This window comes from uncultured Dokdonia sp. (assembly GCF_947492535.1).
In the GTDB taxonomy this organism is placed as follows: domain Bacteria; phylum Bacteroidota; class Bacteroidia; order Flavobacteriales; family Flavobacteriaceae; genus Dokdonia.
Genome location: NZ_CANLNH010000005.1, coordinates 288,357 through 338,008, shown reverse-complemented (window position 1 = coordinate 338,008; position 49,652 = coordinate 288,357). Strand labels below are relative to the sequence as shown.

Genomic DNA, 49,652 nt, shown 5'->3' with positions numbered 1-49,652 from the left:
CTGATAAATCTTAAAGCCTTGCATACAACAAGTTACTAATTATACGTATTTTTAACAAAACTTGTGCAACAGACACAATGTATAAAAACAATTGCGGTTTAGTGCTTAATCAAAGGTCGTTGCGTGTTTGCTACGTCTGAATTTCCTTCGGAAATTCCTCGCACGTAAACCCGCAACTATTCTTATACTAGACCGTTATACACAATAAGAATGAGAACATTAAATAAAATAGTACTATCAATTTCACTGTGTTGTTTCTGGACGATATCGATCGCACAGACTCAAAAAGATTATGGCATTTGCTATAGCCTTGAAGATGCATTCTCGCATAAAGAGGAGGTTCATACTTTAAGATTGAGAAACAATAAGAAGTTAACCGAAATTCCATCTGAAATCGGACAATTAAAAAACTTGAAAATTTTGGATGTTTCAGGAACTAACTTATCACATTTACCTGAAGAAATATCAGAATGCAAGAATTTAGAAGAGATTACAGCAAATGCTTCAAAATTCAAGTCTATCCCAAATTCAATAGGAGATTTAAATAAATTAAAAATCTTAAATTTTAGTTATAACCAAATTGAGATAATCCCAAATTCAATATCTAATTGCATTAACCTTGAAAGATTATCATTAGGTGGTAATAGAATCAAAACTATTCCAGAAGGATTCGGGGAACTAGAAAATGTTGGTTTTTGTGATCTCTCAAGAAATGAATTGACAGAGTTTTCTCTTGAGCTAACAAAACTGAAAAGCGTTTACAATTTATGGCTACACGAGAATCAAATTGAATTAATACCTGTAGAAATTGAAAACCTTAAGAAACTAACTCATCTATTAATAGATGAAAAGGAAATTAAGAATTTGGAAAAGATAAAGAAGATTCTACCAGAACTGAGAATAATAGATGAAGATTAAAAAGTGTATTACACAATGTAAAAATGCATTAAAATGCATTTTACAATAACCGTTAGGCTTTATTTGAGAAAAAATATGAATATACCGAAATTCTTATTTCATTATTATGAACTCGACAACGGACCATTCCGAAATATTACCGAATATGGTTATGAAAAAGCTAAAAAAATCCAAAATCAAATCTCGAAAGGTTGGAATAGCAAAAGACCTGAAAATTATATTGAATTAAGGTTAGCGTTAGAAAAGAGAATTAAGGAACAATTAATCTCAAAAGGTGGAAAACCTAACAGAAATGACCCATTTTATTTTACATTGGGGAAATGTGATTGGGCAAAATCTTGGTATGTGAATCCTGGTGTTATAAAAATTCCTTTAACCGACTTTAAACCTGAACATATAAGTTTTACTTATCCAGATAGTATGGTCTCATTTCAATTTTACGATGAGCCAAAACTCGCAACTTATAGAAAAGATTGTAACGGACAAGTTTTCTTATTGGACGAAATGAATGACCTAATAAATAATTACGGAGTCCCATCGGATGAAAAATGTAAAACAGAAGAAAGGTTTAAATATGACAAATACATTGAAGTCCAAGTATGGGATGATGAAATAATAAATAAATACAAAAACAAAGCCTAACACAATATATAGAAAATAGGGCGATTGGTGTTTAATCAAAAGGTTATTGTCTATTTGCAAAATCGCCAAATCTTTTGATTTGGTATTAAGAAAAAAAATAAAAACAAAAAATAAAAATTCGGCTCTGTGTTAACCCGAAAAGTTAGTGTCTTTTTGCACGCTACGTTTCATAAACAAGTCCATTATGTGTAATGAAACAATCAAAAAAACCGAAAATGTAAAAAAACCAATTAATGAAATACTTATTTCTTATTGCTATTTCTTTGCTGAGCATTGCCTGCAATACCAAAAATAAAGGTCAGAAAAAGTTAAATTTTGTGGAGCTTGACTTTCATTTTGATACAGAGTCAAATGAGATGCCGTACAATTTTTCTTCATATTGGGATACCATTCCTACAATGGTAGATAGAACAGCATGGGAATTTGCCAAAATCGGAAACATAGAAAGGATGCATGAGATTTGGGATACGAAAGAATCAATTGAAATTGGACTTACGCAGGAACAACGAGATAGTTTTGGCCTCTACAAAGCAATGGATGCAATAGATTACATATTGAATGAAGCTGAAGAGCACCAAGTAGTCATCATAAATGAAGCTCATCAAATGCCCCAACATCGAATTTTTACCACTCGACTACTTGAAGGACTCAAAAGAAGAGGCTTTAAGCACTTAGGAATGGAAGGATATTTTAATACGCCTCAAGCAGATTCAATTATGCAAGCCAATGGTTATCCTATTCTTGATTCTGGATATTTTACACAAGAACCTCAATTTGGCAATTTAATAAGAACTGCCTTTGATATGGGGTTCAATATATTTGGGTACGAAAGCAGTGGACATAATAATGGGAAGGAAAGAGAAATTAATCAAGCCCGGAATATTGAATCCTATCTAAATCGATACCCCAACGAAAAGATATTAATTCATTGTGGATTTGATCATGTGTACGAAGGAGATATGCCTAACAATTCCATGGGCTGGGGAAAGGCGATGGCAGGGAGATTGACGGAATTTACAGGAGTTGACCCATTAACCATAAGTCAGACAATTTATTCTGAAAAGGGTAATAGGGATTACGAAAACTCGTACTATCAGATTACAGATCTAGAAAGACCTAGTGTTTTTGTCAATGAATCTGGTGAGCTATTTGGTCAGCAACGAAAGGAAGCTTCTCTTGATTTACCTCCTATGGGCACATTCAGGTATGACATAGCAGTTTTCCATCCAAGAAGTAAAAAGTATGATCGTCCGCAATGGATGGTGTATGGTGATCGTAAAGAAGTGGAACTATCATTTGTTGAAGAAAATATCCAATGCCCATGTTTGGTACTTGCCTACAAAAAAGGTGAGAAAGTCGGCAAAGCCGTTCCTTATGATATACAAGAGACGGATGACAAGAAGGTTACATTAGTTTTGGATAAATCCGACTTTGAAATTGTCATATTAAATCAGAAGAATATAGCCCTAAAAACTGAATTTAACTAGGCATCATAGCAAAACTTTATTTCCAAATAGATAACCAAAAGATCTTTATAGGATGGGAGATATGGTAGAATAGATGAATTAATCCAAATGAAGAATAGAGTCACCACACATAACACGGCATGATCAGAGAATGGCTCGTACCTCACCACTCTCGATATACCCGAACCGCTATACCAAATTATTAAATACCTGAAAATCGAATGGGGAATGAAAATTTCGAATTGTTTAATAACTTAACGAAATGTATTGAGGATAAAACTTACTCTTCTCTAGAAGCGAAGAAAATAAATAATGAATACTATCTTATTATTAATCTTCCTGAAAAATCAGTAGTATATGTAAATAGATTCGGAAAAAGAAAAAAGTATCAGTACTTATGGCAAATAACTAATTGGTTAAAAGAAAAGTTTGATATCCAAAAAGATGAATTAATTATATCTTGACAAAATACTTTCTATTGACAGTATATAAAAACGAAACGCTCTACAACACGATATATGTGATCATAGCAGCTAAGTGACCGATCGATTAGCTATTGTATATTTGGTAAGGTGCAATACTTCCAAAATGGAAAAGTTAGCAATTAATGCACAAAAAAATCGAAGGTTTGGTAACAATTTGCTCTACTACGACACATATATTAAAAGTACCATACATTTGAGAAAACTGTTTAGCATATTGATTTTGACTTTTATTTTGACCTCTTGTCACAATGAAAAAAAATTGAACGGAACTTGGATATCATCCTATAAGTTTTCTAACAATGATTCTATTAAAGAGTATGTTGTTGGAGATTTTTCTTTTAACCAATTGATTACTTTCGATAACGGGACTTTTAATATTAAAAAATTTAAATACGATTCTTATGAAAACGAACAGATTGAAAAATTCGAATTAAAGGGAAACAGTTTTATAATTGCTGGAAACAAAGACTTTAATTCTGAAATAATTGACCCATTGACAAAAGACAGTTTTGTATTGAAAAATTTTAATCAAAACAGAGTTTATAAGCGATTAGTTGATTCATTGAAAAATAAATCTACTGGTTTAAAGTTGACTGGAAAAAAGTACGTTAGGAAATTTAGAAAATGGACTGATACTATTCAATTTATAAATGACTCTGTCTATGTGAGTAATTCTTGGAAATTTGGAGATTCTGACCATTTTATGTGGGAACGAATAAACCATAATGGATTTGATATATTATTTACCGAAAATTATGCCCCTTTTGTATTAAAGAAGCAAATCAAAAATAAAATTTATGTGTCGGTTTTTGGAAATAAAAAGGAAGATTATATTTTAAAAGAAATTGAATAAAAACATGTGGTAACCTCTTGTATAATTCATTACTAAGTCCTTTAAGAGTCATTCGAAGTTGCTGCCGAAATCTCAAACATTTATTCCCTTTTTGCTAACTTAGTACTCAAACGCAACGAAATCTAATACAAAGATGTTGTACTACATATGAAAAACCCAATTCTGACAGAATATGACAAGTGGATCTCAATAGATGACATTGAAGTTTTAAATCACGGACTGAATTGGAGCAATTGGATTGACACATATCCTTGCAAAGGGAAATGGGAAATAAAATTATCAGACCATAACAATCTTAACAGAGAGATAAAAATTTTTATGCCCGCTTCTGAATGGGATCAAAAAGATAATTACGGATTTTGGAGAGTCTACAGCGGACGAATAGAATTCACAAAAACTGAATTATTGATTTGGCAAAATGAAAAAACCCCAGTTAGAATAAATTATATTGAAACTGAATCTGAAATTGAATTGACAATTTTCAATAGACCAATAAAATTCAAAAAAAATATGCAGTACAACAATTTATAACCGCAATTACGGCGGATTCGACTATATCCGAATCTACTCGGAATTGCTAAGGTCTGAGCTAAACCGAAAATTAACGCATGTTAACCCGTAACTGACTGTTATACGAGACCGTTAGCATTAATTAAAAAAGACAAATGTCATATCAATTAGAAAAAGGCTGTTATACAGGAATAATAAAAAAAAGCCTACAAACTGAAAACGTATTTATTAGTTCAACACGGTTTACTACTAACCAAAATGAAGGTGGTCTTCATAGTCATAAAAACCCAATTATTACTTTTATTTATCAAGGAGGAGATATTGAATTCAGAGAGAAAAAATCTTATGAGAGAAAAGCAGGAGAATTCTTTTTTTATCCTTCTAACCAACCTCACAAAACCGAATTTCGTAAAGAATTTTCACAAAACCTCAATATAGAATTTGAAGAGTTTAGTTTTTTGAAAGACTATCTTACTAGCTCACAGATTTTATCTTCAATAAATAATATTGATGCTAAATTTCTAGCTCTAAAATTACTCCAAGAGCTTCATATAAATGATTCTTTAAGTTCAAATTCAATTGACTTACTTGTGTTTGATTTAATATCTAGCTCTCTAAAGAATCAAAACATACATAAACCAAAATGGATTGAGACTCTTTTCGAATTACTTAATGACAGATGGCAAGAACAAATTTCACTTTATGAACTATCTATTATTATTGGTGTGCATCCAGTAACTATTTCAAAGCAGTTTAGAAAATACTTTAATTGTACTTATGGAGAATACATGAGGAAATTAAAAGTAAAAAACAGTATTGACTTAATTAAAAATTCAAACTTACCTCTTATAGACATAGCATATCATTGCGGTTTTGCAGACCAAAGTCACTTTTCGCGAAATTTTAAGCAGTTTACAGGCTTCCTTCCTAGCGAGTTTCGTAATCTTTAGATAATGCTAATCTCATTCTATTATAAGATTATTCTTTCATTTATATTTACCAAAATAATAACTTCAATATGAAAATTATAATCTTGCTTTGTAGTTTAATGTTTTGGAATATTTCTATTTCTCAAAATATAATTGAACTTCCGAAATTTCAATCAATTGAAAGCAATATAGAGGCCTCTATCGAAATCGTAAAATCCAAAGAATCTAGAATAGAAATTTTAAATCAAAAAAAACATAACGAATTTTTAGATTGGCAAGTCCTAGATGACAAACTCACGCTTAAAGTCAAAGAACAATATGAAAATTTAGATTTGAAAAATATTCTCATAACTATTTATACATCAAATATTCAAGAACTCGTAATAACCAACAGAGCAGATATTTCTATGAGCTCTACATTTTCGACAATGAACACACTTTCCGTTATTTCAGAAAACGGAGCAAATGTAGATTTAACTAATATTGTTTTTAACACTCTTATCATCTATAAAGATTCTGAGAGTGACATTAAATATAAATCAGTTAATACATTGATTAATAATAAAAAGCCTCACAAATATTAATTATTTCATGAAATACTTATACAGCTTCTTTTCTGTTTTTTGCATATTATTTTCTTGTAATGACAATAAAAGTAATATATCAATAAAACCAATAAATAATTCCACTATTGATTCTTTAATACTAACTACTTTCAATAGAGGTCTTTTCAATGGAAGTATTCTTGTGGTAAAAAATGATAGTATTATCTATAAAAATAGCTTTGGATTTACCGATGGTTCTAAAACAAAAGAATTAAAACCAAATATGGTTTTTAATATTGGTTCAATTTCAAAAGAGTTGAGTGCTGCTAGTATTATGAAATTAGTAGAAGAAAATAAAATAAATCTAGACGATAAAATCTCAAAATTCAATTTAGGGTTACCTAGTAGTTGGGCTGAAAAGGTGAAAGTAAGTCATCTTCTAAATTACTCAAGTGGTTTACCTAAATACAATTGGGACAGAGTTAGAACTAACGATGATGTTTACACTGATTTAAAAAATATTAAAGAATTGGAATTTGAACCTGGAACCAATTTCTTCTATAGCAATAATAACGTTTTTATTAGAAAATTAATAATTGAACATATTTCAAGATTGTCTTTTAATGAATATGTTAAAAAACATATTTTAATCCCATTGAAAATGGAAAACACGTTTCTTTCACCTGTTAAAGAAACTTCTCAATTTGCTACAGGGTTTAACAATGAAGGCATCAACTATAAAGAAATCTATCAAATGGATGGTGGAACTTATACAACACCTGAAGATTTATACAAATGGATTCAAGGATTATATGCTGAAAAAATTATATCAACTGAATCAATACAAATCTTGGCTACACCTCTAAAACATAAAAATGCTAATCAATCATCTCTTGGCTTCACTAATGTTAAAAATGGTATTATTAATAGACATCAAGCTTCAGGTTCAAACGTTGATTATGAATCAATAGTAGATTATAATTTGGAAAATGGTCTTACCACTATTCTTTTGACGAATAATAAAAATTATAAACTATGGGAGTTAAATCGCGCAATTAATGCAATATTAAACAACCAGAGTTTCAATATTCCAAATAAACAAAATTGATCTCTAAGAAGTATAAGATTAATTGCTAGTTCTAGCCTACTTACGAAAGTCCTTGCGAACTTTATATCTGTGATTTATTTGCTAAATTTAGTGCTTAAACCAAGTAACTAATCTTATACAATCACGCTGTAGTCAACTAAATAAAACCATATAAAAAAAATCATATTATTACTTTTAATCTTTTGTTCATTACATACAATTGGACAAGAAAAACTGCAAATCGAAATTGATAATCCTGAACCCAGAGTTGGACAAAGCGTTACTTTTTCAATAAATATTGATTTTCTAACAGACTATTTCAAAAAAGAATTAGGTGAAAATATTGATTTCACTCGCTCCACTTCGATTTTTGGAATGCAATCAGATGACTTTCAAAGAGTAATTATTTTTAAAAAAGCAAAAAAATATAAAATTGGACCATTTGATTTTGAATTTAATGGCAAAAAATACACAACGGAAACGATTGAAGTACAGGTTCTCCCAAAACTACCGATGGAAAATGGGCTTTGGTTAAGAAAAACAGAATTTGATGGTCAACAGTATCTTATTCTAGAGCAGTTGATAAGCAATCAATCCAATAAAACGAATAACGAAAGCGGAGGATACTCTCACACTATTGGAGGAGTAAAACCCGAGGGCAAAGAATTTGCTAATTTAAAGGAAGAATTAACAGAAGGAATTGAATTAAGTAATTATAGTTCATCCTCAAATACGCTAAGACCAGAAGGAGCAGGTCTTTTTGATGTAGGTTTTTCATATTCAATCAAAAAGTATAAAATCATATTTGACAATAGCTTTAGTGGTGAATATTTAATCTCAGAAAAAGATATTGAAAACTTACCTGAGATATTTGAAATAGAAAAAATTGAAATAAAAAAATAACTGATTACAACAATGCTATACACCTACTTCTGAAAACCCTCACAGATTTTCTATTCGGTATGTATTTGCTGAATTAATTACTAAAACACACAACGAAATCACAAACAAATCGTTGTTCCACATTAGAAAAAACGAACATTGAGAAAAATTCACCTTCTGACTTTAATACCATTAATCTTGCTTTCTTGCCAAGAAAAAACGGAATTGAGGACTGATTTAAAACCAATCTATTCAGATTACAAAAACACACTACAAAGAAATAACCTTTATGGAAAAGTTAAAAAAATAGAATACTTCAAAACAACTTTTCAAAACACAGACAAGGAAGATAAATCTGTACTAAATAAAATAGAAGAATACACAGATTTTGGGGAATTGAAAAAAGCAGAATACTTTGATAATCATGGCGAACTTTTACAAACGAATGTTATAGATTATAATGAAAATAAAAAGTTTATAAAAAGTATTTCATTTAGCAAATCAAACAATACTAATATCCTTCAAACTGTTGAATATGATTCCATAAAAAACACGAGTGAACTAAATGTATTTTTAAATGATACAATTGACCACAAAATGATTTCTTATTTTGGGAGAAATGATTATCCAATAAAACAAGTTACTATTAAAGGAAATGATACAACCGAAGTTAATTTTGAATATGATTTTGACAATAACAATAAAATAAAGTCTGCAACACAAAAAGAAAAAGGGAATAAAAAGTCAATGACATCTAATCTATATAAATATGACAATAACAATAATCTTGTTGAATCATCATATAAAACAGAATGGCTGGAAATGATAAGTGAAACAGAATGGAAAGATGGAAGAATTTTAAAACAAACCTCTTATACCATAGCAGCGGATTTAAAAAAGTATACTGATAACATCACTGAATTTGACATTTTATATAATCCTATCAATGAAAAAATCTATGAAAATTCAGAATTAAATCGAGAATTAGAATATGACTATGAATTTGACCAATTTGGGAATTGGATAAAAAGAACTGTTTCAATGAAAGAGTATTTTGCAAAATCTAACAAATTCATACCGATTTATATTGAGACAAGAAAAATAAAATATTGGAAATAAAAAGTATATACGCCCTGTTCTCGCTAGTTTAAACATGGTGTCTTATAAACAAAATATACTGTTTCTCGCTTCAAATACTCGTAAATACCTTTTGCTACGCTCAGTACAAACTTCTTCATCACTACGTTTCTTGAAAGCGTATAAACCATAATTATCAATCAAATATATCAGAAGAAAATAGTTCCATTTTTTAGAGTATCTTAACAACTTTCTTGGCGCAACCTTAATAATTCCGAATATTTACTATTTTAGTTGATTTAGGTTCCTATTAATAAACCATCGAATAGTTAAATACATGGACAACATACCCAAAAAAGGCTTTAAGGGATTAATTGAAAATTGGCAAAATGACTTAATAGCAGCGGTAAGTGTTGCACTCATTGCATTACCCCTTTCATTAGGTATTGCTTTGGCTGCAGGAGCACCAGCAATGTCAGGTATCTTTTCAGCAATTATTGGTGGTGTGGTGACAACTCTTTATCGAGGTGGACACATATCTGTCAACGGACCTGCAAAAGGAGTTATCGGGGTCATTCTTTTAGGTATTGTACTAATGGATGATGGTTCAGGTCAAGCCTTTAATTATGTATTGGCTGCGGTGGTAGTTTCAGGTGCTCTTCAAATGGTATTGGGGGTATTGAAATTAGGCCGATTAGCAGATATCTTCCACTCTTCTGTGATTCACGGTATTTTGGCAGCTATTGGAATTATCATATTTGCAAAACAGATCCATGTTGCCATGGGTACGCATTCTGATAGCCCTAACATTATACAAAACTTGATCGATGCAGTTGTATATCTACCTCAAGCCAATCCATTTGTCGTGATTATTGCCTTGTCGGGATTACTTTTATTACTATTTCATTCTAAAATTAGTAATCGATTTTTCCATTTATTACCTGCACCTATGTGGGTCATAGCCCTTTCCATTCCTTTTGTATATACCTTCAATTTCTTTGACGAACATACGCTTTCATTCTTTGGAAAAGCATATGAGGTTGGACCTCAACTATTGTTGGACATTCCTGACACGATTACGGATTCTATTATGCATCCTAACTTTAGTAAAATTAATACTATCGAATTCTGGACAACCGTATTTTCTATTTTGATTATAACAAGTATTGAATCCTTAGCCATTGCAAAAGCAGTTGATAAAATTGACCCTTATAAACGAAAGACAGATTTGAATAAGGATTTAACAGGTATTGGATTGAGTACAGTGGTAGCGGGTCTGATTGGGGGTTTACCAATTATTGCTGTGATTATTCGAAGTACGGTCAATATTCATAATGGAGCAAAGACAAAGTGGTCTAACATGTATCAAGGACTTTTATTACTCCTTTTTATTGTAGTATTGAGTCCAATAATGAGACAAGTACCACTATGTGCTTTTGCTATTTTACTCGTATATACAGGATTTAAATTAGCATCGCCATCAGTCTTTAAGCAAGCATATAATCAAGGGACTGAGCAACTCATCTTCTTCATTGCAACGATGATTTTAACCCTATACACTAATTTATTAATTGGTTTACTTGGAGGATTATTATTAGCACTCATTATTCACATGTTATTGGCGAAACTGTCCATCCCACAATTTTTTAAAATGGTGTATCGCTCACGTACAAAATTAATAAAGCGACCAGATGACACGTTTGATTTAAAAATTAGAGGGATTGCTAATTTTTTAGGAATTATAAAAATCGACAAATTAGTAGCTCAAATTCCTTCGGGAGCAGATGTTAATATTGATTTATCAGAAACAAGATTGGTAGGTATGACCTATATGGACTACCTGGTAGAATACTTAAAAACACAAAGAGCGACAGGCGGTAAGGTCTTTATAACAGGATTGGATTCACATGTTTCTTCATCTACCTATAATAGGGCTTTAAAAATTAGTTTGACTAGTTCTTCTGCTAAGTTATCACAAAGGCAAAAACGATTACGAAATTTAGCCACTGAGAAAAATTATCAATACACGAGTCAAATAGATTGGAATACAATTTATTTAAAGAAGTTTCACTTTTTCGAAATTAGACCCATTGAACGCAAATACAATTCTCTCAAAGGGACCTATGAAGGTTCAGAGGTATCTTGGGAAATTTCAGATATCACATTTAATGAAGGCCAGGCTTTTACAGCGGAAACATTTAATACAACGCTAATGGTCTTAAAATTGAATAAAAAAATACCTGTTTTTACGATGGAAAAAGAAGGGGTATTAGAAAAAATATTTGATCGGGTGATGGCATTTACAGGCTATAAAGATATTGATTTTAAGATGTACCCAGATTTTTCTAAAAAATTTCTGCTTATGGGGAATAATGAAGCTGAAATTCGATCATTTTTTACGGATGAAATCATTCGTTTTTTCGAAAATCATCAGATTTATCATTTAGAAAGCAACGGCGAGGCACTAATCGTTTTTAATAAAATTAAATTGGCTCGTACAGATGAAACCATTGCATTTATAGACTATGGTAAAGAATTGGCCACACTCTTGGATGCAAAATAATACACTAATTGAAGTTTAAGAGCTGCAAATAGAAACCTCTACAAGCAATGTTTATAGAAATGGGAACAATAGCATACACAAAAAGAATGGACTACGTTTCCTAAGATATAGTGAGAAAGCAGTCCCCAGCTAGTTCTTATTGTAATTAATGCTCTATTAAAAATACGCTATTTCACATTGTAATTACTGTTATATACGCTTTCAAGGAATGCAATGACGTAGAAGTTTATGCTGAGCGTAGTCGAAGTACGAAAGCGTACTCAAAAATGTTTCAACGAGTTTGAGGGAATATGCAATAAGAGTCCATAAAGTATTAAAAATCAACTTAAATTTGTGAATACTATCGCCTATTTTGAGGCCTCTATATAATGTATTGTTCTAGCAAAATCTTAGATCTATGAAAAGAATACTTCTATTTTTTTTGACCTTCGCTATGGTTCAAATGACACTTGCGCAAAATAATTTTCAAAAAGCGCTTCATACGATAACGATTGCTACCAAAGAAAACGTGCGTGTCCCATTTTCTGATACATCGGGTAATAGTGTAGAATTTCCTATTTCTATTATTAAAGGGCAAGAAGAAGGACCTGTATTTACAATGATTGCTGGTGTACATGGCTATGAATATCCTCCTATTGTAGCGACGCAAGCACTTCTAAAGGAAATAGACCCCATGAAACTTAAGGGGACTCTTATTATCATTCCTATTGCTAATAAAGGCTCCTTTTATACACGCACCCCTTTTATAAACCCTCAAGACAACAAAAACTTAAACAATGCATTTCCTGGTAAAAAAGATGGAAGTATCACTGAGCAAATAGCCTATTTTATAACAACACATATTATTTCAGAGAGTGATGTTGTTTTGGATATACACGGAGGAGATGCTTGTGAAGATTTAATTCCATTTGTTTGTTATTATGATAATCAAAAGAAACCAGATAAGACGGCACTGGCAAAAAAGCTTTCTGAACAAAGTGGATTTGAGTATGTAGTTTCCTATCCGTATACGATCACAGAAAAAGACCCAGCAAAGTATACATTCAAACAAGCTGTTCAAGATGGAAAAACGGCCTTGAGTATTGAGTGTGGTAAATTAGGAAATGTACAAGAAGAAAATGTAGCCCTCATAAAAAAAGGAGTTTTCAATATGTTGGAGACCATGGGAATGTATACAAATGGTACGGGAGCTCATAAAAATATTATCTATCGCAATTCGCAGGTGTATATTGATTCTAGTGTCAAAGGTATTTTTTATAGTGATTATAAAGCTGGAGATCGTGTAAAGAAAGGCGATATCGTTGGATATACCACTGACGAATTTGGAAATACGTTAGAAGAATACAACGCTTCAACAGATGGGATCGTTTTATACATGCTTGCCACGCCTCCCATCAATGTAGATGATACGGTTATGTGTATCAGTTCGTATATAGAAAACTAAAACGCGTGGTTACTATTTCTATTCTTTGGTGAGTATCATTACATTATTTTTTTACTTCAATGAATGTTTTATACGCTTTCGCGAAAGCGTATACATGTATACCCATATTATCATATAATTAACGAATCCTTATACTATAATTAGGTTTTTATAGTTAAGGTATCAAGTATATTAGCACGCGTTTATGAACCATCTTTATGCCCATCGCTAAGCATCTAAATACATAACTAACTAAATTCTAACAATCATTGAATATAACACTAGGAGACATTGCGATCATTGCGAGTATCATCATAGGGTACTTTATTAGTATTGCATTAGTAACAACTTCTTTTTATAAAAGCCGTGCTAATACGTTTCTCTCTGTATCTCTATTTTTAATAAGTACGTTAGCTCTTTTAGATTTATACGCTCCAGAAAGTGGTTTTTTAAGCTTTTTGTCTTTTATCATGATGGAATTATTGATTGCAGTGACATTATGTACGTATTTCCTCATCCAGATTCAGCATGAATACCTTAAACAGAAATGGTACAAATGGTTATATGCACCTTTTATCTGCGCAGTGATCGTGGAAACTATTCTTCATTTAGATGATATTTTTCATTTATATGATTCACTTTTTGCTGAAGTTGTGTTTATAGTAAAAGATATCGGGACCTTACTCTTTAATATATTTTTAATCTTTTGGAGTAGACATTTAATAAAAAAATCCAATACGATCTCAGGAGACAAAAAACGATGGTTACTCCGTTTTAATCTCTTTATGATTATCATTGTGATTTGTTGGCTGTTCTCTAGTATAGAATTTTATACATTTAATTCAGAACACATTACAGATTCCATCTGGATTCTTGTTTCTTTTTTATTGTGGTGGATCTTGTACTATGGGATATTCAAACTACAAATTGTAGTACAAAGAGACGAAATTCATGAGTATCTGGTTTTGAAAAAACCAGATACTTCATCACCCAAAAAGAAAACCAATTCAACAACGACTTCCAAAATCATTCCTCAACTATATGCCTTAATGGAAGAGGAAGAAGTATACAAAGATCCTTTATTAAGTAGATTAGATCTAGCCAAACGATTAGGAACCAGTGAAGGGAATATCTCTCAAATTATCAATCAAGAGCTCCATAAAAGTGTGATTCAATTTGTAAACGAATACCGAATTGAAGCTGCAAAAAAAGGATTGCACGATCCTGTATTTCATAAGTACTCTGTAGAAGCCATAGGTATGGAAGCTGGCTTTAAATCAAAGAGTGCTTTCTATAGTGCTTTCAAAGCTAGTTTAGGCATGTCTCCAGGAGCCTATAGAAAACTCCAAAAAATGTCCTAATTCGTATCGCACTGCTATTTTAGTACATCTCAAGGTCAAAAATTACCTTTTTACTTCTTTGACACCTTTAGTTTTACAGCTATAAATCAAAAAACGTAATTAATGAGAAAACGACTATTCATAACTGCCTTTACAGTTATAGGACTAATCACTATGAATGCGCAAGAACTAAAATTTGGCGCTAAAGCTGGTTTAAACTTTGCAACCATTACTAACGATGCTGAAAATGAACTTGATATTACTACAGATATTGTTTTTGGGTTACTTGTAGAAGTTCCTATTTCAGAAAAAATTTCTTTCCAACCCGAATTGATGTACTCAGGTCAAGGGTCCTCATCTGCTATTCTTACCTATCTCAATGTTCCTTTGATAGGGAAATATTATGTAGTAAAAGGATTAAGTCTAGAAGTAGGTCCGCAAATAGGTTTTTTACTTTCTGCAGAAGATACTGATACAGATGCAGATATAAAAGACGTATTTACAAACGTAGACCTTAGTATGAATTTGGGAGTAGGATATACGCTTAACAACGGACTTTTCTTTAATGCCAGATATAATCTAGGACTCTCTGATATAAGTACTGTGGATGGAATTACTACTAAAAATCGTTTCCTTCAGGTAGCTGTTGGTTACTTCTTTTTCTAATTAAAAATCAAATGATGATGTTCAAAACAACAAACAAACAACTCCTTTTTATAATGATGAAAAAAGGGTATCTATGGGTTCTTTTATTATGTATGTTCTCTTGTGAAAATGATGATGACACAACTCCTACTCCCTCATCAGGAGATTCCATCAATGGCACGTGGTTTTCAGCTGAAAAAGGATATATTTTTGAATTTACAGAGGGTAACGATCTATTCTATAATGTAAATTCCGTAGGATGTGTCCTTCAAGATGATAATTTTGTCATCGAAGATTTCTTCGGATTTACATTAAATCAAACAAGTGAAAACGAGCTCGTTGCTTCCTCTGATCTATCAGACATAGATGTCGTATTTACCCGACTCCCTGAACAAAACCCATTCTGTCTATCTGACCAGATAGCTATGACGGATGATCCACAGGTGAATTATGACCATTTCTGGAATATTTTTAATGACTACTATGCTTTTTTTGAAGCTCGGAATATTGACTGGTCACACTTTGAAGGCCTGGGAGATATAGTCACTAATGAAAACCTATATGATATTATAGAAGAAGTAGCTTTAGTGTTACAAGACGGTCATGTAAGCATATATGATGAGCAACTAGGTATTGAAATTGAATCTGGAGATGTCAGATTGTTAGAGAGATTGAATACAAATTTAAGCGGAGATTTGATTATAGAAGAAGTACAAGATTTTTATGATCTGGGCAATGAAAAAATCATTACCATAGTCACTGATTATTTAGGAGGAGCGTTTGAAATAGATGACAGAGAGAATATCATATGGGGATTCATTGACAATGATACAGGATATATCAATATCATTACCATGCAAGGATACGGTACTGATTTTAATAATGAGTTGTCATCATTAAATACTCTTTTAGATACCATCATGGAGGATCTTGCTGCCGCAGGAATTTCTAAGCTCGTACTGGATCTCCGTTTTAATGAAGGAGGTATTGATACGGTAGCCCTAGATATCGCTTCTCGTTTTATGGATCAAGAACGATTATCTTACTTCAAAAAAGCACGATTAGGAGATACTTTTACAGAAAATACTGCTTTCTCAATAGAACCAAAAGGTAATTTTCAATTTACAGAAGATATTGTAATACTTACAAGCCCTATTACGGTAAGTGCTGGAGAGCTTTTTACATTATGTTTAAAAGATCAACCCTATGTAACTATTGTAGGAGAAAATACTGCAGGTGCTTTTTCTACAATACTAAATCACACGCTACCAAATGGTGCAGAAATAGGACTATCTAATGAAATCTATACAGACGCACAAGGAACAGTTTTTGAAATTGTAGGAATTGGTCCAAGTGATCCAGAAAACCAAATTCCTTTTTTCTCAACGTCAGATTTTGAAGAAGGTATTGATAGCGGAATAGATCGTGCGCTAGAAGTCTTAGAAAATTAAAGAAGTTACCCGCTATGTATTTTGGTAAAATAGAGATTGTTTGGTCAAGTAATATCAATCACAATTAATCTCAAAAAACGTCCTGATTTGTATCATTTTATTGTTTTAGAACGTTTCCTGACACAAAATTACCTCTGTGCTTTTTTGACACACATACTTTTACAACCATAAATCAAAAAACACACATAATGAAAAGAATATTCTTAAAAATGACACCTCCACATCGTTTTAAATACGTAGCTCACGGAATGCTCCTTGTAGTACTAACTATCGTTACTTTGTCTTGTGGTAATGATGATGAGCAAGCTACTGAAATGACTGAAACAACTACAGAAACTGAAACAACTACAGAAACTGAAACTGAAACAACTACTGAAATACCCCAAGAGATTAAAGACCTTATTTATTTCAGAGGCGATGAAAATGCACCTATCGTATTAATTAATGTCCAAGAAGGGTCAGATATAGCACTCGGAACTGATCAAGTAAATTTCATTACTGAAAATTTTAATACTACCGATATTCTTACTGTAAATGTGCATCAAGCACAAACATTAAACCCAAACATTTTAGGCGGCAATGATATTACATTAGATGAGGCGGTCACCATTAATACAGAAAGTATAGAGATACTAGATCAAGTGATTCGTTATTTTAAAGACGACGGTAGAACAGTGTATGTATTAGGCATTTCGTTTGGTGCTTTTATGACCCAAGAACTTATTGCAACAAAAGGAATAGGTATTGCTGACAACTATCTAATAATGGCAGGTCGATTAGATATTAATGACCTGATGTGGCAAGCACTAGCTGAAGGGAGGTTTGGTTTTTTTGAGAACGGAGTGACACCAGTTATAGATCCAGAACCAAGTACAGATGTGGTTGAAAGAAATATTGCTAGAATAGCAGCTGGATTAGGTATGAATCGATATACGCAACTTCTTTCTCCTATTGATGACTTATCTAAAGTAACCTACGTTTATGGAACCACTGATGACGCTGTTGGGAGTCTTACATCCGAAGAAGTTCAGTTTTTAGAATCAAAAAATGTGAACATCATTACTGGAAATGGAAATCATGACGAAACGATTACTAATTTTCTAGTGCAAGCTTTTGATGAAGCTTTTGGAATAGAATAACTAACTCAAAATAAAGAACTATACACTGGCACTTGTTTATAAATAAGTGCCAGTATACCGTTACTTCTTTAGCAACTTCTGAATAGACGTTCCTATTTCACTCGTCAATTCTATAAAATAAATACCTGTAGATAAAGAAGACACATCCAACTGATTATTCTCTACTTTTATAGTCGTTATTGACTGTCCCAATGATGTGTATATAGTAGCATTATAAATAGGTAGTTCACTCTGAATAAATACAATATGTGTAGCAGGATTCGGAAAGATAGACATGTTTGTCGCATTCACATCAGGTACAGATAAAAACTCTGGATCAAGTTGCCATACTCCATCTGTGGGTTCGACATCTGTAATGCCTTTATCTCCAACCCCTACATATCCTATTCCATTGATAGTAAATGAAAAAGGATTCTTTGACACAAAAGATGGAGCTTCTATGATATCCCATAAATCTTCAGATGGATTATAACGTGAATATAGCGTATTTGGCACACCAATATCAACGTTACCCAAACCTACAAACACCTGATCTTGAATTACAAAAACTGCTGGATTTGCTAAAACCCCTTGTTGACGAGGTGTTTTTTCTTCCCAAACATCTAAAACAGGATCATACATCCACAATTCATTTTTAGGTCCCATTTTTAGTTCTTCACCAAAAACAATATATCCTTTATCATTAACTACAAATGCTTTACTACCTCCGCCAGCATCTGGCCCAGGAAAATAAGCTCTTTCTGTCCAACTATCCGTTGTTGGATCATAGGAGGCAAAATTAATATCTTCTTCACTTGTTGGAGAAGACATTACATACCCTAGCCCATCTATGGTAAAAGAAGTAGCGTGAAAACCTGAAAAAGGAAATTCTACTCCAAAAGGATATGGAGTACGTTCTTCAAAAGTAGTGTCATCAAGATTATATTCCCATAATCTGATAGTAGATGTATTTTGATTTTCCCCTATAAGAAATATACGATCTTCGATTACAAATGGCGCAATCAAAAGTCCTAACTCTTCAGGAATATCAACAACAAATTCCCAAATATCTTCCGCTACATTATACATATATATTGAAGAAGGGAAATTAGATGGAACTGCCCCTTCTCTTACAATAACATACGCTTCATTATTTACTACAAAACTACCACTTCTAAAGGCTTCAAAAGGGAAATCGTTAAGTTGCGTCCAAGCGTCTTGTGCAAGTGCTGATAGTGATACTAAAAAGAATAATACTAGTAGTTGTTTTTTCATATATAGTATTTTGACTATGAAGATAGTACTAATTACGCTTTCGCGAAAGCGGACTTATGAGATTCACAACCAAAGAGAAAGCCTAGCGTTAAAGCCTATACAACCACTTTCTACAAGTCTATAGAAAGTTGTACAATCATAAAAGATAAAGTGTTAAAAATAATTTTAGTTGTCTAGCTAACTATTTTTATTATATATTTGCAATATGATTTATGATAATATTTATTTTCAGATCGAGCTTACAGCTCGAAAGATAAGACAGTATGGACAAAACATTCTTAGATCTCATGGCATTGATATTACTATAGAACAATGGTTAGTTTTAAATGTTATCAATGATAATGAAGCCACAAACCAAATTTATATAGGAGAAAAATTGGTAAAAGATAAACCTACTATTTCAAGAATGGTAAATCAATTGGATAAAAAAGGGTTTATTTTAAAGATTTCTTCTTCTTCCGATTCTAGACAAGTAGCCTTATCTATTTCTAAAAAAGGAAAAACACTGATTCATAATTTACAACCTATTATTGAAGGAATACGTCTTAAAGGTTTACAAGAACTATCTGAACAAGAAAATCAAACTATTAAATCAATTTTAAATAAAATTCAAAAAAATTTAGACAACTAAATTTTATTTATTTAGTTGTCTAGCTAACTATATGTAACTATTTAATTCTAAAATTATGAAAACAAAAATTTTATTCCTTCTTACAATTATGATGTTAACAGCTTGCAAATCAAACGCTCAGAATAATGCTACGAAAGACGTAAAATCAACCTTAGCGTCCTATATACACGCTGGAGATATCAATGACGCAGAAAAACTAAAGCGCTACTTACACGATGATTTTAGAGTAGTACTATATGACACAAAAAAAAATGCTACCTCTATTTTGGACAAATCAACCTATGTATCTTTTATAAAAACTAAAAAATTTGGAGGTTATAAAAGGAACATTAACTATGAAGCTATTGAATTTATCGAAGAGCATATGGTTACTATCAAGGTGACACTTACAAGTCCTGATAAACCAACATTAAAGAATTTTTATTCCCTTGTAAAATTGAAGAATGAGTGGTTAGTCATTCAAGATTATGTAACTCTAGTAAAACAATAAAGAAATCTATACTTCAGGTTTGAAAAACATATAATAAGTATAAAAATCAATAAAGGTTCGGATCTTCATCCGAACCTTTATTGATTCATTTATTTTATTACTCAAGAGCTAAACCCGTTTTAGTTACAGCTATTCTTATGACATTCACTAGTAAAATTACATACGCTCAGGCACATCAATTCCTAACAATCCAAAAGCGCTCTTAATCACTTGTGCTACTTTACCACTTAAAGCGACACGGAATGCCTTTTCGGCTTCATTATCAATCCCTAAAATCTGTACTTGCTGGTAGAAAGAATTAAACTCTTTTACCAAATCATAGGTATAATTTGCAATAAGAGCTGGGCTATGCTTTTCGGCAGCAAGTTGTATCACGTCTGGATATTCCTGTATACACTTAAGAAGTCCTTTTTCTTTAGGGTGCAAGTTAGTGATCGCTACATTTGAAGACGTAATTCCTAATTCTTTCGCTTTACGCTGTATAGATTGAATACGCGCATATGCAAATTGAATATAAGGTCCTGTATTTCCTTGAAAATCTACAGACTCTTCTGGGTTAAATAAAATACGCTTTTGAGGATCTACTTTTAAGATATAATACTTAAGTGCTGCAAGTCCTATGATACTATAAGTGTTTTGTTTTTCATCTTCAGATAAACCATCTAGTTTTCCCAATTCTTTAGCAATAGCACCTGCTGTCGTTGCCATTTCTGTAATGAGGTCATCGGCATCTACTACAGTTCCTTCACGAGATTTCATTTTTCCAGAAGGAAGATCTACCATTCCATAACTTAAATGGAATAAGTTTTCTGCCCAGTCATAGCCTAATTTCTTAAGGATTAAGAAGAGTACTTTAAAATGGTAATCTTGTTCGTTACCTACGGTATAGATCATCCCTCCTACTTCTGGATTGTCTTTAATACGTTGGATAGCAGTTCCGATATCTTGTGTCATATAGACCGCTGTTCCATCTGAACGAAGGACTAATTTTTCGTCTAGGCCTTCATCAGTAAGGTCACACCATACAGAACCGTCTTCTTTCTTAAAGAATACACCTTTTTCTAAGCCTTCGTCTATATTATCTTTTCCTAATAAATAGGTATTACTTTCATAATATAAACTATCAAAGTCAACGCCTAAGTTTTTATACGTTACAGCAAACCCGTCATACACCCATTGATTCATGGTTTTCCAAAGCGTCACGACTTCGTCATCACCTGCTTCCCATTTACGAAGCATGTCTTGCGCTGCTAGTAAAATAGGTGCCTCTTTTTTAGCCTCATCTTTTGTCTTTCCAGAAGCAACCAGTGTTTTTATTTCTTCTTTGTATTCTTTATCAAATCGTACGTAGTAATTTCCAACAAGCTTATCTCCTTTTAAGCCTGTACTCTCTGGCGTTTCGTTATTTCCAAAACGTTGCCATGCGAGCATCGATTTACAGATATGAATTCCACGGTCGTTTATAATCTGGGTTTTGTAGACCTTCTTTCCAGAGGCTTGGATAATTTTCGCGACAGCGTACCCTAATAAATTATTACGAATATGTCCTAAGTGTAAAGGTTTGTTTGTATTTGGTGAAGAATACTCCACCATGACAGCTTTGCCTTCTGGAGCTTTGGTTCCAAACTGCTCATCTGCTTGAATGCCTTTAAAGAAATCTAGGTAATAGTCATCTGCAATCACAAGATTTAAAAACCCTTTTACCACATTAAATGCAGTTACCTCAGCAACATGTTCAACAAGATACTCACCTATTTGGGTACCAATCTGTACAGGATTTCCTTTTACGACCCGTAACATCGGAAACACCACTACGGTAATATCACCTTCAAACTCTTTACGAGTTGCTTGAAACTCTACAGCAGTTAATTCTGCTTGGTATATGGTTTGAATGGCTTTTTTGACTTCAGTTGTAAGCGTTTGCTGTAAGGACATAATACGAATTTAATATACATAAGATGCCCGCTTTCACGGGCATTTCTATACGCAAAGATAATGCAAAAACAAGATACTATATGTCTATACATAGGAGGAAAATAATGCACTTACAGAAAAGTAGATATGTGGTATCAATCCCGTACATAAACCCCGTAATTATACCTGTTTTTTAAAAATACTCTTTCCTATTCTGCTCTTTTTTTAAGATTCTTTGTAATTTTTAATCCATTAAATATCAAAGGGTAACTAAATAAAAACTCATGAGTAAAAAATCCTCAAACCAACAGAACGTAGACAAACCCACAGCAAATAATGTGAAATGCTGGAATAGTAATGGCTCGACCAAAATAGTGACACAACGTCTTAAAGAGATGTTTGTTGAAATGGGCCAGAAAACTAGAATCGAAAACGGTCAAAAACCAGCTGAGCGTGCTGTGTTTAGAAAACAACACGGAATTGCCTATGGTAATTTTGTCATTAATAAAGATATTCCTAAAAAATTCAAAGTGGGGATCTTTGCAGGCGACACCTATGAGACTGCCATGCGATTCTCTAGTGATACCTCACCTACATCAGCCGATTTACATTCTACCATAGGTGTAGGTCTAAAACTCTTTGGAGTAAAAGGAAGAAATCTCTTTGGGGAAGGAGATACTGCCGATTTCATTTTTCAAAATATCGATCGCTTCTTTGCTAAAGATGCGCAACAAATGTGTGCATTTACCACGGCTGGTGTAATTGATCAAGATTATGATAGTTATATCGATAAACATCATGAACTAGGGCGCATCTTAGGAGCAATGGCTAAGGAAGAAGGAAGTTGTCTGAGTGCAGATTATTGGGCAATACTTCCATTTGAGTTAGGAAAATCACAGATTGTAAAATATCGTTTAGTTCCAGAAGAAGGAACATCCAAAGGAGCTCCATTTGATGATTCAAATTACTTAAAATTAGATTTAGAAAAGCGTCTTCGTAATGGAGATGCAACGTTCCGATTTGAAATTCAGGTACGAACGAATGACAAAACGATGCCACTAGATGATGCCCAAGTGGTTTGGAGTACCAAGGAGAGTCCGTATATCTGCATTGCAAAACTACATATCCCACAACAAGATATTACGGCGATTGGTCAAGCCGATTTTGGCTCAAACTTATCCTTTAATATCTGGCGAACACTTGCGGCTCACAGACCCTTAGGTTCGATTGCAGAAGTGCGTAAAACAGTATATGCTGCTAGTGCAGAAACACGCCATCAAGCCAATGGACAGCAATTACAAGAACCTAAACACCGCTGTCCATTCTTTCAAGGAAATACAGATCAAGATGATGACTGTATTGTAAGAGCAGGGATCTACCCTCCTATTGGCATTACGCGTGTAGGTAATAGTGAAGATGAATATTTTTTAGGTCCTCTAGTAGATGAACCGCAAGCAAAAGAAGATGTATATGCATACAGAGATAAAACTGGAGCGTTAAAACGACAAGCAGCACAATTCAGAATCTATGGTTTTAATGCTGCAGGAAAAGCCATTAAAGAATTAACGCCAGATAAAGATACTCAGATTACGTGGCACGCCCATCTTGCTAATCAAAAGGCTTCTTGGTATCAATTCCAAATTGCCTTAGATATTCCTGATGCAAGTGATCCAGATATACCGCCATCATTACTACGCAATATTGATGTAAAAGATAGAAATACATTACATATAGATGGAGGGAAGCAAAGTATTTCAAAACCTAATGTTACCAAAGGACATACTTTTGAAGGAGAGTTTCAATCTAAGAAAGTGTATTTAGGAGAGATGCATACCGATAAAGAAGGACGTCTTATTATGCTAGGGGGGCACGGGAAGTCTGAAAATATTAATGGAGATATCGCAGTGACTTTTGCGAATAACGAAGGTTGGTATGACGATACTTCTGACGGTCCTATTACAGCAGATGTGACGTATAAAGGAGTGGCATTAAATGTAGATCCAGCCTGGGTAGTGTGTGCCCCGCCAGATTATGCACCTATGCAAAAATCGGTGCGTACGATGTGGGATTTAATGCGTGATATCGCAGTACAGTCAGGAATGCTTGAACGTCCAGCGAGACCTTCGTTTATGAAAGATATTTTACCCATTTTTGAACGTATGACCAATTTACAATGGGTAAATGCAGGATTTGCGGGTGCCTTTGGATGGGGAGGGCAGTTTAATTACACCTCTGAAGAGTGGGTACGAAGATTAGGCGATCCATCATCTGCAAATTATGAGATGCGTCGTACGATTTCGAATAACTTCCGTCGTTATGATGTTTCTGGCGCCGAAGCACCACAATTATGGCCTTGGATGTATGGTGATGCGATTTCAATTCCAACACAAGGATCTGTACGCCAACACTCAACACTATCTAAATTACAATTATCATTTTTAGATCAGTGGGTAGAAGGAGATTTTGATGCTGATTTTGAAAAATTAAGTACTACCGTCATTACAGATATTGATCAGTTACCCGTTTCAGAGCAACCCGATATGTTGACGAAAGCCGCCATGGATTTTTGCCTAGCAGATGCTTTTCATCCGGGATGTGAAATGACATGGCCTATGCGAACATCAGGAATGTACTCAGCACCATTTAGATTGAAGCATGTGCCAAAAACACCGCAAACGGATACGAGTTATTACGGTTCAACCATGAATAGTGATGTGATCACCATGTCGGCAGGTCCACTATTAGGAGGACAACCGCCAGGAGGAATTACACGCTGGATGGCAGTTCCTTGGCAAACAGATACCGCAAGTTGTAGAGATGGATATACAACATCTTATGATCCCTATTTACCAACGTTCTGGCCTGCAAGAGTACCTAATAATATCCTAAGTGAAGAGCGTTATAAAGAAGCGATTGATCCGAAGTTGTCTGAAGAAACGCGTAGAGAAGCCTTTGCATATCGTTATTTCTGGCTAGATGATCTACCTATGGATGGTGAAGCTCCTACGCAAACCAACCAGATCAATAAAATGATTAAGTATTTTGATAAACTAGCTGTAGTACAACCACGACCAGGAGTTACTGACAATCCTAATTTTCCACCAGAAATGCAGGTAGGGATCATTCCTAGTGAAGAACAACATGCGACACTACTAGCGGATACTATGAAAGACTTAAAGAACGTCATGAGTAGTAAAAAACGTTTGGGTGCAAAAGAAAAGAAATTATTAGATAAGGCCGTAAAACATTTATCTGATAAAAATCTTTTAAACAAGCAATTATTGATGACAAATGCAAAAGGTCAGTTAGATTTGCTTATAGAACATGAACTCGTAGAAGATTATAAAATCACGCCTAGCGTACAGCGACTACTAGATGTACTAGCTTCTAAAACACATAAGGCAGATCAAGTGAAAACAACACAACATCAAAAACAACCAAGAAAATCTGTGGGAGTACCTGAAAAAATGGTTCGCTTTGAGCGTTTTATCCCTAAAAAGCACTAATCATTGACAAAAATAGAAACAGACATTCTTATTATAGGTGGCGGTATTGCAGGTTGCATTGCCGCCATTTCATTAGTAAATACACATACCGTTACGCTCATTGATAAATTAGAAGAACCTAAAGAACGTATCGGAGAATCATTAGCGCCTGCTGCACAGCGCATCCTTAAAGAACTTGATTTATTAGAATCCCTTCACTCACACCAAGAACAACTCTACATTCAAAATCTAGGCATGCAATCGTATTGGGGCAGTGAGCAAGTACACATTGTAGATCATCTACGTAATCCTGATGGATTAAGTAAAAGCCTCGATAGAAAAGGGTTTGAAACGTTTCTAAGGAAATCAGCAGTTGAAAGAGGTGTACACTGTATCTGGCCTGCGAAGCTTAAAAGCAGTTCTCTAAACGATACCACTTGGCATGTGATTGCTACCTCTGAAAAACTTGAAGAACAACACATACAAGCCAAATTTATCATCGATGCTACAGGACGACAATCACATTTTGCAAGAAGCCAAGGTATACAACGTATCCATATAGATAAGTTAATAGCCTGTTGGGTGACACTTCCTGATACTGAGGTAAACACTATGAGTACGATTACTGCTACTGAAAATGGGTGGTGGTATAGTGCCGTTATACCAAATAACAAGCGTGTTATTGCTTTTCAAACAGATTCAGACTTGATCGATAAAGCGACGTTTAAAGACCTTGATTCTTTTCTTGAATTTTCAAAAGGAAATCTACAGATCACTTATATTTTAGGGAAAAACAAAACAAATATTACTTTTCACGGAGTGGTAGCCGCAAATTCAACACGACTAGAACAAATAACTGGCAAACAATGGGTAGCCATAGGTGATGCAGCCATTAGTTTTGACCCGTTGTCTTCACAAGGCATGTTTAATGCCATGGCCAATGCAATGCAATTAAAAGAACTGCTAGTCATGTCAAACATTGTAAATCATCCAGATACAGACATAGATAAACAATTTCAAAAAATGTATACCAAACAAATGGAATCCATTTGGGAGCAATACCTATATCATAAAAACACATTTTATAGCGCTGAAATGCGTTGGAAAAATTATCCTTTCTGGAAAAGAAGACATCATTCTTTATAGAACTATAAGCATTTCATATCTTTATAAGAAAAAGAAAATGCTTGTTAATGTATCGTATAATAATCCTGAGATTAAAAAGAAAATAGACACCGAAGTAGGTCTTCCATTTTCATTCTTTGAACGTATAAAATCTGGAGGTATTGGGATAGGACATCTTATTATCACTTCATCTAGTCTCGAAATTCAAAACATACTCGCCTTAGACAAATACCGTAATAAGTGTAATATTGAGTTACGGCCTAATGGTATTATTATTGGATTTCGATCTTTATTAGAGTCGTATGCACTTGTGATTCCGTATTGGAAACTTACTATCTATAAAGGCGATTCTCAAGAGTATAGCATTTATAGAGATACTTATTGTATCAAGATAGAAGCTACAGAAAAGAGAGTGCATCAGTTTATAAAACGTATTCTCATTGCCAAAGAAAAAGCAACTACAGATACAGCAACGTATTACTAAACAAGACCTTTTAACGCTTCATTACTAAGGGATTCTCGTTGATTTTTTGTAACTTATAGTACTTATTTTCGATGCAACCCTAATTGTATAGTAGTGCTATACCAATAGTTCTGCTTATAGAATAGGGGTTAAAACCGATCTCACACTAAAACGCCAAAATTATGAAAGCCTTATTAATGTTTAGTTGTTACTTGATGGTTGCTACACTCGTCTCGGGTGATGGAAGAATTACAATAGATGAAAAAATCTCTTTAGAAGGAGTTTGGGAACTCCAAAACCAACAAATGTATGAAGATGGTAATGTATCTGAAATCATGGAAAATGAAAATGGATACAGACAAATCAAAATGTATAGTAAAGGAAAAGTGATGTGGACACGCAATGATCCTTCAGATACTAATGAGTGGTTTGGATATGGAACCTATACTATAAAAAATGGAATGCTCGAAGAACGTTTAGAATATGCATCGGGTCCGATGATGAAAGTGGTAGATACCACACAAGTATTCCGATTTGAATTGATTATGGAAAAGAAAGCGTATCAGCAAATTCAATTGGATGATGATGGCAAACGTTTTCATGGAGAAAGTTATACGAGAGTAGAATAAAATAGACAACCTACTAAAAAAGTTAAAAGCCTAAAATCAATATGATTTTAGGCTTTTTTTGGTCGGGAGTGATCATGCTTCAGGCGTGACGACCTCCATTTTGTCGGGGTGATCACGCTTCAGGCGTGACGACCTCCATTTTGTCGGGGTGGCAGGATTCGAACCTGCGACCTCCGCGTCCCAAACGCGGCGCGATAACCGGGCTACGCTACACCCCGAATTGGTTATCTATATATCGCTTTGCTCCTCTTTTCTTTATCTTTTTTTCTAAAACCATGGCTTCAGATCTAGATAAAACTTCAATTTGCAAAACTAATTTCCAAGGTGCTCCGCCTTTTGTAGACGGTACTAAACCAAGGTTATGTCTTTTCAATCTTTTGTCAATATCTGCAGTTTGACCTACATAATATTTTGAACGTTTCTCGCTATATAAAATATATACGAACATATTGTTGTTATCTGGGTGGTCACGCCTCAAGCGTGACGACCTCTGCGTCCCAAACGCGGCGCGATAACCGGGCTACGCTACACCCCGAATTGGTTATCTATATATCGCTTTGCTCCTCTTTTCTTTATCTTTTTTTCTAAAACCATGGCTTCAGATCTAGATAAAACTTCAATTTGCAAAACTAATTTCCAAGGTGCTCCGCCTTTTGTAGACGGTACTAAACCAAGGTTATGTCTTTTCAATCTTTTGTCAATATCTGCAGTTTGACCTACATAATATTTTGAACGTTTCTCGCTATATAAAATATATACGAACATATTGTTGTTATCTGGGTGGTCACGCCTCAAGCGTGACGACCTCCGCGTCCCAAACGCGGCGCGATAAACACCGGGCTAGACCTGCCAAGCTTTAGCATGGTACACCCCGAATTGGTGTTTTGCGGGTGCAAATATACTACTATTTATTAGTTACAAAACAATCTTTTATAAATTTTTATCATAAATTATTTTATCACTCTTTATACGCTTTCGCGAAAGCGTATACTCATAAATCAAAAACACATCACTACTTCACAAACTAGTCAATACATTGACGAATGAGAATCGGATGGATAGAAAGTTCATCTATTCCCGCGAAGACGGGAATCTCTTTTTCACACCTCCCTCAATCCCTCCTTCCTAGGAGGGAAGCTCCAAGTATCTTCCTAATAAGAAGAGATTAAAGGGTATGTTTCAAAACAAAACCTATATCTAAATACAAAATAATCAGTACAATATTTTTCTATACGCTTTCGCGAAAGCGTACACTCATAAATCAAAAACACATCACTACTTCACAAACTAGTCAATACATTGACGAATGAGAATCGGATGGATAGAAAGTTCATCTATTCCCGCGAAGACGGGAATCTGTTTTTCGTTTTATAAATTCTAACAGTTTTAGTTATCTTACATCCATATAACGCTTACTTTATGAAACGGATTTTACTTTTTATTTTATGTATAGGATATACTGCGATGGGACAACAACAAACTTTTGATAAAGATGCTTTTGAACATAAAGACAAAACCCTACCCTATCGTATTTTAATGCCTGTAGATTTTGATGCCACCAAAACCTATCCGCTTCATATCTTTTTACATGGTTCAGGAGAGCGTGGAAATGATAATCAGGCGCAACTAGTACACGGCAGTGAATTATTTATAAAACAGAATCCTAATTATCCTGCGATTGTGATTTTTCCGCAATGTCCTAAAGAAGATTATTGGGCACAAATTCAATACAGGCGTGATGAGGAAAAAGGAACCAATGTCTTTATATATCCAAAGCAAAGTGAACCTACATGGGCAATGAGTGCCGTTATCGCACTGATAGATCACTATTTGGAGAAAGCGTATATTGATAAGAGCCGTATTTATTTAGGTGGACTCTCTATGGGCGGTATGGGCACATTTGAACTCTTATCTAGAAGACCCAATCTCTTTGCAGCAGCAACGCCTATATGTGGTGGTGGAAATCCTGATAACGTTGCTACATGGGCCAAAGAAACACCTGTATGGATTTTTCACGGCGATGAAGATAAGGTAGTTCCTCCTACGTATTCTAAAATCATGTACCAAGCTCTTTTAGAAGAAAAAGCAGTACCTAAACTTACTATGTATCCAGGTATAGGTCATAATAGTTGGGATCATGCATTTGCAGAAGAAGCATTCTTTTCATGGGTTTACAGTAAAAAAAGAAAAATTAACTAATGAATAATAAGCAATTAGACACGATATTCCATTCACTCATCGAAAATATCAAAGGAGGAAATGGGCATTGGCAATTTATACTCGGTGATACACAGGTTATTTGCCTCACAGATGAACTACATAATAGAATGCGATTTATGGCGCCTATCATAGAAACCGATAAACTAACACCTAGTGAAATGAAAACATGTTTGGAAGCCAACTTCCATACCGCACTAGACATTAAGTATGCCATTTCGGACGGAGTGTTATGGTCTGTCTTTATGCATCCATTAAAGGAACTCACAGAGCAACAAGTAGAAGATGCGATTCAACAAGTATATGCAGGTGCTCAGAACTTTGGATCATCCTACAGTAGTTCTAATTTGTATTTTCCCACAAAAGATGATCGTAGAAATCGTATGAATTAAATACATAATTAACCTTGTTATAAAGCTATTTTTAGCACTTCATTTTATGTACATTTGTGTTGCAAAAAATCACACAAATGAAAAACACTGCATTAACCGCAATACACGAAGCTTTAGGAGCAAAAATGGTTCCTTTTGCTGGATATAATATGCCTGTATCCTACGAGGGCGTAAACGCTGAGCACGAAATAGTGCGTAAAGGCGTAGGCGTTTTTGATGTATCTCACATGGGAGAATTTCTTATTAATGGAGAGAAGGCATTAGACTTTTTACAACGTATTTGTTCTAATGATATTTCTAAAATTGGTGTAGGTGGTGCACAGTATAACTGTTTGCCAAATGAAGATGGAGGAATCGTAGACGATCTTATTGTATACCGTATCAAAGAAAACGAATACTTAGCTGTTGTAAATGCTTCTAATATTGATAAAGATTGGGCGTGGTTCAACAAGCATAATACCTATGATGTAAACCTTAGAAACATCTCTGAAGATTTCTCACTTTTGGCTATTCAAGGACCAAAAGCTGCCGAAGCTATGCAGTCACTTACAGATACAGATCTTTCTGCTATCAAATTTTACACCTTTGAAGTAGGTCCTTTTGCTGGAGCAGAAAACGTAATTATCAGTGCTACTGGATATACAGGAAGTGGTGGTTTTGAAATATACTGTCATAATAAAGACGCAGAGATGGTCTGGAATAAAGTCTTTGAAGCAGGTGCCGATTGGGGGATTAAACCTATAGGACTTGCAGCCCGTGATACTTTACGTCTAGAAATGGGCTATTGCTTATATGGAAATGACATCGATGATACGACTTCTCCAATAGAAGCTGGTTTAGGATGGGTCACAAAGTTTACAAAAGACTTTGTAAATAGTGAAGCACTGAAAGCACAAAAAGAAGAAGGCGTTTCTAAAAAGCTCGTTGGTTTTGTATTGGATGAACGTGGAATTCCGCGTCAAGGATATGACATCGTAGATGATGAAGGCACAAAAATAGGTCGTGTAACATCTGGTACCATGGGGCCTTCTGTTGAAAAAGGAATCGGTTTAGGCTATGTAAACAAAGCATTTTCAAAATCAGATTCAAAAATTAACATACAGATACGCAAGAAAGCAGTCCCTGCCACCGTTGTAAGACCACCTTTCTATAAAGGATAAGTAGACATTTTTATCATACAATAGGAAGTTAGCTAACGGTTATGTATAATCATTGGCTAACTTCTATTGAAATTCCCCCTTGTTATCGCTTATAAAAAATCAAAAGATAAAGTCCTGATACTAGGAGCTTCTGGCTTTCTAGGCGCTGCCTTATATAAGGAATTATATAGATACTACGATACCTATGGCACCTACCATTCTGGTAAGATCTATAGTGACAATAAACATTTTTTTAGATACGACCTCATCGCCGATGATGTCTTTGAATTACTAAAAAAAGTACGTCCTTCTGTGATCGTATCAGCACTACGAGGTCCATTTCCTGCACAGTTAGAAGCACATGAACTCATTACCGAATATGCCGCCATGAGTGGTTGCAGAGTGGTTTTCTTATCAAGTGCTAATGTTTTTGATGCCTTTTCCCACTACCCTAGTTATGAGCATGACAAGACGCTTTCTGAAAGTATCTATGGCAAGCTTAAAATACGTATCGAAACCTTACTCATGCGTCACCTTCCTGAAAAGCAATATGCCATTGTACGATTACCCATGGTATTTGGCGTGCAGTCTGAACGTGTTCGCGAACTCAAAAATAACCTCCTTCTCGGAGAGCCTATTGAAGTATTCCCACATTTGATTATCAATACCACTACAGATTCTAAGTTTAGTCAGCAGGTGCATTATATAATCAATAGAAAGTTACACGGTATTTTCCATTTAGGGAGTTCTGATTTGATCCATCATAAGGAGTTTATACACGACTTGGTTACGATGTTTGACATCCCACGAAAACCACTTTATAAAAATGTGTACACCAGTAACTTTGATCGCTACTTAGCCGTACTTCCTAGAGACAACAAATTGCCCAAGCATTTAAGCATTACCAATGAAGAGGTCGTTGCTGGGAGTCAGAAGTTGTAAACGTTGATGTAAGGACATTGAGTGATTTTATCATAGGTGAAATTATATCAAAATACCGACTCGTCATTAATGACATAAGACTGCTTCGCTATAAGACGTAGGGCTTTTTAAATCAAAAATCACCAATCTCTAATCTTTTTTACGGATCGCTATGCTACAGGAATCAGGAGTCAGGACTATTTTAAATCAAAAATCCACAATCAACAATCTCCAATCTTTATTTTCCGCTTTCGCGAAAACAACAACAAGTAGATGACCGTTTGGCAAGAGTGACGAGAAATTACATATCCCATAAAGCAATTAGTTTTCATTTTATAAATGAGTAATGCAACATCTATTAAAAAATCTCGTCTTTACATAAAATAACATATATGAAACACGTAATCTTCTTCTTTGTCTGTATACTATCAATGACACAAATAGCCAAAGCACAAACTCAATCAGATACACTAAACATTGAAGAATTTACATATGACACAAAAAATGACTTAAAAATTTATTGTGTCCGCCCAGCAGATTATAATGAAGACAAAGAATATCCAGCCATTGTGATTTTTCACGGTGGGGGTTGGTATATGGGAGAAGCATCTTGGGGATTTAGTAATGCAAAACACTATGCTCAAAAAGGCATGGTAGCCTTCTCTGTACAATATAGACTCCAAGATTTAGGAAAAGGAATTACACCCTATGAATCAGTACTTGATGCTCAAACCGCATTAAGATGGGTTCGAAAGAATTCAGATACATTTTCAATAAATAAAAATAAAGTAGCGGCATACGGTTGGTCAGCAGGTGCGCATCTTGCTGCTTGTGCTGCTATATTTGATAATTTAGATACACCAGATGAAGACATCTCAAGCGCACCAGATCTACTAGCCTTAAAATCACCAGCCCTTTCATTATTGGTGTATTCTGACTTTCAAAAAAGGCTTCTTGATAAAATAGAAGTTAAAAATCTTTCTCCAGCAGAAAACGTTTCTGAAAATACACCACCTACCATTATTGTCATGGGAAGAACAGATACCGTAACACCGTTACAAGGTTCTGAATTGTTTAAAAATAATATGGATACCTATGGCAATGATTGTAAATTAGTCATCTATGATAACGTAGGACACTTATTTACTCCAGAAACAGAACCCGATGATGGTTGGCCAAATCCAGATAAAAAAGTAAGTGCAAAAGCCCAAGAAGAAATAGACAATTTTCTAAAAACATACGGGTATATACATTAAACCATCTTCTTTTTAGAGTACTACACTTAAAGAATCAAGTTTTATAATCGATTCGCTATGGTTTAAGAGATAAGACGCCGTCATTTCGACAGAACGAGGTACGAGTGACGAGCCTGTCTGCCGTAGGCAGGAAATTTCAAATTACTAATGATCACTTCCCTCTAAATGACATAAGACCGCTTCGCTATAGGACGTAAGACTTTTCAACCCTCCAATCTTTTTGGATCGCTACGCTACAAGAATCAGGACTCAAGACTTTTTAAATCATTAATCAAAAATCAGCAATCCACAATCTCCAATCAGCAATCTCTAATCTTTTTGGATCGCTTTGCTACAAGAGTCAGGAATCAGGAGTCAGGACTTTTTTTAAATCTTCAATCAAAAATCGACAATCTCCAATCTCCAATCTTTTCTTTTCTAATAGGTTTACGGGAATCCGTAATGAACTCTATATGGAATTGGGTAGGTTTAGTAATGATTACAAACGTTTATAAATAGGTATAGTCATTTGTAAATGGTAATAAGTCTTGACATAATTAATAACAAATATTTAATTAGCAGCACATTACAGGTATGTTTTTCAAATTTTGAAGTACATTTGAGAAGAAAAAACGTATATAAGAAATATCATACATGTATGATATACAATAGTTGTAGCACATATGAGAAAAACAATATCAACCATATTAATAATTTTATTTATCCAATTTAGTTTTGGACAAAATATCGAGCATTTCACTAAAGAAAACTCTGAATTGAAAGGTGATGACTTTTGGGGAATCGCAGTTGATGAAAAAGGAAATAAATGGCTTGGAAGTGCAAAATCAGGACTAATAAAATTTGATGGCGAAAAATTCACAACATTTGATGCCAATAATTCAGTTATTAAAGGAAAATACATTTCCCCAATTTTTATTGATTCCAAAAGCAATGTTTGGGTGTCATTTTCACAACCAGACGGTTTAGCAAAATTTGACGGAAAAGAATGGACTACTTATTCTGCAACCGAAATTAAATTATCTAAAATTTCAATCATCAATATAACTGAAGATGAAAATGGAATATTATACTTTGGAGGTTCAAACGGATTGACTTCTTTCGACGGAACTGAATGGAAAAAAATCGGACTTCCAAAAAGTGTTACAATTAGAGCATTGGCAGCTAAGAACGATAAAGAAATTTACATCGGACACAATAGCGGATTGTTAATTTATAAAAACTCAAAGTGGGAATCGTTGACAACGAAAAATTCTGATTTACAACAATATGTTCGCGCATTAAGATTATATAATGACAATGAACTTTATATTGGTTATGGAGGAAATTTAACTGGAGGTTATTCAATCCTAAAAAATGACAAATGGAATCACGTGAACAAAGACAATTCTGATTTGTCAAACAATATGGTTAGAGATATAGAGATAGATGACAATGAAAATTATTGGATGGCGACTAATGACGGACTAAATATTGTGACAAAAGATAAGATATACTCTTTATTTTTTCGTCAAAGAGGAAACGCAATTATGGATATAGCAATTGAAAATGATATTGCGTGGATTGCCACAGGTTATGGGTTATTTAAAATTGAATTATAAATAAAATACGTGCTACAACAATTTGTATAGTGCATATGCACCCTTTGGGATGCAAACGCACCATACAAGAGACGTTGTAGGTAATACAACACAAGCACAGAAAACACCTTTATAAAATGGAAGATTTATCTAGTAATGAAATATTTCTTGACATATTAGATAATTTCACAATAGAAGCCGAGAACTCGATAGAAACAGAAAAACTTGCTAAAGAATTAAAAAAAATAGGCAAAATAGATTTTAATAATTTTGACAATGTTGAAAAACGAGCAAAATTATTTTTAAAAATATCTGAATCACTATACCAATCTTCTAAAATATCGATAAATGAGTTTTTCTATTACCAAAACCACGCTATTGAAGGTCTGATGTTTGAGTCAAGGTTTTCTGAAGGACATTACAATTCAGAATTACAACCAATAGAAGATGAAATAGATAAAGTTAAAGAAAAGCACAATCTTAAGTCTGATGAGTATTGGTTAATAGACGAAGCACCATCTGAATATCAAATCCTAAATGAACAATACGAAAAAGTACTAGATAATAAAATCGAAAAATTATTCAGAGAATTTGCTTCGGCAAAAGCATTAGCATCTTTTTTAAATGAAAAAAAAATATTCAAAGAGATTGTTGAAATCGGTCGAAAATCAGTTTTTGTAAAAGATGAAACTGATAGACTTACCGAATTAAATAAAATATATAAAAAAGAAGCTGATTTAAATGAAAGTGCGAAAGCATTTTTATCAGCCAGTATATTGCTTGGTTCTATAATTGAAACAAAAATGATAATAAAGTGTTTAGAAAACCCAGATAAAGTTAAAGCTGTTGTCCGAGAAATTAAATCTAATAAAGAAAAAATAAATATTAAGTCTAATAAACCAACTGATTGGAATTTAAACGCTTTAATAGAAGTATCTAAAAAATGTAATTGGCTACCAAATATTGAGACAGAAAAGTTTGTTTTTTCAACTGAGAATATATGTCATTTTATAAGAAATATTAGGAATTTGGTTCATCCTGGTAATCATATAAAGAAAGCAAGTAGCTTAACATTAAGTGAAAATAATTTCAAAAAAATTAAAAATTCTTATGAATTAATTTGCTTGACATTAAACGGAACTTAAAATAAAGTACTACCTACAACACTATATATAGCAAATAGGACCATTAGTGTTTAACCGAAAGGTTGTTGTCTATTTGCGAAATCGCCAAATCTTTTGATTTGGTATTAAAAGAGAAAAATAAAACAAAATGTAAAAGATTTGGCTTGTGGCTTAACCGAAAATAATTGCTTATTTTCTGCCCAACTTGCCATATATTTAACGTTGTAGTGCATTTTGACTGATGAGAATATTTAAAAACATATTTAGTAAAAGGAAAAAAGATAAAAGTGAATCTGGTTCTAAAAAAATCGGATTAGTCAACACAGAAAATACTTCTTACCCTACACAAAGTAAATTAAAATTCATTTATAATGGCTTAAAGGAGTTTTACCCATATTCATTTGATGAGTTGGAACAAAGTCTTAAACTGGAATTTGATTTAGATAATAAATTAAATTACTGGATTAAAGTTGTTGAGCAATTTAACAAACTAAGCATAGAACCAAAAAATAAGAACAAAATCCGTCTCGATATCTTGGGAGATTCTTTCAGAGCCATAAAGAAAGAAAATAACCAAATTATGTATTATCCTTTATTTGAAAAGTGTTTAGATATTAGGTTCCAAGAATTTATAAAAAGTAGGAGTCAAAAAGGTTCCTTTGAACTTAGAAAAGTAGAATTAACTACAAGTAATAGAAGACAAAGCTATGATGGCGGATATAGTTGTCGCTGTGAAGACACGAAATCTACATTTGAAATAAGTCCCAATAGATATCTTTATGAACATATGAAAAAACTAATCACAGGTCAGACTTGTGATATTTTTACAGCTAGGTTTATGAAATGTGGTGTAATTGTTTCAAATAATTCATTTTTAATAGAACCCTTATTCAATAATATTCATTATTACGCAAGGCATAATGTTTTTTGTGGGTTAATAAAAGATAATGAAAAGAGAAATACCGATTTTGATAATACAACCTATCATAAAAAATACTTCTTTGATGTTTTGGGTAACTTAATTTTTGAAACACGTGGAGAATATAAAACACGGTTTTTACCTGAAATTGGTATTAATTATAATTTACCTGAAGAAAACAATATCGTTGAAATTAAAGCAGAACTAGTCAACAGGGATTATCGTAAAATTTTTTCATCTTCCTACTATACTAATAATAATTCATATGAAGGAACAACAGGTTTGATAAACAATAATAACGATCAAATTTTACCTAAAAAATATGGAGACTTAATCGTCTTCGAAAAAGAACAAACAATATTAGCTTCAAAAGATGATAAAGTTTATCTTTTTCAATTGAATAATATTGATGTTGTAAAAACTCTTGAATGTAATACTTTCATAGATGACAATGATTATACTAAAGAAGAAGAAATCTCACCATACACAAGAGTTGTAAAAAAAAATCAAACAGAATATGAAAATGAAATTATTGATTTATGGGGTCTAATAAATGCTCAAGGAGAATACCAAATACCTTCAGAGTATAATTACTTAGAGAGAAGTAATAACTTAAACTATTACAAAGTATTTAAAGCACCAGCCTTAAGTGATAATCATTTAAATTGGTTTGAACAAGAAGGAGAACTATTTTCATATAATAACACTGAAGAATCTTACAATTGGTGGTCTGACTATGAAAGTGGCTCTTTTACATCTTGTTTATACGTTATTAGTTCTTGGAAAGGTAATTACCTTGGTATTGTAGATATAAATAACAATGTGATTATTCCTAAAAAGTATAGTTGGATTGAATTTATTTCTTCCAAATTATTAGAAGTTAGTATAGACAGTGAAGTTATTAACTATTATGATAAAGACGGAGATGGTGAAAACACCTATGTAATGGGTGGTAAATTTGGTGTTATGGATATCAATAATAAATTAATAGTCCCATTAGAATACGATATAATTCAGTTAAGAGAAGAGAAGATATATGCTCAAAAAACTAGTTCTCATACTTTGAATAAAGATGAACCGTATGACATTTATGATTTTAATGGAAATAAGACTTAAATATAAACGCACTACAACACAGTATAAAAATAATAGCGATTTAATCCCCGCTAGCCCTCGTCTGTGACGAATGCTCTTGAATAACCCGCCATAAAAGAACTCACAACTCTCTTCCTCCTACTATGCTCCGTACTAGGAAAATGGTGGTTTGACACATGGAACTTCAATAGAAAACGTAAAAAAGACGTGACTACTACCGAAACGTATATCTAAAATCAGACGCATGGAAGCGAAAACGCTATGTCGTTTTAAAACGAGATAATTGGACTTGTGTTTGTAATGGTTAACGTGTTATCTGTTATCTGTTATTCGTTATTCGTTATCTCTTATCTGTTATCTGTTATCTGTTATCTCTTATCTCTTATCGATTATAAGGACGTTCACTTATCCAATGGAACCCTCGATTAATCAATAAAAAGTCATCGCCTCCCAGTTTTCTAGTTTTTCCAGAGATCGTATCATTTTTAAAGATATACTGGAAGTCTAAGGTATTTTCTGTTTTCGTATACTTAAAATCAAAATAATCAGTATCATTCCCAGAAGGGAAGAATTTAATCTTTTGAATGGTGGAGTCAAGTTCTATTCTATAACTAACCCTTTTCTTATTCATTGTCTGTACTTGTGCCCTACCTGCTCTTTCAAAACGGATTTCCTTCCAGCGTACATCACTATTATAATCGACGAGCGTATCACCATTTACTACATAATTTGTTACTTCATAAATGCCATATAATGGTGGTTTAGGATCATTTAAACCATAGGCTTCTTTAGAAGCGATAGCATCATAAAAACCATAACCTAAGGCATACGCAACAATTACCCCTTTTAAAACGCCTAAACTAATGCGTAGCCACTTCTTAAATGGAGGCCGCGGAATAATGGTTAATTTTTCTACCGCTTTGTTGGTGACTAAAAACTGCATTACTTTCTTTATATCCCGTGATAAAAGGAATAAGGTCATAATCACTAAATGCGTAGACATGATCTTCACAGGAACATCAAAGAAGTAATTCACAGCCATGACATTCATGGTTGTCATTAAGGTAATCACAGCTCCAAAAGTAAGCGTACGTCTAAATAACAATAAGCCTGCTAATACCTCTGCAATTCCCATAAATAGATTATACCCTTCTGAAAACCCTAAGAACGTCCATGCTAATCCCATAGGAGAAGATTCCCCATACGTTTCCATGAGTCTATAAAAACTAGGCGATGAAAATTGTAATTGAATTACCTTTATCAAACCGTAGCTAATGAGCATTAATCCCACATAATAACGCATTCCAGTCGTTAACCAGTAGTATAGTTTTTTATAATTAGAACGTTTTCTATCTAAAAGAGACCAAATCAACGTACCGATGACAGCCACGATAAAAACAATAAAAACAACCAAGTAATCATAGGTAGTATCCCCACTACCATTAGGTCCTGTATTAACATCATATGGAATCCCTACAACCGCTTTCCCAAACCAAGTAGCAAATTGCTGCATCCACTCCACAGGCTTCTCTGAGATATATCCAAAATAAGGATAGGCACCATTATTTTGAAATAAGATAATGAGTAGGAAATAGATAAATGAAAATCGAAACCCAATCTTTCCAGCCCTAGACCATGTAGTATCATCGGTAGATGATGCATGTGTCATAAAGGATAGTACTATTAATAATAGATATAATAATGTGACATAAATACCTATGTTAGGAAGAAGCGCTTCGGGATTTCCAGTAGCATCTGAGATCCCTTTTCCTTCTACTAAAATCGAATAATTCCCATCTACACGATCAGTATTAGAACTAGAAGTAAATTCTCTTACCAAAGAAATTTCTTTTGAAGAAATACCTGGGTTCCAATCTGGAATGATGCGATCTGTTACACTTGTTTCAAAACTAGCATTTTTAATTTCTACAGGTTGGTATGCTCCTGCTTCATCTTATATATAGAGTTCAAACTTATCAAAGAAAAACTTCCCATTGTACATGCAAATACCTCCAAAAACAATCTTTTCTGATCTTTCATCTATCGTACCTTCAATCGTATACTCAGTCCACGCATTTGTCTTTATGGGCCTATCGCGCATGTTATCAAAAAAACCTCTCCCTTGTTCTGGTTTATTATCTACTCTTGCCCAAACTCCAGACCAAGCTTTATCATCACTTGTTTCGGTTTTTGCATAAGCGACTATCTTAAACTTCTTTATAGAATCTGTTTGTACTTCGATAGTTTGCGCAAATGACGTCCAGTATCTAGAAACTTCCTTGATATTTTGACTGTTTGCAGAGACACTAAGTAGAATCGTGAAAAGAATGGTGATGAGCCTTTTGATATACATAATTGATGAATTTTATAAACCAAATATATAAAACTTATACTTGGATAATGGAAATACGTTTTTATACAAAATGTTAATTATGAAAAATATATGATTATTGTATACGCTTTCGCGAAAGCGAACTTGTGAGGCCTGCCTGCCGGCAGGCAGGTTCACGACCATAGGGAGAGCGAAGCGTTAAAGCGTATAAAGCAACCTACATAGTTAGCAGAAAATGAGTTGTAAAAAAGAGGTAAGTATAGCTAACCGTAAGAAACTTCTTAAGTGTCAACGCATTAAGCATAATCATTGCAAAGAAGTGAGACAAACCAGCCAGTAGAGACATAATCTCTCTAACCTATAGAGAAATTCTATATGCATCATATTATAAATAAATGCTAAAAAAATGGCATTAACACTCTAAATCACTAACTTTAAGATTATTACCATTCTTGCAAGAATAGACATATACCATGAGTGTCTTTAACTGTTCACGGTAAAATTAATCATCTATATATTTTACTATTATGTTAAAAAAAATTTCAAAATTAGAAGGAGCCCAAGGCTTATCTAAAGACGATCAAAAAGCAATTAAAGGAGGTATGCTTAAACCTACTTCTTGTGCAACCGTATGCCCAACAGCTTCTGCTGGAGTTCGCTGTCGTGTTCACCCATTATGTCCATTATATGATGGAATATGTGACGGACAAGGAGGTTATATTCCATTATAGACTTTCTAAGTAAAACATCTATGTAATGCAAGGCTTTTTAAAAGAGTCTTGCATTTTTTATTCCTATAAAATAGATACCATTAACCCGTTGTGTATGTTGACAACACAACTGTCATAGTATCCTATCAATCTTCATTATTTTCCTCAAACCCTAAAGGAAGTAATGAAGATTTCTTCGATTCACCCTTCAGGGAGGAGAAAAATCAAGAAATCTATTCAAAATGCACAATGGGTTACCACAAAATAAATTCTACATTTGTATTCTATATCAAATCAACACATCACAGCAATATGAAAACAAACATCCTTCTTCTTCTTCTTGTTATCAGCATATTTGTTACTGGTTGTCAACAAACTACATCAAACGATGAGACATTCATTCCTAAAAAAGGAATGATTAAAGTGACGATCTTATATCCAAACGACAATTGGAAAACATTTGATATGGACTATTATACCAATAAACATATGCCTATGGTCGATAGTTTATTAAGTCCTTTTATACGACATGTAGCTATTGATAAAGGAGTTGCTGGAGGAATCTCTGATACAGCTACTCCCTATTTAGCGATTGGATATCTATACTTTGATACGATCGCAGATTACGAAAGTGCTTTTGGTCCACATGGAGAAAAAATCCGTACGGATATTCCAAACTACACCAATATTAGACCTGTAGTTCAAATCAGTGAAATTATTCAATAAGCAACTAACAAATTCCTATATAGTCCAAAAAAAAAGCAAAAACGGTTGTTCCTACTACTGGTCTTATGCACAAAATCCTGACGCTAAAAAGCATAGTGAAAAATTAGCTATAATTTTCACTAAAAATTACGACAAAGGAGACAGAAATACTTTTTTGTAGTAATTTAGACACGTGTATATCGCACTGTCTTTTACACTACAATAACATACTGTATACTACTTTAAATAAATCAAATTAATACATAATACCTGCCTTTGTTAAGGTGAAAATTATGCAAGACACAAACCTACAAGCATACATCAAAGATGTACTAAATAATATCCCTACAGATTGGGTACACTTAACAACGCATCGACTCGATATTTATAATGAAGCATTAGCTAAAACAGCATTTTTAACGCAGTTTGAAACTTTATATAAAACGAATAATGCTACGCTAGAAGCCCTTCAAGAATTACCTACTGCCTTTGATTATATTCGATTAGGGCATCCATTATCATCTGTATTAGAATGGACCTTGGCTAAGATGTATGATCTAACTCCAGAAGGCGTGATTAGTTTTTCATCAAAGACCACTCCTATCTTGGCAATTCTGAGGAAAAATGTATTGGCGCATAAAAACACTCGAATCTTATACACAGGAGAGCTTCCTTCTTTTTTTGATGTTGATGTATTACACCGTGTATATGGATATACGTTTGATGTTCAAAAAATTGAAAATATAGCCACTATCTCTGAGTTTGATGGAAGTACCATTTTTATTTCTCAGCAAGATGATATTCACACCATAAATCGTAATCCAAACATTGATTTTTATATTAATCTTAATGATCACTTAGGAAGTGTGTTATTAGTACAAGGAGAGAAAAACGAAAGCTATATCTCAGAAATTCAACACGTACGAAGAAGAGAGACTATTGCGATGACTCCAGCCAATTGTTATACGGCCTTACAATCAATCATAGATAACAGACCTATTGAAGCAAGCACTAAAAATACGAATGCAAATAAAACACAGGTAGTAGATACCATTGCTGCAATTACAGGTACAGAGACAAAAGCATTGGTTGGTTCTAGTGGATTGTCTATTCAATATGCTATTATGATGGGACTCGTGCATGATGCCTTAGAAAATCATAAAGGAAAAGCAATCAAGTTTGTGGTTCCTCCTAATTGTTATGGAGGCACCAATGATCAAGCAAGACGTGTGGCAGCATGTATTGACAATGTTGCTGTTGTCGACTTACCCGTAGATGGTGATAATGATATGGTACAAAGTATCCATACAGTTTTAGACAAAATTGCTCAAGAAGATGCTGTTCCATATATCATTGCTGAAATTCCTACAAATCCTAGAGTAGAAGTTCCTGACCTTATCAAATTAAAAGAAGCATTACAAAAAGAGCGTACAACCGCAACAGGTAAAACCGCTGTTGCTCCTGTTTTTATTTTAGATCAAACATTTTGTCCTAACGTACACTTTTTAGGAGAAGGCGAAATACTCTCAACGGTAAGTGCTATTTCATATGCCAGCGGATCAAAATTCCCAAGTGGTGGACGATGTACAGCTGGATATTGCGTAGGAAATAAAAAAGCAGCGGGATTCATGCAAACTATAGAAATGCATCTACAGCTTTGCGATAATGAAGCGACAGATCTTCAATATGAAATCTTAGCAGAACAATTACCATCCATGAATCAACGAATTCAGGATGCATATACAAATACACGCGAATTTGTAAACTTTATCCATAAGACCTTACCAGATGCTAAAATCAATTTTGTATCAGAAGAATTGGCTACACAAGGATTTACTCCTTCCGTTTTTTCTTTAGACCTTCCAACAAAAGGAGCTACAGACCAAGAACGTGAAGCATACAAAAGAGCCTTAAATCACAAGCTTATCAACTTAATGATTACAGAAATTCCTAATGAGAGTAAGTATTGTGTGAGTTATGGACAATTAAAAGGATGCTACTGGACTATTCCTGCAACCTCAACACAAGGAACCACAAAAGAAGGAGATAAAGATTATATCGCTCGTGTTGCCCTTTCACCAAAGATGGATTTGGAGCTTCACAAAAAAGTATTCTCTGATTTCGTTAAAAGTATTTAATAATCAATGTATTATGTGTAAATAGAGATAAGTCATTGTGTATTTTGACAAAACAACTGTCATAGTATCCTAATCAATCTTCATTATTTTCCTCAAATCCTAAAGGAAATACTAAAGATTTCTTCCATTCACCCTTCAGAGAGGGGAAAAATTAAGAAATCTATTCAAAATACACAATGGGTAAAGATGTTGTATTTTTATAATTCATAATAATCAACATCATGAAAAATACAGCGATACTCCTTTTAAGTATGTTCTTATATATAGGAACAAATGCACAAAATGTGATAGGCGCTTGGGAAAGTTATACAACGTCTACAAGTGGCGAAAAACTAAGAAACGTAGTCATTTTTACAGATGGATATCAAGTACTAACCACGTATAACGCAAATACAGGAGCTTTTATTCACTCTAATGGTGGTACATGGTCTTTAGAGGGAGATATCATGACAGAACAAGTAGAATTTCATACGGATTCGCCAGAAAGAGTCGGTAGTAAAGTACGTTTTAAAGTAGTTATTACAGATACTACGCTTCAGATAGTAGGAAGTGATATGAAATTGACTAGAATAGATGATGGAACGCCTGGGAAACTACAAGGCGCTTGGCTCATGTCTGGAAGAAAACGAGATGGTAACATTCAAACACGTGATACCAGCAGACCAAGAAAAACTATAAAAATACTCTCAGGAACTCGCTTTCAATGGATTGCATATAATACAGAAACCAAACAATTTATGGGCACAGGAGGTGGTACCTACACCACCAAAGAGGGTACGTACACAGAAAACATTGAATTTTTCTCTAGAGATGATTCTAAAGCAAATCGTAGTCTAGCATTTACCTATGAACTTATTGATGACGCTTGGCATCACTCAGGGCTTTCCAGTAAAGGAAATCCCATTTATGAGATTTGGAGTATCAGGCACTAATACCGTATCATTTATAAACCACACTCAATTCTATGTTATTTTTCTCTTAAGTACGCTTTCGCGAAAGCGGAATTATGTACATTAGATACTACAAATTATAAAACGAAACAGCTATGAAACTTACAGAAGCACAGATTAAAGATCGCTTAGAAGATTTTCCAGATTGGGAATATGAAGACAATGCAATTCATACCAGTTTAGAATTTGAAAATTTTAGAGAAGTTTTTTCTACGATGACACGTATTGCCTTTGAAGCAGAGCGATTACAACATCATCCTGATTGGAGTAATGTCTATAATGAATTATCGATTACATTATCTACACACGATCATGGTGGCGTCACCGAAAATGATTTTGAATTAGCTGCTGCAATTGAAGATATTCTCAATGCATAACTATTTTGAAAAGTCTTACTTTTTATTATTTTTACAGACCTTAACTAAGATTATATATGGGAAGAGCATTTGAATTTAGAAAAGCGCGTAAAATGAAGCGCTGGAGCGCTATGTCTAAAGCGTTTACACGTATTGGGAAAGATATTGTAATTGCGGTAAAAGAAGGTGGTCCTGATCCTGATAGTAATTCTAGATTACGTGCTGTTATTCAGAATGCCAAGGCTGTAAATATGCCTAAAGACAATGTAGAACGCGCTATTAAACGTGCTTCAGATAAAAGTCAAGGAGATTATAAAGAAGTGGTTTTTGAAGGGTATGCACCACATGGTATTGCGATTCTTGTAGAAACTGCTACAGATAATAATACACGTACCGTTGCAAACGTACGTTCCTATTTTAATAAATGTGATGGGAGTTTAGGTACTTCTGGATCGGTTGTCTTTATGTTTGATCATACCTGTAACTTCTGTATCAATGCAGAAGGTCAAGATGTAGAAGAGATTGAACTAGAATTTATCGATTATGGTGCCGATGAAGTTTTTCAAGATGAAGATGGCATTCATATTTATGCCTCTTTTGAAAGCTTTGGAGCTATCCAAGGAGCATTAGAAGAGCGTGGAATAGAAATCATTTCCTCTGGATTTGACCGTATCCCTCAGGTGACGAAAAAGTTGACACCAGAACAAGAAGCCGATGTCAACAAGTTATTAGATAAAATAGAAGAAGATGATGATGTCCAGAATGTTTTCCATACCATGGAAGCCTCTGATGAAGAATAAGAAATAGATACATCCATAATAAAAAGAGCCATCAAAATTGATGGCTCTTTTTTATATAGCATTATTCTAATGTGGTAAATTATATTCGTGCATCCTATAAAGTTGTGAATATTCATGAATCTTGGACACTACTATTTGTAGTAGAAAAAAAGGGGGATTAGTTTTAGAGCATTATTAATTTAAAACATGTAAAAAATGAAAACATTAAAGAATCTACAATCGTATGAAATTCCAACATCACTTGCGAAACTAATTAATGGTAAACAATGTCACAATGCAGTGATTGGATGTATTCAAACAGCAATACGAGATGGTAATGATTTTTTAGTACCACAATGTTATCAAGTTCTTTGTGATTAAAATGATCATCTTAAAAGTATAAAATACTACTCATGAGGTTGCCTAATAATGTTTAGGCAACCTTTTTTAGGTTATCATTCTGTAACCATCTATTCAAAAATGAGTCTTACAGACAGTCATTCTTTAAAATAGCACTATGGCAAAGAAATATAGAAAGCGTAAAATAGCAGGAATAAGTTTAATGCTCTTGACTGCTGCAGTACTTTATATAACGCATCACGTATTACCATATGCTATTATATCACGTCACAAACAACCTTTAACTACCCTTCCTTCAGAAATAGGCTTACAAGCTGAAGAAGCATCTTTTACGATCAATGATAGTCTACACTTAAAAGGCTATTGGATTACCCCTGAAAAGACATCACCTAAAAGTATTATGCTTCTCTTACATGGAATTGGAGGTGGGAAAGAACACTTTTACAATTTAGCTAAATCACTAGCTGAGCAACACATTGCTTCTGTAGTCTACGATGCTCGTGGGCATGGCGAAAGTGACGGACAGTACATATCCTATGGGTTCTATGAAAAGTATGATGTCTCTGTCATTGTAAATGAAGTAAAACAACGCTATCCTAATATACCTATCGGCATTTGGGGAAATTCTATGGGAGGTGCCGTTGCCTTACAAGCACTCTCTATAGAACCTAGACTAGACTTTGGCGTTATAGAAAGTACCTTTACAGATTTAAATACCATTGTATATGATTATCAAAAACGCTATTCTTTTGGATTGGGTCTTAAACCCATATGTGAACATGCCTTAAAACGCGCTGGAGAAATTGGAAAATTTGACCCCATGCAAGTACGCCCTATAGATGCTGTAAAAAAAATAGACCAATCTATATTTTTAGCACATGGTACAGATGATCCTAATATCAATTTCAACTATGGACAAGCACTTTTTGAGAATCTAAAATCAACAGATAAAACCTTTTATCCTGTAGAAGGTGCTAATCATTACAATCTGTTTGATATAGGAGGTAAACCATATATAAATGCAATCATGAAGTTTATTGAAAGACAATAAATATTCAGTCTAATTACACCTTTACAATACGTTCTAAAAACATTTCATTTTGTTCTGAATCTATATATATGAGGGGTTCTGCTAATACGGTAGGCATCTGATTTGGGTACTTTTTTCTTAATTTCTTATTAATAGTATCAAAAAGTAGCGCTTTAGATATTCCCTTAATCACAAATTTCTTTGAACCTTCTAATTCATGCTGTTCATTGAGCTCATACAATTCCCTCTCTCCTATAGTCGCTTGCGCAATAAACTTATTATCAAGTAAATAAATAACGATTTCTCTTGCTTGCTTAGCACTATACGACACCACATTTAATAACATCATGACATATCTTTTTTAATGAATTGGTCTCAAAATTAAACACAAAAGATAGTTACACACGTTAAAAGCGAGTTAAACTATTTATTATTGATAGTAATACTATTACTTTTGAAATCAAATATATCAGAACATGGATCGATTACTCCAAAATCTAAAAATTAACATACACGAAAAACTATACGTAAAAGATCCTGAATCTTCAGATTTAGGGAAACGTATTGTTGAAAACAGTATCATTTTAATAGGTGAGCTAGGCTTTGAGGAGTTTACATTTAAAAAACTGGGAACTCATATTGGTTCTAATGAAAGTTCTATCTATCGATATTTTGAGAATAAGCATAAATTATTACTGTATTTAACGAGTTGGTACTGGGGATGGATGGAGTATCGCTTGGTATTCTCTACAGCGGCACTCAATGATCCTCAACAAAAGCTACAAAGGACATTAGAAGTTGTGACACAGGTAATTCAAGAAGATTCTAATTTTTCTCATATTAACGAAGTGATCCTTAGTAAGATTATCATTAGTGAGTATTCTAAATCATATCTCACTAAGGAGGTAGATACAGAAAATAAAGAAGGTTATTTTTTAATTTATAAACGTTTGGTGACACGCTTACGCGAAATCATACATGACGTAAACCCTTCGTACCTATACCCAGCTAGTTTAGCAAGTACGGTCTTAGAAGGCACACTACACCAACATTTTTTAAAGGAGCATTTTACCTCTATCACAGATTGTGATGATACCGTATCTCCTACTGATTATTTTACACACTTAGTATACAATACATTAAATTTAAAATAACATGGCTAAAACTGTTCTTACAGCTACCCAACGTCTTACTGGTTTATTACAATTAGATCGAAAAGACATTAAACAAATTATTTTTTATGCCATTTTTGCAGGATTAGTAAGTTTATCACTTCCCTTAGGAATACAAGCCATTATTAACTTACTTCAAGGAGCTCAACTCAGTACTTCTTGGGTCATATTAGTTATTCTAGTAACCATAGGAACCATTTTTGTTGGCGCATTACAACTTATGCAAATGCGTATACTGGAAAATGTACAGCAAAAACTATTTGCTCGTTCTTCATTTGAGTTTGCTTATAGATTTCCAAAAATTAAGATGAGCGAATTGAGTGATTTTTACCCTCCAGAATTAGCTAACCGTTTTTTTGATACATTAACTATACAAAAAAGTTTACCTAAAATCTTAATTGATTTTCCAGCAGCTATTTTACAGATCACATTTGGACTCTTATTATTATCCTTTTATCACCCGTTCTTTATTATTTATGGAGTACTACTTATCTTTTTAGTCTATCTCGTTTTTAAATTCACTGCTCAAAAAGG

Annotated in this window: 47 protein-coding genes and 1 tRNA gene (1 of these 48 only partly in view); 40 read left to right on the top strand and 8 right to left on the bottom strand. The window is 33.6% G+C overall.

The window, feature by feature from the left end; genetic code table 11:
- Positions 1-210: 210 nt before the first annotated feature.
- From Q1A60_RS09435 to Q1A60_RS09360, 16 genes are all read left to right on the top strand, one after another.
- Positions 211-918 (top strand): leucine-rich repeat domain-containing protein, encoded by a 708-nt coding sequence (locus Q1A60_RS09435; RefSeq protein WP_299765862.1) that lies wholly within the window; start codon positions 211-213, stop codon positions 916-918.
- Positions 919-993: 75 nt separating this feature from the next.
- Positions 994-1,560: a hypothetical protein gene (locus Q1A60_RS09430; RefSeq protein ID WP_299765864.1), complete on the top strand. Its 567-nt coding sequence runs from the start codon at positions 994-996 to the stop codon at positions 1,558-1,560.
- Between the two features lie 233 nt (positions 1,561-1,793).
- Positions 1,794-3,047, top strand: a complete 1,254-nt coding sequence (locus Q1A60_RS09425) for a hypothetical protein (protein WP_299765866.1) — start codon at positions 1,794-1,796, stop codon at positions 3,045-3,047.
- A 567-nt stretch (positions 3,048-3,614) separates the two neighbouring features.
- The gene (locus Q1A60_RS09420; RefSeq protein WP_299765868.1) at positions 3,615-4,364 is read left to right on the top strand and encodes a hypothetical protein; all 750 of its coding nucleotides are present in this window, start codon (positions 3,615-3,617) and stop codon (positions 4,362-4,364) included.
- 147 nt (positions 4,365-4,511) lie between these two features.
- On the top strand, positions 4,512-4,895 hold the full coding sequence (locus Q1A60_RS09415; RefSeq protein ID WP_299765870.1) for a hypothetical protein: 384 nt from the start codon (positions 4,512-4,514) through the stop codon (positions 4,893-4,895).
- A gap of 134 nt (positions 4,896-5,029) precedes the next feature.
- Positions 5,030-5,824, top strand: coding sequence for an AraC family transcriptional regulator (locus tag Q1A60_RS09410; protein ID WP_299765873.1), 795 nt, complete (start codon positions 5,030-5,032; stop codon positions 5,822-5,824).
- A gap of 68 nt (positions 5,825-5,892) precedes the next feature.
- Positions 5,893-6,387, top strand: a complete 495-nt coding sequence (locus tag Q1A60_RS09405) for a DUF2807 domain-containing protein (RefSeq protein ID WP_299765875.1) — start codon at positions 5,893-5,895, stop codon at positions 6,385-6,387.
- A gap of 7 nt (positions 6,388-6,394) precedes the next feature.
- Entirely contained in the window at positions 6,395-7,456 is a 1,062-nt protein-coding gene (locus Q1A60_RS09400; RefSeq protein WP_299765877.1) for a serine hydrolase domain-containing protein, read from the top strand.
- 354 nt (positions 7,457-7,810) lie between these two features.
- Positions 7,811-8,338, top strand: a complete 528-nt coding sequence (locus tag Q1A60_RS09395; RefSeq protein ID WP_299765879.1) for a hypothetical protein — start codon at positions 7,811-7,813, stop codon at positions 8,336-8,338.
- Between the two features lie 138 nt (positions 8,339-8,476).
- Positions 8,477-9,436 (top strand): hypothetical protein, encoded by a 960-nt coding sequence (locus tag Q1A60_RS09390; RefSeq protein WP_299765881.1) that lies wholly within the window; start codon positions 8,477-8,479, stop codon positions 9,434-9,436.
- Positions 9,437-9,731: 295 nt separating this feature from the next.
- Complete coding sequence (locus Q1A60_RS09385) at positions 9,732-11,957, top strand: SulP family inorganic anion transporter (RefSeq protein WP_299765883.1); 2,226 nt, start codon at positions 9,732-9,734, stop codon at positions 11,955-11,957.
- A 397-nt stretch (positions 11,958-12,354) separates the two neighbouring features.
- Complete coding sequence (locus Q1A60_RS09380; protein WP_299765885.1) at positions 12,355-13,401, top strand: M14 family metallopeptidase; 1,047 nt, start codon at positions 12,355-12,357, stop codon at positions 13,399-13,401.
- Positions 13,402-13,649: 248 nt separating this feature from the next.
- Complete coding sequence (locus Q1A60_RS09375) at positions 13,650-14,741, top strand: helix-turn-helix domain-containing protein (RefSeq protein WP_299765886.1); 1,092 nt, start codon at positions 13,650-13,652, stop codon at positions 14,739-14,741.
- Between the two features lie 102 nt (positions 14,742-14,843).
- Entirely contained in the window at positions 14,844-15,386 is a 543-nt protein-coding gene (locus tag Q1A60_RS09370) for a porin family protein (protein ID WP_299765888.1), read from the top strand.
- A 53-nt stretch (positions 15,387-15,439) separates the two neighbouring features.
- Positions 15,440-16,816 carry a S41 family peptidase gene (locus Q1A60_RS09365; protein ID WP_300007593.1) on the top strand — a complete coding sequence of 459 codons (1,377 nt, stop codon included), beginning with the start codon at positions 15,440-15,442 and terminating at the stop codon, positions 16,814-16,816.
- Positions 16,817-17,004: 188 nt separating this feature from the next.
- Complete coding sequence (locus Q1A60_RS09360) at positions 17,005-17,955, top strand: hypothetical protein (RefSeq protein ID WP_299765892.1); 951 nt, start codon at positions 17,005-17,007, stop codon at positions 17,953-17,955.
- Between the two features lie 60 nt (positions 17,956-18,015).
- Here Q1A60_RS09360 and Q1A60_RS09355 read toward each other — a convergent pair whose 3' ends face one another.
- The gene (locus Q1A60_RS09355; protein ID WP_299765894.1) at positions 18,016-19,209 is read right to left on the bottom strand and encodes a T9SS type A sorting domain-containing protein; all 1,194 of its coding nucleotides are present in this window, start codon (positions 19,207-19,209) and stop codon (positions 18,016-18,018) included.
- A 205-nt stretch (positions 19,210-19,414) separates the two neighbouring features.
- On the opposite strand from Q1A60_RS09355, the gene Q1A60_RS09350 reads away from it, so the two are divergent.
- Both Q1A60_RS09350 and Q1A60_RS09345 read left to right on the top strand, forming a co-directional pair.
- A complete protein-coding gene (locus tag Q1A60_RS09350) occupies positions 19,415-19,840 on the top strand; it encodes a MarR family transcriptional regulator (RefSeq protein WP_299765896.1) in 426 nt (141 codons plus the stop codon).
- 55 nt (positions 19,841-19,895) lie between these two features.
- Entirely contained in the window at positions 19,896-20,330 is a 435-nt protein-coding gene (locus Q1A60_RS09345) for a nuclear transport factor 2 family protein (RefSeq protein ID WP_299765898.1), read from the top strand.
- 156 nt (positions 20,331-20,486) lie between these two features.
- Here Q1A60_RS09345 and argS read toward each other — a convergent pair whose 3' ends face one another.
- The gene (gene argS / locus Q1A60_RS09340) at positions 20,487-22,265 is read right to left on the bottom strand and encodes an arginine--tRNA ligase (RefSeq protein WP_299765900.1); all 1,779 of its coding nucleotides are present in this window, start codon (positions 22,263-22,265) and stop codon (positions 20,487-20,489) included.
- Between the two features lie 263 nt (positions 22,266-22,528).
- Here argS and Q1A60_RS09335 point away from each other — a divergent pair, with 263 nt between their 5' ends.
- The 4 genes from Q1A60_RS09335 to Q1A60_RS09320 all read left to right on the top strand — a co-directional run bounded on the left by Q1A60_RS09335 (position 22,529) and on the right by Q1A60_RS09320 (position 27,946).
- Positions 22,529-25,750, top strand: a complete 3,222-nt coding sequence (locus tag Q1A60_RS09335) for a LodA/GoxA family CTQ-dependent oxidase (RefSeq protein WP_299765902.1) — start codon at positions 22,529-22,531, stop codon at positions 25,748-25,750.
- 3 nt (positions 25,751-25,753) lie between these two features.
- The gene (locus Q1A60_RS09330; protein WP_299765904.1) at positions 25,754-26,875 is read left to right on the top strand and encodes a tryptophan 7-halogenase; all 1,122 of its coding nucleotides are present in this window, start codon (positions 25,754-25,756) and stop codon (positions 26,873-26,875) included.
- 37 nt (positions 26,876-26,912) lie between these two features.
- Positions 26,913-27,338, top strand: coding sequence for a hypothetical protein (locus Q1A60_RS09325; RefSeq protein ID WP_299765906.1), 426 nt, complete (start codon positions 26,913-26,915; stop codon positions 27,336-27,338).
- 161 nt (positions 27,339-27,499) lie between these two features.
- Positions 27,500-27,946 carry a hypothetical protein gene (locus Q1A60_RS09320; RefSeq protein WP_299765917.1) on the top strand — a complete coding sequence of 149 codons (447 nt, stop codon included), beginning with the start codon at positions 27,500-27,502 and terminating at the stop codon, positions 27,944-27,946.
- 143 nt (positions 27,947-28,089) lie between these two features.
- Here the strand turns inward: Q1A60_RS09320 and Q1A60_RS09315 are convergent.
- The 3 genes from Q1A60_RS09315 to Q1A60_RS09305 all read right to left on the bottom strand — a co-directional run bounded on the left by Q1A60_RS09315 (position 28,090) and on the right by Q1A60_RS09305 (position 28,711).
- A tRNA-Pro gene (locus Q1A60_RS09315) sits at positions 28,090-28,164 on the bottom strand.
- On the bottom strand, positions 28,155-28,394 hold the full coding sequence (locus tag Q1A60_RS09310) for a GIY-YIG nuclease family protein (protein WP_299765937.1): 240 nt from the start codon (positions 28,392-28,394) through the stop codon (positions 28,155-28,157). The genes Q1A60_RS09315 and Q1A60_RS09310 overlap by 10 nt, the downstream gene beginning before the upstream one ends.
- 77 nt (positions 28,395-28,471) lie before the next feature.
- A complete protein-coding gene (locus tag Q1A60_RS09305; protein ID WP_299765937.1) occupies positions 28,472-28,711 on the bottom strand; it encodes a GIY-YIG nuclease family protein in 240 nt (79 codons plus the stop codon).
- Positions 28,712-29,365: 654 nt separating this feature from the next.
- Here Q1A60_RS09305 and Q1A60_RS09300 point away from each other — a divergent pair.
- The 8 genes from Q1A60_RS09300 to Q1A60_RS09265 all read left to right on the top strand — a co-directional run bounded on the left by Q1A60_RS09300 (position 29,366) and on the right by Q1A60_RS09265 (position 38,607).
- Positions 29,366-30,145: a prolyl oligopeptidase family serine peptidase gene (locus Q1A60_RS09300; protein ID WP_299765939.1), complete on the top strand. Its 780-nt coding sequence runs from the start codon at positions 29,366-29,368 to the stop codon at positions 30,143-30,145.
- Entirely contained in the window at positions 30,145-30,555 is a 411-nt protein-coding gene (locus tag Q1A60_RS09295) for a hypothetical protein (protein ID WP_299765941.1), read from the top strand. Before Q1A60_RS09300 ends, Q1A60_RS09295 begins: the two co-directional genes overlap by 1 nt.
- A gap of 77 nt (positions 30,556-30,632) precedes the next feature.
- Entirely contained in the window at positions 30,633-31,715 is a 1,083-nt protein-coding gene (gcvT, locus tag Q1A60_RS09290; RefSeq protein WP_299765943.1) for a glycine cleavage system aminomethyltransferase GcvT, read from the top strand.
- Positions 31,716-31,781: 66 nt separating this feature from the next.
- A complete protein-coding gene (locus Q1A60_RS09285) occupies positions 31,782-32,636 on the top strand; it encodes a sugar nucleotide-binding protein (RefSeq protein WP_299765945.1) in 855 nt (284 codons plus the stop codon).
- Between the two features lie 371 nt (positions 32,637-33,007).
- Positions 33,008-33,871, top strand: coding sequence for an alpha/beta hydrolase (locus tag Q1A60_RS09280; RefSeq protein ID WP_299765947.1), 864 nt, complete (start codon positions 33,008-33,010; stop codon positions 33,869-33,871).
- Between the two features lie 662 nt (positions 33,872-34,533).
- Entirely contained in the window at positions 34,534-35,469 is a 936-nt protein-coding gene (locus tag Q1A60_RS09275) for a hypothetical protein (protein WP_299765949.1), read from the top strand.
- 116 nt (positions 35,470-35,585) lie between these two features.
- Positions 35,586-36,593: a hypothetical protein gene (locus Q1A60_RS09270; RefSeq protein WP_299765951.1), complete on the top strand. Its 1,008-nt coding sequence runs from the start codon at positions 35,586-35,588 to the stop codon at positions 36,591-36,593.
- 220 nt (positions 36,594-36,813) lie between these two features.
- Positions 36,814-38,607, top strand: coding sequence for a WG repeat-containing protein (locus tag Q1A60_RS09265; protein WP_299765953.1), 1,794 nt, complete (start codon positions 36,814-36,816; stop codon positions 38,605-38,607).
- A gap of 361 nt (positions 38,608-38,968) precedes the next feature.
- On the opposite strand, the gene Q1A60_RS09260 is transcribed toward Q1A60_RS09265, so the two are convergent.
- Both Q1A60_RS09260 and Q1A60_RS09255 read right to left on the bottom strand, forming a co-directional pair.
- Positions 38,969-40,426, bottom strand: a complete 1,458-nt coding sequence (locus Q1A60_RS09260) for a hypothetical protein (protein ID WP_299765955.1) — start codon at positions 40,424-40,426, stop codon at positions 38,969-38,971.
- Positions 40,427-40,540: 114 nt separating this feature from the next.
- Positions 40,541-40,939: a hypothetical protein gene (locus Q1A60_RS09255; protein WP_299765957.1), complete on the bottom strand. Its 399-nt coding sequence runs from the start codon at positions 40,937-40,939 to the stop codon at positions 40,541-40,543.
- A 506-nt stretch (positions 40,940-41,445) separates the two neighbouring features.
- On the opposite strand from Q1A60_RS09255, the gene Q1A60_RS09250 reads away from it, so the two are divergent.
- The 8 genes from Q1A60_RS09250 to Q1A60_RS09215 all read left to right on the top strand — a co-directional run bounded on the left by Q1A60_RS09250 (position 41,446) and on the right by Q1A60_RS09215 (position 47,967).
- The gene (locus Q1A60_RS09250; protein ID WP_299765958.1) at positions 41,446-41,649 is read left to right on the top strand and encodes a hypothetical protein; all 204 of its coding nucleotides are present in this window, start codon (positions 41,446-41,448) and stop codon (positions 41,647-41,649) included.
- A gap of 291 nt (positions 41,650-41,940) precedes the next feature.
- Entirely contained in the window at positions 41,941-42,354 is a 414-nt protein-coding gene (locus Q1A60_RS09245) for an EthD family reductase (protein WP_299765959.1), read from the top strand.
- Between the two features lie 272 nt (positions 42,355-42,626).
- Positions 42,627-44,471, top strand: coding sequence for a PLP-dependent transferase (locus tag Q1A60_RS09240; RefSeq protein WP_299765960.1), 1,845 nt, complete (start codon positions 42,627-42,629; stop codon positions 44,469-44,471).
- Positions 44,472-44,692: 221 nt separating this feature from the next.
- Positions 44,693-45,403, top strand: a complete 711-nt coding sequence (locus Q1A60_RS09235; RefSeq protein ID WP_299765961.1) for a membrane or secreted protein — start codon at positions 44,693-44,695, stop codon at positions 45,401-45,403.
- A 113-nt stretch (positions 45,404-45,516) separates the two neighbouring features.
- On the top strand, positions 45,517-45,798 hold the full coding sequence (locus Q1A60_RS09230; protein ID WP_299765963.1) for a 4a-hydroxytetrahydrobiopterin dehydratase: 282 nt from the start codon (positions 45,517-45,519) through the stop codon (positions 45,796-45,798).
- A gap of 56 nt (positions 45,799-45,854) precedes the next feature.
- Complete coding sequence (locus Q1A60_RS09225) at positions 45,855-46,577, top strand: YebC/PmpR family DNA-binding transcriptional regulator (RefSeq protein ID WP_299765965.1); 723 nt, start codon at positions 45,855-45,857, stop codon at positions 46,575-46,577.
- Positions 46,578-46,772: 195 nt separating this feature from the next.
- On the top strand, positions 46,773-46,937 hold the full coding sequence (locus tag Q1A60_RS09220) for a hypothetical protein (RefSeq protein WP_299765967.1): 165 nt from the start codon (positions 46,773-46,775) through the stop codon (positions 46,935-46,937).
- A 136-nt stretch (positions 46,938-47,073) separates the two neighbouring features.
- On the top strand, positions 47,074-47,967 hold the full coding sequence (locus Q1A60_RS09215) for an alpha/beta fold hydrolase (RefSeq protein ID WP_299765969.1): 894 nt from the start codon (positions 47,074-47,076) through the stop codon (positions 47,965-47,967).
- 13 nt (positions 47,968-47,980) lie between these two features.
- On the opposite strand, the gene Q1A60_RS09210 is transcribed toward Q1A60_RS09215, so the two are convergent.
- Positions 47,981-48,295 (bottom strand): hypothetical protein, encoded by a 315-nt coding sequence (locus Q1A60_RS09210; protein ID WP_299765971.1) that lies wholly within the window; start codon positions 48,293-48,295, stop codon positions 47,981-47,983.
- Positions 48,296-48,422: 127 nt separating this feature from the next.
- On the opposite strand from Q1A60_RS09210, the gene Q1A60_RS09205 reads away from it, so the two are divergent.
- A complete protein-coding gene (locus Q1A60_RS09205; protein ID WP_299765973.1) occupies positions 48,423-49,100 on the top strand; it encodes a TetR/AcrR family transcriptional regulator in 678 nt (225 codons plus the stop codon).
- A 1-nt stretch (position 49,101) separates the two neighbouring features.
- Positions 49,102-49,652, top strand: the beginning of a protein-coding gene (locus Q1A60_RS09200; RefSeq protein WP_299765975.1) for an ATP-binding cassette domain-containing protein. It continues 1,096 nt past the right edge of the window; the window shows 551 of its 1,647 coding nt (coding positions 1-551); its start codon is at positions 49,102-49,104; its stop codon lies beyond the right edge, outside the window.

What these genes read in the sequence shown, in the direction of transcription:
- Q1A60_RS09225 (WP_299765965.1), top strand. Translation starts at nt 45,855, where the DNA reads ATGGGAAGAGCATTTGAATTTAGAAAAGCGCGTAAAATGAAGCGCTGG.
- Q1A60_RS09420 (WP_299765868.1), top strand. Translation starts at nt 3,615, where the DNA reads ATGGAAAAGTTAGCAATTAATGCACAAAAAAATCGAAGGTTTGGTAAC.
- Q1A60_RS09305 (WP_299765937.1), bottom strand. Translation starts at nt 28,711, where the DNA reads ATGTTCGTATATATTTTATATAGCGAGAAACGTTCAAAATATTATGTA.
- Q1A60_RS09250 (WP_299765958.1), top strand. Translation starts at nt 41,446, where the DNA reads ATGTTAAAAAAAATTTCAAAATTAGAAGGAGCCCAAGGCTTATCTAAA.
- Q1A60_RS09275 (WP_299765949.1), top strand. Translation starts at nt 34,534, where the DNA reads ATGAGAAAAACAATATCAACCATATTAATAATTTTATTTATCCAATTT.
- Q1A60_RS09405 (WP_299765875.1), top strand. Translation starts at nt 5,893, where the DNA reads ATGAAAATTATAATCTTGCTTTGTAGTTTAATGTTTTGGAATATTTCT.
- Q1A60_RS09365 (WP_300007593.1), top strand. Translation starts at nt 15,440, where the DNA reads ATGATGAAAAAAGGGTATCTATGGGTTCTTTTATTATGTATGTTCTCT.
- Q1A60_RS09310 (WP_299765937.1), bottom strand. Translation starts at nt 28,394, where the DNA reads ATGTTCGTATATATTTTATATAGCGAGAAACGTTCAAAATATTATGTA.
- Q1A60_RS09230 (WP_299765963.1), top strand. Translation starts at nt 45,517, where the DNA reads ATGAAACTTACAGAAGCACAGATTAAAGATCGCTTAGAAGATTTTCCA.
- Q1A60_RS09280 (WP_299765947.1), top strand. Translation starts at nt 33,008, where the DNA reads ATGAAACACGTAATCTTCTTCTTTGTCTGTATACTATCAATGACACAA.
- Q1A60_RS09435 (WP_299765862.1), top strand. Translation starts at nt 211, where the DNA reads ATGAGAACATTAAATAAAATAGTACTATCAATTTCACTGTGTTGTTTC.
- Q1A60_RS09300 (WP_299765939.1), top strand. Translation starts at nt 29,366, where the DNA reads ATGAAACGGATTTTACTTTTTATTTTATGTATAGGATATACTGCGATG.
- Q1A60_RS09370 (WP_299765888.1), top strand. Translation starts at nt 14,844, where the DNA reads ATGAGAAAACGACTATTCATAACTGCCTTTACAGTTATAGGACTAATC.
- Q1A60_RS09240 (WP_299765960.1), top strand. Translation starts at nt 42,627, where the DNA reads ATGCAAGACACAAACCTACAAGCATACATCAAAGATGTACTAAATAAT.
- Q1A60_RS09205 (WP_299765973.1), top strand. Translation starts at nt 48,423, where the DNA reads ATGGATCGATTACTCCAAAATCTAAAAATTAACATACACGAAAAACTA.
- Q1A60_RS09295 (WP_299765941.1), top strand. Translation starts at nt 30,145, where the DNA reads ATGAATAATAAGCAATTAGACACGATATTCCATTCACTCATCGAAAAT.
- Q1A60_RS09215 (WP_299765969.1), top strand. Translation starts at nt 47,074, where the DNA reads ATGGCAAAGAAATATAGAAAGCGTAAAATAGCAGGAATAAGTTTAATG.
- Q1A60_RS09245 (WP_299765959.1), top strand. Translation starts at nt 41,941, where the DNA reads ATGAAAACAAACATCCTTCTTCTTCTTCTTGTTATCAGCATATTTGTT.
- Q1A60_RS09355 (WP_299765894.1), bottom strand. Translation starts at nt 19,209, where the DNA reads ATGAAAAAACAACTACTAGTATTATTCTTTTTAGTATCACTATCAGCA.
- Q1A60_RS09235 (WP_299765961.1), top strand. Translation starts at nt 44,693, where the DNA reads ATGAAAAATACAGCGATACTCCTTTTAAGTATGTTCTTATATATAGGA.
- Q1A60_RS09415 (WP_299765870.1), top strand. Translation starts at nt 4,512, where the DNA reads ATGAAAAACCCAATTCTGACAGAATATGACAAGTGGATCTCAATAGAT.
- Q1A60_RS09320 (WP_299765917.1), top strand. Translation starts at nt 27,500, where the DNA reads ATGAAAGCCTTATTAATGTTTAGTTGTTACTTGATGGTTGCTACACTC.
- Q1A60_RS09255 (WP_299765957.1), bottom strand. Translation starts at nt 40,939, where the DNA reads ATGTATATCAAAAGGCTCATCACCATTCTTTTCACGATTCTACTTAGT.
- Q1A60_RS09400 (WP_299765877.1), top strand. Translation starts at nt 6,395, where the DNA reads ATGAAATACTTATACAGCTTCTTTTCTGTTTTTTGCATATTATTTTCT.
- Q1A60_RS09385 (WP_299765883.1), top strand. Translation starts at nt 9,732, where the DNA reads ATGGACAACATACCCAAAAAAGGCTTTAAGGGATTAATTGAAAATTGG.
- Q1A60_RS09410 (WP_299765873.1), top strand. Translation starts at nt 5,030, where the DNA reads ATGTCATATCAATTAGAAAAAGGCTGTTATACAGGAATAATAAAAAAA.
- Q1A60_RS09430 (WP_299765864.1), top strand. Translation starts at nt 994, where the DNA reads ATGAATATACCGAAATTCTTATTTCATTATTATGAACTCGACAACGGA.
- Q1A60_RS09380 (WP_299765885.1), top strand. Translation starts at nt 12,355, where the DNA reads ATGAAAAGAATACTTCTATTTTTTTTGACCTTCGCTATGGTTCAAATG.
- Q1A60_RS09425 (WP_299765866.1), top strand. Translation starts at nt 1,794, where the DNA reads ATGAAATACTTATTTCTTATTGCTATTTCTTTGCTGAGCATTGCCTGC.
- Q1A60_RS09325 (WP_299765906.1), top strand. Translation starts at nt 26,913, where the DNA reads ATGCTTGTTAATGTATCGTATAATAATCCTGAGATTAAAAAGAAAATA.
- Q1A60_RS09335 (WP_299765902.1), top strand. Translation starts at nt 22,529, where the DNA reads ATGAGTAAAAAATCCTCAAACCAACAGAACGTAGACAAACCCACAGCA.
- gcvT (WP_299765943.1), top strand. Translation starts at nt 30,633, where the DNA reads ATGAAAAACACTGCATTAACCGCAATACACGAAGCTTTAGGAGCAAAA.
- Q1A60_RS09395 (WP_299765879.1), top strand. Translation starts at nt 7,811, where the DNA reads ATGCAATCAGATGACTTTCAAAGAGTAATTATTTTTAAAAAAGCAAAA.
- Q1A60_RS09265 (WP_299765953.1), top strand. Translation starts at nt 36,814, where the DNA reads ATGAGAATATTTAAAAACATATTTAGTAAAAGGAAAAAAGATAAAAGT.
- Q1A60_RS09345 (WP_299765898.1), top strand. Translation starts at nt 19,896, where the DNA reads ATGAAAACAAAAATTTTATTCCTTCTTACAATTATGATGTTAACAGCT.
- Q1A60_RS09220 (WP_299765967.1), top strand. Translation starts at nt 46,773, where the DNA reads ATGAAAACATTAAAGAATCTACAATCGTATGAAATTCCAACATCACTT.
- Q1A60_RS09270 (WP_299765951.1), top strand. Translation starts at nt 35,586, where the DNA reads ATGGAAGATTTATCTAGTAATGAAATATTTCTTGACATATTAGATAAT.
- Q1A60_RS09360 (WP_299765892.1), top strand. Translation starts at nt 17,005, where the DNA reads ATGAAAAGAATATTCTTAAAAATGACACCTCCACATCGTTTTAAATAC.
- Q1A60_RS09350 (WP_299765896.1), top strand. Translation starts at nt 19,415, where the DNA reads ATGATTTATGATAATATTTATTTTCAGATCGAGCTTACAGCTCGAAAG.
- Q1A60_RS09210 (WP_299765971.1), bottom strand. Translation starts at nt 48,295, where the DNA reads ATGATGTTATTAAATGTGGTGTCGTATAGTGCTAAGCAAGCAAGAGAA.
- argS (WP_299765900.1), bottom strand. Translation starts at nt 22,265, where the DNA reads ATGTCCTTACAGCAAACGCTTACAACTGAAGTCAAAAAAGCCATTCAA.